General features: G+C 48.4%; 50 protein-coding genes, 1 other RNA gene and 1 pseudogene (2 of these 52 cut by a window edge). 38 read left to right on the top strand and 14 right to left on the bottom strand.

Annotated elements, in window-relative coordinates:
• Together gpmI and eno are read left to right on the top strand one after the other, a co-directional pair.
• Window positions 1–396, top strand: the 3' end of a protein-coding gene (gpmI, locus tag IM700_RS08980) for a 2,3-bisphosphoglycerate-independent phosphoglycerate mutase (protein WP_193417270.1). 1,152 nt of this gene lie to the left of the window's left edge; the window shows 396 of its 1,548 coding nt (coding positions 1,153–1,548); the start codon falls outside the window, past its left edge; its stop codon occupies window positions 394–396.
• 36 nt (window positions 397–432) lie between these two features.
• Window positions 433–1,725 carry a phosphopyruvate hydratase gene (gene eno, locus IM700_RS08975; protein ID WP_155606954.1) on the top strand — a complete coding sequence of 431 codons (1,293 nt, stop codon included), beginning with the start codon at window positions 433–435 and terminating at the stop codon, window positions 1,723–1,725.
• Window positions 1,726–2,048: 323 nt separating this feature from the next.
• Here eno and IM700_RS08970 read toward each other — a convergent pair whose 3' ends face one another.
• Window positions 2,049–3,335 (bottom strand): methyl-accepting chemotaxis protein, encoded by a 1,287-nt coding sequence (locus IM700_RS08970; protein WP_193417269.1) that lies wholly within the window; start codon window positions 3,333–3,335, stop codon window positions 2,049–2,051.
• Window positions 3,336–4,002: 667 nt separating this feature from the next.
• Between IM700_RS08970 and IM700_RS08965 the strand changes: the two genes are divergently transcribed.
• Window positions 4,003–5,685 (top strand): alpha,alpha-phosphotrehalase, encoded by a 1,683-nt coding sequence (locus IM700_RS08965; protein WP_193417268.1) that lies wholly within the window; start codon window positions 4,003–4,005, stop codon window positions 5,683–5,685.
• Window positions 5,686–5,807: 122 nt separating this feature from the next.
• Here the strand turns inward: IM700_RS08965 and IM700_RS08960 are convergent, their stop codons facing one another.
• Window positions 5,808–7,826, bottom strand: coding sequence for a methyl-accepting chemotaxis protein (locus tag IM700_RS08960; RefSeq protein WP_193417267.1), 2,019 nt, complete (start codon window positions 7,824–7,826; stop codon window positions 5,808–5,810).
• Between the two features lie 302 nt (window positions 7,827–8,128).
• Here IM700_RS08960 and secG point away from each other — a divergent pair, with 302 nt between their 5' ends.
• Both secG and IM700_RS08950 read left to right on the top strand, forming a co-directional pair.
• Window positions 8,129–8,362, top strand: a complete 234-nt coding sequence (gene secG, locus IM700_RS08955; protein ID WP_155606956.1) for a preprotein translocase subunit SecG — start codon at window positions 8,129–8,131, stop codon at window positions 8,360–8,362.
• Between the two features lie 198 nt (window positions 8,363–8,560).
• Window positions 8,561–9,133, top strand: a complete 573-nt coding sequence (locus IM700_RS08950; protein ID WP_193417266.1) for a GNAT family N-acetyltransferase — start codon at window positions 8,561–8,563, stop codon at window positions 9,131–9,133.
• Window positions 9,134–9,219: 86 nt separating this feature from the next.
• On the opposite strand, the gene IM700_RS08945 is transcribed toward IM700_RS08950, so the two are convergent.
• Complete coding sequence (locus tag IM700_RS08945) at window positions 9,220–10,773, bottom strand: methyl-accepting chemotaxis protein (protein WP_193417265.1); 1,554 nt, start codon at window positions 10,771–10,773, stop codon at window positions 9,220–9,222.
• 278 nt (window positions 10,774–11,051) lie between these two features.
• On the opposite strand from IM700_RS08945, the gene rnr reads away from it, so the two are divergent.
• From rnr to IM700_RS08910, 7 genes are all read left to right on the top strand, one after another.
• Entirely contained in the window at window positions 11,052–13,715 is a 2,664-nt protein-coding gene (gene rnr, locus IM700_RS08940; RefSeq protein ID WP_239483738.1) for a ribonuclease R, read from the top strand.
• Window positions 13,716–14,290: 575 nt separating this feature from the next.
• Complete coding sequence (locus IM700_RS08935) at window positions 14,291–15,358, top strand: GntR family transcriptional regulator (protein WP_193417263.1); 1,068 nt, start codon at window positions 14,291–14,293, stop codon at window positions 15,356–15,358.
• A gap of 137 nt (window positions 15,359–15,495) precedes the next feature.
• Complete coding sequence (locus IM700_RS08930; protein WP_336244888.1) at window positions 15,496–16,881, top strand: ABC transporter substrate-binding protein; 1,386 nt, start codon at window positions 15,496–15,498, stop codon at window positions 16,879–16,881.
• A gap of 90 nt (window positions 16,882–16,971) precedes the next feature.
• Window positions 16,972–17,865, top strand: coding sequence for a carbohydrate ABC transporter permease (locus IM700_RS08925; RefSeq protein WP_155606961.1), 894 nt, complete (start codon window positions 16,972–16,974; stop codon window positions 17,863–17,865).
• A gap of 39 nt (window positions 17,866–17,904) precedes the next feature.
• Window positions 17,905–18,744: a carbohydrate ABC transporter permease gene (locus tag IM700_RS08920; protein ID WP_193417261.1), complete on the top strand. Its 840-nt coding sequence runs from the start codon at window positions 17,905–17,907 to the stop codon at window positions 18,742–18,744.
• Between the two features lie 9 nt (window positions 18,745–18,753).
• Window positions 18,754–21,222: a family 43 glycosylhydrolase gene (locus IM700_RS08915; RefSeq protein ID WP_239483720.1), complete on the top strand. Its 2,469-nt coding sequence runs from the start codon at window positions 18,754–18,756 to the stop codon at window positions 21,220–21,222.
• 23 nt (window positions 21,223–21,245) lie between these two features.
• Window positions 21,246–23,006, top strand: a complete 1,761-nt coding sequence (locus IM700_RS08910) for a glycoside hydrolase family 2 protein (RefSeq protein ID WP_193417260.1) — start codon at window positions 21,246–21,248, stop codon at window positions 23,004–23,006.
• Between the two features lie 54 nt (window positions 23,007–23,060).
• On the opposite strand, the gene IM700_RS08905 is transcribed toward IM700_RS08910, so the two are convergent.
• The 4 genes from IM700_RS08905 to IM700_RS08890 are packed head-to-tail and all read right to left on the bottom strand — an operon-like array spanning window position 23,061 to window position 27,392.
• Window positions 23,061–23,846 (bottom strand): PHP domain-containing protein, encoded by a 786-nt coding sequence (locus IM700_RS08905; RefSeq protein ID WP_193417318.1) that lies wholly within the window; start codon window positions 23,844–23,846, stop codon window positions 23,061–23,063.
• A 19-nt stretch (window positions 23,847–23,865) separates the two neighbouring features.
• Window positions 23,866–24,687: an energy-coupling factor transporter transmembrane component T family protein gene (locus IM700_RS08900; protein WP_193417259.1), complete on the bottom strand. Its 822-nt coding sequence runs from the start codon at window positions 24,685–24,687 to the stop codon at window positions 23,866–23,868.
• The gene (locus tag IM700_RS08895; RefSeq protein ID WP_193417258.1) at window positions 24,662–26,512 is read right to left on the bottom strand and encodes an ABC transporter ATP-binding protein; all 1,851 of its coding nucleotides are present in this window, start codon (window positions 26,510–26,512) and stop codon (window positions 24,662–24,664) included. Before IM700_RS08895 ends, IM700_RS08900 begins: the two co-directional genes overlap by 26 nt.
• Window positions 26,505–27,392 carry a DUF8171 family membrane protein gene (locus IM700_RS08890; protein ID WP_193417257.1) on the bottom strand — a complete coding sequence of 296 codons (888 nt, stop codon included), beginning with the start codon at window positions 27,390–27,392 and terminating at the stop codon, window positions 26,505–26,507. The genes IM700_RS08895 and IM700_RS08890 overlap by 8 nt, the downstream gene beginning before the upstream one ends.
• Before the next feature lie 186 nt (window positions 27,393–27,578).
• Between IM700_RS08890 and IM700_RS08885 the strand changes: the two genes are divergently transcribed.
• From IM700_RS08885 to IM700_RS08845, 9 genes are all read left to right on the top strand, one after another.
• Window positions 27,579–28,433 (top strand): MurR/RpiR family transcriptional regulator, encoded by an 855-nt coding sequence (locus tag IM700_RS08885; protein ID WP_193417256.1) that lies wholly within the window; start codon window positions 27,579–27,581, stop codon window positions 28,431–28,433.
• Window positions 28,434–28,536: 103 nt separating this feature from the next.
• Window positions 28,537–29,016 carry an SsrA-binding protein SmpB gene (gene smpB, locus IM700_RS08880; protein WP_178024351.1) on the top strand — a complete coding sequence of 160 codons (480 nt, stop codon included), beginning with the start codon at window positions 28,537–28,539 and terminating at the stop codon, window positions 29,014–29,016.
• Window positions 29,017–29,203: 187 nt separating this feature from the next.
• Window positions 29,204–29,567: a transfer-messenger RNA gene (gene ssrA / locus IM700_RS08875) on the top strand.
• 673 nt (window positions 29,568–30,240) lie between these two features.
• Complete coding sequence (locus IM700_RS08870; RefSeq protein ID WP_193417255.1) at window positions 30,241–31,806, top strand: DUF6119 family protein; 1,566 nt, start codon at window positions 30,241–30,243, stop codon at window positions 31,804–31,806.
• Between the two features lie 64 nt (window positions 31,807–31,870).
• The gene (locus tag IM700_RS08865; protein ID WP_193417254.1) at window positions 31,871–32,185 is read left to right on the top strand and encodes a hypothetical protein; all 315 of its coding nucleotides are present in this window, start codon (window positions 31,871–31,873) and stop codon (window positions 32,183–32,185) included.
• Window positions 32,186–32,250: 65 nt separating this feature from the next.
• The gene (locus tag IM700_RS08860; RefSeq protein WP_204801134.1) at window positions 32,251–33,021 is read left to right on the top strand and encodes a PD-(D/E)XK nuclease domain-containing protein; all 771 of its coding nucleotides are present in this window, start codon (window positions 32,251–32,253) and stop codon (window positions 33,019–33,021) included.
• Window positions 33,022–33,187: 166 nt separating this feature from the next.
• The gene (locus tag IM700_RS08855; protein WP_193417253.1) at window positions 33,188–34,282 is read left to right on the top strand and encodes a DUF3800 domain-containing protein; all 1,095 of its coding nucleotides are present in this window, start codon (window positions 33,188–33,190) and stop codon (window positions 34,280–34,282) included.
• Window positions 34,283–34,635: 353 nt separating this feature from the next.
• Window positions 34,636–35,025, top strand: coding sequence for a hypothetical protein (locus IM700_RS08850; RefSeq protein ID WP_193417252.1), 390 nt, complete (start codon window positions 34,636–34,638; stop codon window positions 35,023–35,025).
• Between the two features lie 92 nt (window positions 35,026–35,117).
• Complete coding sequence (locus tag IM700_RS08845; RefSeq protein ID WP_193417251.1) at window positions 35,118–35,501, top strand: hypothetical protein; 384 nt, start codon at window positions 35,118–35,120, stop codon at window positions 35,499–35,501.
• 573 nt (window positions 35,502–36,074) lie between these two features.
• Here IM700_RS08845 and IM700_RS08840 read toward each other — a convergent pair.
• Window positions 36,075–36,302, bottom strand: coding sequence for an HTH-like domain-containing protein (locus IM700_RS08840; RefSeq protein ID WP_193417250.1), 228 nt, complete (start codon window positions 36,300–36,302; stop codon window positions 36,075–36,077).
• 850 nt (window positions 36,303–37,152) lie between these two features.
• Between IM700_RS08840 and dcm the strand changes: the two genes are divergently transcribed.
• The 7 genes from dcm to IM700_RS23125 all read left to right on the top strand — a co-directional run bounded on the left by dcm (window position 37,153) and on the right by IM700_RS23125 (window position 45,140).
• Window positions 37,153–38,433: a DNA (cytosine-5-)-methyltransferase gene (dcm, locus tag IM700_RS08835; protein ID WP_193417249.1), complete on the top strand. Its 1,281-nt coding sequence runs from the start codon at window positions 37,153–37,155 to the stop codon at window positions 38,431–38,433.
• Window positions 38,426–38,884: a very short patch repair endonuclease gene (locus tag IM700_RS08830; protein WP_193417248.1), complete on the top strand. Its 459-nt coding sequence runs from the start codon at window positions 38,426–38,428 to the stop codon at window positions 38,882–38,884. The genes dcm and IM700_RS08830 overlap by 8 nt, the downstream gene beginning before the upstream one ends.
• Window positions 38,885–38,913: 29 nt before the next feature.
• Window positions 38,914–40,128 (top strand): type II restriction endonuclease, encoded by a 1,215-nt coding sequence (locus IM700_RS08825; RefSeq protein WP_193417247.1) that lies wholly within the window; start codon window positions 38,914–38,916, stop codon window positions 40,126–40,128.
• A 245-nt stretch (window positions 40,129–40,373) separates the two neighbouring features.
• The gene (locus tag IM700_RS08820; RefSeq protein ID WP_193417246.1) at window positions 40,374–42,272 is read left to right on the top strand and encodes a DEAD/DEAH box helicase; all 1,899 of its coding nucleotides are present in this window, start codon (window positions 40,374–40,376) and stop codon (window positions 42,270–42,272) included.
• A gap of 6 nt (window positions 42,273–42,278) precedes the next feature.
• Complete coding sequence (locus IM700_RS08815) at window positions 42,279–42,707, top strand: EcoRII N-terminal effector-binding domain-containing protein (RefSeq protein WP_193417245.1); 429 nt, start codon at window positions 42,279–42,281, stop codon at window positions 42,705–42,707.
• Window positions 42,704–44,317: an ATP-binding protein gene (locus IM700_RS08810; protein WP_204801133.1), complete on the top strand. Its 1,614-nt coding sequence runs from the start codon at window positions 42,704–42,706 to the stop codon at window positions 44,315–44,317. The genes IM700_RS08815 and IM700_RS08810 overlap by 4 nt, the downstream gene beginning before the upstream one ends.
• On the top strand, window positions 44,307–45,140 hold the full coding sequence (locus tag IM700_RS23125) for an HNH endonuclease (RefSeq protein WP_239483719.1): 834 nt from the start codon (window positions 44,307–44,309) through the stop codon (window positions 45,138–45,140). Before IM700_RS08810 ends, IM700_RS23125 begins: the two co-directional genes overlap by 11 nt.
• A gap of 353 nt (window positions 45,141–45,493) precedes the next feature.
• Here the strand turns inward: IM700_RS23125 and IM700_RS08800 are convergent, their stop codons facing one another.
• On the bottom strand, window positions 45,494–45,688 hold the full coding sequence (locus tag IM700_RS08800) for a ribbon-helix-helix protein, CopG family (protein ID WP_016313935.1): 195 nt from the start codon (window positions 45,686–45,688) through the stop codon (window positions 45,494–45,496).
• A 209-nt stretch (window positions 45,689–45,897) separates the two neighbouring features.
• Here IM700_RS08800 and IM700_RS08795 point away from each other — a divergent pair, with 209 nt between their 5' ends.
• The 4 genes and pseudogenes from IM700_RS08795 (at window position 45,898) to IM700_RS23110 (ending at window position 48,261) form a co-directional block, all read left to right on the top strand.
• On the top strand, window positions 45,898–46,392 hold the full coding sequence (locus IM700_RS08795; protein WP_193417244.1) for a hypothetical protein: 495 nt from the start codon (window positions 45,898–45,900) through the stop codon (window positions 46,390–46,392).
• 50 nt (window positions 46,393–46,442) lie between these two features.
• A pseudogene (locus IM700_RS23120) lies at window positions 46,443–46,969 on the top strand (DUF2357 domain-containing protein); the annotation flags it as partial.
• Entirely contained in the window at window positions 46,961–48,007 is a 1,047-nt protein-coding gene (locus IM700_RS23115) for a nuclease domain-containing protein (protein WP_336244890.1), read from the top strand. The pseudogene IM700_RS23120 and the gene IM700_RS23115, both read left to right, overlap by 9 nt.
• Window positions 48,004–48,261 (top strand): hypothetical protein, encoded by a 258-nt coding sequence (locus IM700_RS23110; RefSeq protein ID WP_239483718.1) that lies wholly within the window; start codon window positions 48,004–48,006, stop codon window positions 48,259–48,261. The genes IM700_RS23115 and IM700_RS23110 overlap by 4 nt, the downstream gene beginning before the upstream one ends.
• A gap of 81 nt (window positions 48,262–48,342) precedes the next feature.
• Here the strand turns inward: IM700_RS23110 and IM700_RS08785 are convergent, their stop codons facing one another.
• Entirely contained in the window at window positions 48,343–48,537 is a 195-nt protein-coding gene (locus IM700_RS08785; protein WP_016313935.1) for a ribbon-helix-helix protein, CopG family, read from the bottom strand.
• Between the two features lie 167 nt (window positions 48,538–48,704).
• Here IM700_RS08785 and IM700_RS08780 point away from each other — a divergent pair, with 167 nt between their 5' ends.
• On the top strand, window positions 48,705–49,163 hold the full coding sequence (locus tag IM700_RS08780; protein WP_193417243.1) for a hypothetical protein: 459 nt from the start codon (window positions 48,705–48,707) through the stop codon (window positions 49,161–49,163).
• A 145-nt stretch (window positions 49,164–49,308) separates the two neighbouring features.
• Window positions 49,309–49,728, top strand: a complete 420-nt coding sequence (locus IM700_RS08775; protein WP_239483717.1) for a hypothetical protein — start codon at window positions 49,309–49,311, stop codon at window positions 49,726–49,728.
• 358 nt (window positions 49,729–50,086) lie between these two features.
• On the opposite strand, the gene IM700_RS08770 is transcribed toward IM700_RS08775, so the two are convergent.
• From IM700_RS08770 to IM700_RS08755, 4 genes are all read right to left on the bottom strand, one after another.
• Entirely contained in the window at window positions 50,087–50,470 is a 384-nt protein-coding gene (locus IM700_RS08770; RefSeq protein ID WP_193417242.1) for a retropepsin-like aspartic protease, read from the bottom strand.
• Window positions 50,467–50,727 carry a hypothetical protein gene (locus IM700_RS08765; RefSeq protein WP_178024368.1) on the bottom strand — a complete coding sequence of 87 codons (261 nt, stop codon included), beginning with the start codon at window positions 50,725–50,727 and terminating at the stop codon, window positions 50,467–50,469. Before IM700_RS08765 ends, IM700_RS08770 begins: the two co-directional genes overlap by 4 nt.
• A gap of 171 nt (window positions 50,728–50,898) precedes the next feature.
• Window positions 50,899–52,923, bottom strand: coding sequence for a right-handed parallel beta-helix repeat-containing protein (locus IM700_RS08760; protein ID WP_193417241.1), 2,025 nt, complete (start codon window positions 52,921–52,923; stop codon window positions 50,899–50,901).
• A gap of 154 nt (window positions 52,924–53,077) precedes the next feature.
• On the bottom strand, window positions 53,078–53,986 hold the full coding sequence (locus IM700_RS08755; protein ID WP_193417240.1) for an oxidoreductase: 909 nt from the start codon (window positions 53,984–53,986) through the stop codon (window positions 53,078–53,080).
• A gap of 178 nt (window positions 53,987–54,164) precedes the next feature.
• On the opposite strand from IM700_RS08755, the gene IM700_RS08750 reads away from it, so the two are divergent.
• The 4 genes from IM700_RS08750 to IM700_RS08735 all read left to right on the top strand — a co-directional run.
• Window positions 54,165–54,746, top strand: a complete 582-nt coding sequence (locus tag IM700_RS08750) for a TetR/AcrR family transcriptional regulator (RefSeq protein WP_193417239.1) — start codon at window positions 54,165–54,167, stop codon at window positions 54,744–54,746.
• A gap of 91 nt (window positions 54,747–54,837) precedes the next feature.
• Window positions 54,838–56,079: a sensor histidine kinase gene (locus IM700_RS08745; protein ID WP_193417238.1), complete on the top strand. Its 1,242-nt coding sequence runs from the start codon at window positions 54,838–54,840 to the stop codon at window positions 56,077–56,079.
• Complete coding sequence (locus tag IM700_RS08740) at window positions 56,051–56,641, top strand: response regulator transcription factor (RefSeq protein WP_193417237.1); 591 nt, start codon at window positions 56,051–56,053, stop codon at window positions 56,639–56,641. The genes IM700_RS08745 and IM700_RS08740 overlap by 29 nt, the downstream gene beginning before the upstream one ends.
• 103 nt (window positions 56,642–56,744) lie before the next feature.
• A protein-coding gene (locus IM700_RS08735) for a leucine-rich repeat protein (protein WP_193417236.1) crosses the window boundary here: on the top strand, window positions 56,745–57,671 show its start. Its footprint extends 3,837 nt past the window's final position; 927 of the gene's 4,764 nt are visible here — the first part of the coding sequence; it begins with the start codon at window positions 56,745–56,747; the stop codon falls past the right edge of the window.

Here is a 57,671-nt window from a genome sequence, read left to right as displayed (position 1 = left end):
GTCAAGGAAATCGAGTCGGATCAACACGACGCGATCATCTTGAACTTCGCGAATCCGGACATGGTCGGGCACTCCGGGATGATGGAGCCAACGATCAAAGCGGTTGAAGTAACGGACGAGTGCGTAGGCAAGGTTGTTGACGCCGTCAAAGCCAAAGGCGGAGTTGTCATCATTATTGCCGACCACGGGAATGCCGATATGGAAACCGACGACCAAGGCCGTCCATTTACCGCACATACGACGAACCCGGTTCCATTCATCGTTACCGATGAGAACGTCGTGCTTCGCGACAAAGGCATTCTCGCCGATGTAGCTCCAACGCTGCTCGACTTGATGGGCTTGCCGCAGCCGCCGGAAATGACCGGTCAATCGATGATTGCCAGCCGCAAGGCATAAAATAACTATAAAACACTCAAAGGAGATTGTATTCTAATGACGATTATTTCTGACGTATACGCTCGCGAAGTCCTTGACTCCCGCGGCAACCCTACCGTTGAAGTTGAAGTTTATCTCGAATCCGGCGCAATGGGCCGTGCCATCGTTCCTTCCGGTGCTTCCACCGGCGCGCATGAAGCTGTAGAGCTTCGCGACGACGACAAATCCCGTTACCTGGGCAAAGGCGTATTGAACGCCGTGAAGAACGTGAACGAAACCATCGCTCCTGAAGTGATTGGCATGGACGCGTTGGACCAAGTTGGCATCGACAAAATGATGATCGAATTGGACGGCACGCCTAACAAAGGCAAACTGGGCGCTAACGCGATCCTGGCCGTTTCGATGGCGGTTGCTCGCGCAGCTGCAGACGCTTTGGACCTGCCGTTGTATGCTTACCTGGGCGGATTTAACGCGAAACAGCTTCCTGTTCCGATGATGAACATCGTGAACGGCGGCGCGCATGCCGACAACAACGTAGACGTACAAGAATTCATGATCCTGCCTGTAGGCGCTCCTTCCTTCAAAGAAGCTCTTCGCACAGGCGCAGAGATTTTCCACAACCTGAAATCCGTACTTAAAGCCAAAGGCCTGAACACGGCTGTTGGCGACGAAGGCGGTTTTGCACCAAACTTCACTTCCAACGAAGACGCTTTGTCCTCGATCATGGAAGCTATCACGAAAGCCGGCTACACGCCAGGTAAAGACGTATTCTTGGGTATGGACGTCGCTTCTACCGAGTTCTACAAAGACGGCAAATACCATCTGGAAGGCGAAGGCAAATCCTTCACTTCCGCTGAGTTCGTTGACCTGCTTGCTTCTTGGGCAGACAAATATCCGATCATCACGATCGAAGACGGCTGCGCCGAAGACGATTGGGAAGGTTGGAAGCTGCTGACCGAGAAACTGGGTAACAAAATCCAACTCGTGGGTGACGACCTGTTCGTAACCAACACCGAACGTCTGTACAAAGGGATTCAAGAAGGTATCGGTAACTCGATCCTGATCAAAGTAAACCAAATCGGTACATTGACGGAAACATTCGACGCGATCGAAATGGCAAAACGCGCAGGTTATACGGCAGTGATCTCCCACCGTTCCGGCGAATCCGAAGACAGCACGATTGCCGATATCGCCGTGGCAACGAACGCCGGCCAAATCAAAACCGGTGCTCCTTCCCGTACGGACCGTATCGCGAAATACAACCAATTGCTTCGCATCGAAGACCAATTGGCTGATCTGGCTCAATACAACGGCTTGAAATCCTTCTACAACCTGAAAGCACACCGTTAAGAAGGACGACCGGATAACTCCGGTCTTCTAGTAACAAGGGGCTTTTTGCAAAAAAAATAATCGGCCAGGGCGTTCATGCCTTGGCCGATTATTTTTTCTTTTCAGAAGATGGTGGGCAAGAAATCGGCAAGAATGTTGCAGTTTGTGCAACAATTTCAGCCCGATTTCTTCGCATACGCCCCCAAAATGCTGCACAAAGTGCAACATTTCACCTCCACGGGCCGTTCCACCGCCCAAATCCTGCACTAAATGCAACATTTCTGCGATAAGATCTACTTACTTATAGGACGAACCTTGTTGTATTGTATTCAGGTTGAAGCGACCTAGCTTCGCGACTCATCCAAACGGAAGCTTTCAATCGTGCCTTGCAGTTCTCTTCCGAGGGTCTCCAGTTGATCCCCGTCCGTGGACATGGTCTGAATGGATTCGTGAATCTGCGCGGTCAGCATGACGATGTTATCGATATGACGAGTGGTTTCCGAGGAGGAACGTGCCATCTCGTCGACGGTTGCGGCCACCTCCTGGCTTCCAGCGGCCATTTGCTGTCCGGTTGCGGAGAACCCGCTCATTTCAGTATTGATCGTTTCCACCTGGGTAAGAATATCGTCCATCACCGTCTCGGTTTTACCCAGCACCGTGATGCCTGCTTGAATCTCCTGGTGGGACTTGTCCATGGCCGACTTCGATTGGCTGGATTCCTCTTCGGCTTTCTGCAGCAATTCTCCGATCTCTTCGGCGAAGCGGTTCGCTTCGGAAGCCAGCTTGCGGATTTCGGTGGCGACGACGGCAAATCCTCGGCCTTGTTCGCCGGCCCGGGCCGCTTCAATGTTCGCGTTCAGAGCGAGGATGTGCGTCTGCTGCAAAATCCCCGTAATGGCATCCGTAGAAGTAGCGATATCCTCGCTGCGTCCCAGAAACTGCGAAATCGTTTCGGTGAGAACACGAAAGGATTGATTCATCTTGCCCATCTGTTCGTTCATTGCCAGCATCTCCTGCCGTGTCGTCTCTGCCATGGAGGCAACCCCACTGGAGGACTCAGTGACCGAGAGAGAGATTTCGGAGATATGACCGATACCCGTCGCCAGCTCTTCAACGGCTTTGGCGCTTTCTTTGGCAGCGGAGTATTGCTGTTTACTGGCGGCCGCGATGACCCCCATCGCCGCAACGATCTGATCAAACTGTTCCCGATTCGATTGGAGGCGTTCATGCAAATCGCGAATCTTGTGATTGACCTCGGTTGAGGTCTGCTTCACTTGGAGCACGAGTTGTCCCAAATGCTCCCGCATCTCTTCCATCGGCACGCCGAAACGCTTTAAGCTACCCAATTGATCCATCCGGATCCGGTGCGTCAGGTTGCCTGCGGCAATTTGCGAAATGAATCGCTCGATTTCCTTAAAAGGCTTGGCGTAGGCCAGGAAATTTTTGATGCCAAAACCGATGGTGGCAACGATGATCAGCAGCATCAAAACGAGATGCCGACTCGTCAAGATCGGCTCGCCGGCGATCAGCGAACTGATGGTAATGGCAAAGGCCCCCATCAGCGCTCCTTGGATGATCATGTTGGCGAAGTAGCGGATAAAGTTGCGAAGTACTTCATTGCTGTTTCGCATAGGGCACGCTCCTCAAATTATGTATTCTGATGATACATTAACGTGATGCAGGATTCTGTCTTAAGAATATCACTTCCCTAAATATAGGGTAAGAGAGAAATGAAGAATAATGTCGGATGATGTCAAATTGTGGCGAATCAAAGACATAGAAACTTGTTTCATAGGCGACTCTCATTGACAACTGAAGCGGTGGTTCGGTATATTGAAGAAGAATAGAGTAAACGTTTACGTTCCTTAGAAGAAAAGCGAGGATGCAAGCATGGGTGCAATAATTAAGGACGTTGCCAGATTGGCGGGCGCGGTCGAAGCTCGCGTTCCAAACGGCACACGCGGTCAGGCTTCGGCCATCGGCGCAGGAATAGCGGTATAAAATACCCTTATTTACGTCTTCCCAGCGGTTGGATTGAAAATAAGGGTAATAAATACCCTTATTCCTTCCGAAATGGGGCAATTTACGCCCGAGCGGCTAAATAAGGACAAAAGATACCGCTATTGTCGCGGTAAACATGAATCTAAGGGAAATAAGGCCGTTTCATGTTCTTATTTTTCCTGGTCCTGTTGTTAATCCTAACGTAAGCGTTTACTCCACTAGCTGTATAGCAAGGCTAAGTGCAAAATACAACGGACGGACATAACTAATTAGAGCCATCCGGAGGAGGACCTATTCGTGGACAAAAAGTGGTGGAAGGAAAGCGTCGTATATCAAATTTATCCGCGTAGTTTTATGGACAGCAACGGGGACGGGATCGGCGACTTGCGGGGGATCATCTCCAAGCTGGACTATTTAAAGACACTAGGCGTGGACGTGGTTTGGTTATGCCCTGTGTATCAGTCGCCAAACGACGATAATGGGTACGATATTAGCGATTATCAGTCGATCATGAATTCTTTTGGAACGATGCAGGACTGGGAGGAGTTGCTGAACGGACTTCATGCACGGGGCATGAAGTTGATCATGGACCTGGTCGTCAATCACAGCTCGGATGAGCATCACTGGTTCGTGGAATCGCGCAAATCGAAGGATAATCCATACCGGGATTATTATATTTGGCATCCCGGCAAAGACGGCGAGGCCCCGAACGACTGGGGTTCGTTCTTTAGCGGACCCGCCTGGGAATTCGATGAATCCACGGGCGAATATTATCTTCATATGTTCTCCAAGAAGCAGCCGGACCTGAACTGGGAGAATCCGAAGGTCCGCCGCGAAGTGTACGATATGATGACCTGGTGGCTCGATAAAGGGATCGACGGATTCCGGATGGACGTCATCAACATGATCTCTAAACCTCCAGGGTTGCCGAACAGCGAAGACGGCGGGACTTGCATCAACGGTCCACGGGTTCACGAGTTCCTGCAGGAAATGAACCGCGAGGTCTTGTCCAAATACGATATCATGACGGTGGGCGAAACTCTGGATGTGACGCCGGAGGATGCGACTCTATTCGCCGGAACGGATCGGGGCGAGCTGAGCATGGTGTTCCAGTTCGAGCTGATGGGGATCGATTCAGGATCCGACGGCAAATGGTGGGGCAAACCGTGGAAGTTAGTCGACTTCAAACAGATCTTCTCCAAATGGCAGACCGAGTTGGAAGGAAAGGCTTGGAACAGTATCTACTTGAACAACCACGATCAGCCGCGCCTGCTATCGCGATTCGGCAATGATCGTGAGTACCGTAACGTATCGGCCAAAATGCTGGCCACGCTGTTGCATACGCTGCAGGGGACGCCTTATATCTACCAGGGCGAGGAAATCGGTATGACCAATGTTCGGTTCGAGACGATCGACGAGTATCGGGATATCGAGACGATAAACATGTACAAGGAGTATCTGGAGAAAGGCCGTACGCCGGAGGAAATCATGGAGGCGATTTACGCCAAAGGGCGGGATAACGCGCGTACTCCGATGCAATGGGACGGCCGCAGCCCGCATGCCGGATTCACGACGGGTACACCTTGGCTAGCGGTCAACCCGAATTACCGGGACATCAATGTGGAGCAAGCGCTGACGGATGAAAACTCGATCTTCCACTATTACCGCCGCCTGATCGAACTGCGTAAGCAGCATGAGGTGATCGTTTACGGGAGATATGAGCTGCTAAATGCCGACGATAATCAAGTGTACGCTTACACCCGCACGTTGGGGCAAGAGCAATTATTGGTGGTGTTGAATTTCTACGACCAACCGGCCCGATTCAACTGGACGACACCGGAAGCAGAGGCCCTCAGTCCTGAAAAGGCCCAAGCCGCAGAACTGCTTATTGCAAACTACGACGGGGTGCCAGCCGGTGCAGACGTGCGGAGCATGGATTTGCGGCCTTACGAGGCGCGGGTATATAAGCTGACGAACTAAAATAAACCCCAAAGAAGAGGACGCCTGAAACACGAGGCGTCCTTAATTTGTTATGTTCATATTTTCACAAGTTGGTGTAGTTAATGGTACAGCCTGAATATTTTGCGCTTCGGGTCCTATTCCTAAGCTTTAAAGACTCGAATTTGCTCCTTCAGCTCGTTCATCAGCTGGTTCAACGATTGCGCCGATGCCTCAATGCCTTTGATGATTGCGGCTTGTTCCTCCGAGGAACCCGCTACCGATTGCGCGCTTAGTGCCGAATCCTTGGCCGTGCTTAGCATATCCCCAACCGAGGCGGCAATCTCTTCGGTGCCTGCGGAGATTTCCTGCGTTGTCGCCGACACGTCTTGGATCTGGGAGGAGACGTGATGGATCGACTCGCGAATCTGGCCGAACGATACGCCAACATTCTCCATCCGGTGGATGCCCTTGTTGATCTCCTCAATGCTGTTCTTGACCGAATCCGCCGCTTGAGACGTGGATCCTTGGATGAACTGAATCAATTCGACGATATGGGCGATCGATTGGCTGGTCTGCTCCGCGAGCTTCTTGACCTCCCCGGCGACAACGGCAAAACCTCGCCCCTGCTCGCCGGCTCTTGCTGCTTCAATAGAGGCGTTCAGCGACAACAGCGCCGTTTGGTTCGAGATATCGGAGATGACGTTGACGATCTCCCCGATTTCAGTGGAATGGGCGGTTAATCGCTCGATATCGGTTGCAGTTTGGTTCGCGGTTGATTGAATGTGCGCCATTTGCTCAATGGCCGACTGAATTTGCACATAACCGTTCTCCACCTCGCTGGCGGCCGTTTCGGCCCGCTCGGAGACGCTGCCGGAAGCTTCGGCGATCCGCTGTACCCCAACGGCCATCTCTTCAGTCGCCCGTGCGGACTGCTCTGCGCCCATAAGCTGAGTTTCCGTACCGCCGGCGACGCCTTGAATCGCGGTGGTGATTTCCGCGGTAGCTTCGGTCGATTGGCGGGCGGCATTTAACAATTCATCGGAAGCGGCGGCGACCTCACCAATCGTACGATTGATTTGTTTGACCATCGTCGCCAGAGAATCGATCATCAGGTTGATGTTGCCGCTCATTTGCCCGATTTCGTCCTTCGAGGTGACCTTTACCCGCTCGCTCAGCTGCCCGTCGGCAACTTTCTTCATGACGGTGGAGACCAAGCGAATCGGCTTCACGATTTGGCGTGCCAGGAAGAAGGCGATCACGAAGACGAGGATAGCCGTGGCAATTGCGATGGCGATAGACAGGTTTCGCGCGTTGTTCACTTCAGCGAAAATTTCTTGGGTTGGCACGGTAATGACCATCTTCCAGCCGGTACTTGGTACAGTGCCGAAGTATGTAATCACTTCTTTCCCCGACTCGTCGCGGTAGGTGACGTGCCCGCTCGGATTGCCGAGGATGGTTTTGACGGTATTTTTCAACTCCGCCGTCTGGGCATAATCCTGGATATTCTTGTTGAAGCGTTCGGTGTCCGGATAGCTGTAATAGACGCCGGTATTGGAGATGACGTAGGCGTAACCCGATTCGGCGATCTTGATTTTGCCGCTCAACTGGGACAGCACATCTGGGGTGACGGAGAATGCCACTCCGCCTAAGAATTGTCCGCTCTTATCGTTAACCGGAACCATAGCGGCAATAAAATACTTGTCCAACGCTTCCAGATAACTCATCTCGGAGTAGGCTGTGGTTTTGTTCTTCTTGGCTTCGATGAAATAGGGGCTCTTGGAGGAGTCGGCGCTCATGCCGAGCATGTTCGTCAGCATCCCGTTCTTGTCGATGATACTGAAGCCTTCCGACTGGTCATCGCTTTGCTCAAGCACATTAAGAATCGGGAAGATCCGGTCGGGTTGGAACGTCTGGAACTCCGGATCCTGCTGGACGAGATTTTCGACGGCTTTGGATTTGCCCGAGATCCATTCATCGATTTTGGCGATGTTCATATCCAGCGTAGATTGGACCAACTCTTCGTTGTTTTGCGTAATGACGTCCCCGAAATAGCTGACGAAGAAGACGCTGGCGCCGAGGAGTGGAAGGAGAGAAGTCGCAAGAATAATCATCAACAGCTTCCGTTGAAAAGATCCGGACTTCCCTTGGGACTCACGTTTCTCTTTCTTGAACTTGAACATAAATTACCCTCCTGATGCTTGTGAAAATATGACTTAAGATCATGGTATCACGAAAAAAAGGGGCATTTTGGTACAATATAGAGAAATGTGGGACTCAAATTTCGTCGATTTTTGGGTGATAATGACAAATTTCGTTGACTGCTGTAGGTCATTCGTTTTAGATAGATCAAGGGAACCGGGTCAAAAGGAAAACGGTTGTTATTCGAGGGACGCTATGGTACAATAATAATGCTGTTTTTGTATCGTAATTATCAGAGTTATGGAATAGATGAAGGATGTTTCTCACTTAGGAGGTGGATTGAATGGATATTTTGCTGAAGGTATTGCTCGTTATTTTCTCGATCGGTTTGATCGCAGTCGTGTTGCTGCAGAAAGGGAAGAGCGCGGGTCTAGCCGGTGCCATCTCCGGGGGTGCTGAACATCTTTTCGGAAAAACGAAAGCGCGCGGCATGGAGCTCGTTCTCGAACGGATCACGGTCGGATTGGCAGCGGGTTTCTTCATCTTGTCAATCGTCGTTGCTGTCGTGTTGGACTAACCTACAATTCTAGCCAGAGTAAGCCCTCGTTTCCTTTATGGAGACGGGGGCTTTTTTTGCGTTGTTTTATGAAAACGAATCGTAACAATATTGAAAGGAATTTATTAGTAATAAATGTTAGATTATGTAGGATTTTCGTGGCTTAGGAAAGGTAAAAATATTACAATTTTGGTACAGACAATGAGAGGAGGAAGGAAATTGTACAAGCTGGTGAGTACGCTGGAGGAAGGAACCTTGTTTCACTCGATTTGGATGGAAGCCTGGATGGAAAAAGGCTTTGAACCGGAATTTGCCGACGACGTCTTAGGTCGTTGCCTCGTTTATGACGCCTCGGGGGTGCCGGTGGGTACCGTGGAATTCAAACCTTATGCGCCGCAAACGGACGAGCCCTTAAACGATTTGGCACCGTTTGATGATCACCCGGCTATCTTGGTCTCAAGCCCGGGGGAAATCGCCGAGGTCGATAAGGTGGCGCTGCTGAAGCGGTATCGCGGTCGAAATCTCAACCGGTTACTCGCAACCATCGTATTATTTGCCCAGCAGAACGGGATTCGTCATTATGTCACCCTGCTTGAGCCCACGTTGTTTCGGGCGCTTCGCATCTCCTTCCATGTCCCGATGACCCAGGTCGGGGAACGCCGATTCTACAAAGGGGACGATGTCGTACCGGCCATTATCCATGTGGCGGAGTTTTACGAGAATCCGGAGCGCTATGTCTGGTATGTGGACACGCTTGAGAGCTTGAATCAGGAAACGGTCTTATTTACATAAAATAAATAAAAAGAAGGCTTGCCCGCGGGCAAGCCTTTTTCATTAGATTTAGAAGGAATCCCTTCTAAACCGACGCGCAGGCGACCTTAACCGACCGGGATCGGTTGCTTGGCGTGACCTGACGGAGCGGACGCCGTTTGGACCGCTTGAGGCGTTGGCGCGGTTTCTCCCGCTGCGGTGGCCGACAACGATAGAATCAAGGTGTCGAGATCCTGATAGTGTTGAACGATTTCGTGGATTTTGCCATCCTGGGCCTCGATACCCGCCAAAATCTGCTGGGCCGCGCTCATATTGTGTTCGGTGCTTTCGGCCAGCTCCATGATTTCCGCCATAATGCTGCCGTACCGGTCTTGCATCTGCCGTACCGAACGATCCACCTCACCGGATTGCTGGTTAACCGTACGGGCATTGTCGGACACCTTTTCTACATAGCTCTGAACTTCCTGTGCCTCTTCCTGCCCGGAATGGATCGCGGTGGAGCCGAGCGTAATCTGTTCGGCAACATTGTTGATTTGCCCGATGACGTCCGCCAGAATGTCGTTAATGCTCTGGGTCGCCTTTTGCGAATTTTCCGCGAGTTTGCGAATTTCCGTGGAGACGACGGCAAACCCTTTGCCATGTTCCCCGGCATGGGCCGCTTCAATGGCGGCATTCATGGCCAACAGGTTCGTCTGCGTGGAGATCCCATGGATCGTTTCGACGATTTGGCTGATTTGCTCGTTCTGGTCGCGAAGCTTCTGCATTTGGGTGACCGTACCCGCAATCACCTGCTGCAGATGCTGGATATGTAAGGATAAGGAATTCATTTTTGCCCCGGCTGCCTCCGTATTGTGAAGCATGTCGGTCGATAGCTCCTGAAGCTGGGCCGAAATTTCGGCGGTGACTTCCACGGCCCCGCCAACCTCTTGCACGGATTGGGTCGTTTCCGTAAGCCCCAGCGTTTGTCGCTCCAGGGTGGCGGAGACGCTGCCGAAGGTGGTTGTGATCTCTTTAGAGATCGAGCCGGTGACGTTTACGTTATCCCGCAGCTGCGTGCTCAGACGGCCCAGTACATCCAGCGAGGTTTGCAGATTCGTGAGCAGCTCGTCGCTGCGGCGCTTCGCCTCTAAGGCATCCTGCTGCTTAGCCAAGACGTCCTTCTGCAATCGTTCGCTGAACCGGGCGGCAAAAGCTAAGGCTACGATCAGAAATCCCAGGAACAGCAGCAAATAACTGAGCGATTCCCGGGCGAATAATTTATCGTGGTAGAAGGGAACGTTGAAGAAATAAACCGTGATCCCCATGCCCAATACGCCCGAGAACAGAATCGGCTTATAGTTCGAATACAACGTCATGATGCCGACGGATACGTAGACGAGCAGATACGTGCTGATGATCGGGTCCGGATCTTGGTAGATCAGCAGAAACGTCAACAGCTGGGTGATCACGGGGATGACGAACATCACGTAGCGTGTCCCTTTGTTCGCGTAAGTCATGTAGGTCGCGATGGAACAGCAAATTCCGCCGACGATGATCAACGTAAACAGGACTTTGCTGTCAACCTGGATCATGATGTCGGTCAGGACGCCGAGGGCGACCATTCCCCAGATGATTTTGACGAATAACTTATTGCGTCGTTGCAGAATGCTATTGTTCTCCATACCTTCTTTCTCCCTCTCCTAATTCGTGGAATTCTTCCATTATATTGTCGGCTGGATTTTCATAAAAATTAAGCCTTTTTCATGAAATCCATGCAATTTCACGGGAATCCCGGGCGAAAACGGATGCCAACCGCGAATTTCGTGTATACTAGGGGATATACGGCTAGAGGAATATCATGGAAATGTCATGCAAAATTACACCCCGGCACCAAAGGGACAAGCCGGGTTTGAGGTGAAATCATTTGAAATTAATCACAGAAGCAGAGCTGCTCGCTTTTATGCGGGAAACCGCATATAAACCGTTGACGTATCAAGAGCTGGAGGAGCATTTTGGCATCACCGATGCCGGCGAATTCAAAGAGTTCCTGAAAATGCTCAACCGGTTGGAGCAGGAAGGACAAATTATCTTAACCCGCACTCATCGTTACGGCGTTCCGGAACGGATGGATTTGGTTCGCGGCCGTTTGCAGGCCCATGCCAAAGGGTTTGCGTTTCTGATCCCGGAGGATCGCGACCATCCCGACGTATACATCCATGCGAATGATTTGAAAAGCGCGATGAATGGAGACACCGTGTTGGTGCGTGTCAGCTCGAAAAGCGCGGGCGGCGGCAAGCTGGAAGGCGAGGTCGTGCGCATCGTACACCGTGCCGTAACCCAAGTGGTGGGGGTATTCCAGAATAACGAATCGTTTGGTTTCGTGATCCCGGATGACAAACGGATCAACAAGGATCTGTTTATCCCTCGCGAAGGCTTCGGCGGGGCGGTCGACGGCGAGAAGGTCGTAGCTGAAATCGTGGAATACCCGGAAGGAAGGTCTGCAGCGGTAGGCCAAGTCATCGAGATACTCGGACACAAGGACGACCCGGGGGTCGATATCCTATCGATCATTCGCAAGCATCAGCTGCCGGAGGCGTTCCCGGAGGACGTCATGGCCGAGGCGCAGGATGCCCCCGACGAGATCGAGGAGGCGGAAATCGTCCGCCAGGGGCGGCGGGATTTACGCGACAAGGTGATCGTCACGATCGACGGCGAGGACGCGAAGGACCTGGACGACGCCGTGAACGTGGAGCGCTTGCCGAACGGGAATATCAGACTGGGCGTGCATATCGCCGATGTCGGGTATTACGTGCGGGAGAATTCCAAGCTCGATCAAGAAGCATATAACCGCGGCTGCAGCGTGTATCTGGTGGATCGCGTCATTCCGATGCTGCCGCACCGGCTGTCGAACGGGATATGCTCCTTGAATCCGAAGGTAGACCGCTTCACGCTGTCCTGCGAGATGGAATTCAACGAGCAGATGAAGGTCGTGAAGCACGATATCTTCACTAGCGTGATTCGCACCAAGGAACGGATGACCTACACCAGTGTGCGGAAAATTCTGCAGGAAGAAGATCCGGAGGTAACCGAACGTTACGCCGATCTGGTCGAGACGTTCCAGCTGATGAAGGAGCTGGCCCTGAAGCTGCGGGGGAACCGCATGCGGCGCGGCGCGGTCGACTTCGATTTCGAGGAATCGAAGGTGATCGTCGACGAGAACGGCAAGCCGGTCGACATCGTGAAGCGCGAACGTTCGATCGCGGAACAAATTATTGAGGAATTCATGCTGGCGGCGAATGAAACGGTGGCGGAGCATTTTCATTGGCTGAAAGTGCCGTTCATTTATCGGATTCACGAGGATCCGGACCAGGAGAAGCTGATGAACTTCATGGCATTTGTCGCCAACTTCGGGTATGCGGTCAAAGGCGGGAAAGGCAACAAGATACATCCACGCGCGCTGCAGACGCTGCTGGAGGACATTCAGGGCACGAAGGAGCAGACAGTCATCAGCACGATGATGCTGCGCTCGATGAAGCAGGCGAAATACGATGCGGAAAGCACCGGGCATTTCGGGCTGGCGGCGGAGTTCTACACGCACTTCACCTCGCCGATCCGGCGGTATCCCGACCTGGTGATCCACCGAGTGATCCGCGAGGTGATCGAGAGCAACGGGACGCTAAGCGAGGCGCGGATGGAGTACCTGGCCAGCCGGATGCAGGATATCGCGCAGCAATCGTCTGAGCGGGAGCGTATCGCCGTGGAGGCGGAGCGCGACACGGAACAGCTGAAGAAAGCGGAGTACATGCTGGATAAGGTCGGGGAGGAATTCCCCGGTATTATCAGCAGCGTCACGAGCTTCGGCATGTTCATCGAGCTGGAGAACACGGTGGAAGGGCTGATCCGGCTTAGCGCGATGACGGATGACTATTACCATTTCCACGAGCAGCATATGGCGCTGATCGGGGAACGCACGTCGAAGATCTACCGGATCGGCGACGAGGTCAAGATCCGCGTGGCCCGCGTGAATATGGACGACCATACCATCGACTTCGAGATGGTCGACATGAAGCCGCGGCAGCGCGGCGAGTTCGGCGGCGGGCGCGGAGCCTTTGAAGGCGGCCGGGGCGGCGGAGGCCGCAGCGGCAAGCCGGGCAAAGGCGGTGGCAAGGCCGCCGGCAAAGGCAAGGGCGGCCGCGGCGCAGGCGGCGCCAAGGGCAAGCCCGGCCGGGCGGCGGCGGGGACCAACGCCGCCGAGGCCGTAGGCGCCGGGGTGGGCGCACCCGGCGGGAAGCGCGGCAAGCGCGGCGGAGCTGCCAAAGGCAGCGGCGGCGTCGCGCTTGGCAGCGCCGTAGCACGCGCGGATAGCGGCGCGGGCGAGAGCTCGGGCGTCGCGTCGGACGGCGCGCCCGCATTTGGCTTCGGCTCCGGCAAGGGAGGCTACGCCTCCGGGACGGTCGCCGTGGCCCGCGATGCCGGTCGCGGATACCGCAGCACCGGCGAGGACAAAGGCTCGCGGCGGAAGAAGACGTCCGCGAGCGGGGTCTTCGTCGGCGCCCGGGACGGGGGCGCCAAGGAGGCCGCTCCGGGCCGCAAGCGGGGCGGCGGCAAGGGCAAGAAGAAGTGAGCAAGCAACACGTAGGAGAAAAGTCGATCCGGAGCGTTCCGGATCGGCTTTTTTGTTCGATACAGAGCCACATGCAGACGCTTGGGCCCGAGGGAAAATAACTGCAGGAGTGCAGCTATTTTCACCGATTGTCGGGTTTTTCTTAAAATAGCTGCAAGAATACAGTTATTCCCCAGGTAAAGGCCGATTTTCTCAAAATCGTAGAAAATAACTGTATTTACGCAGCTATTTAGCCGTTGAGCTCAGGCTGCGAGGAAATAACTGCATCTACGCAGTTATTTCGATGATTTCGTGCAACAGCGCAGATGGGGAGCGAGGCCATTTTTTCTTCCGCTATAGGTCCGCCTGGGTAAGCTTGCTTAATGACCGATCGATACATCGTCCAAGGCGCAGCGCATTTTGATCCGGTTCTTCGTGATCGTTAATGTCGTGTACCCTGCGCGATCAGCAGGGCATTCAGTTCCTTCGAACGGCTGTTACCTACCGAGAGGTCACATCTTCCTCATAGACAAAAGAAAAATAAATAATATACTAAGTATATATATTATGTTGAGCGAAGATGGGAGTGACCTATTGTGAAGAATCTACCCTTATATAAACAGATCCAGGATGAGATCAAGGAGCGCATCCAATCCGGGGAACTCAGGCCGGGAGACCGGATCCCGTCGGAGAAGGAGCTGGCCGAGGAGTATCATGTCAGCCAGATCACGAGCAAAAACGCCCTGATCGGCCTGGCGGATGAAGGCATCTTAACTCGGCATCAAGGCAAAGGGACCTTCGTTAATGACGAGGTGTGGAGCTATTTGAATGCAGCCGGTGCCACGCAGCGCACGGATTCTACCCGCAAGGGAACGATCGGCTTGATCATCCCTACGCTGCAGACCAAGGTGGAACAGCGGATCGTGGACAATATCGAACGGTTTGCCTGGGCGTCCGGCTATCAACTAACGCTCAGTATATCGAGGGAATCGCAGCGAAATGAAAGCGAAGCGATCGAAGCCTTTAATCGCAACGGCGTGAAGGGCATGATCATCTTTCCTACCGAGGAGGAGAACTACAACGAGGACATTCTGCGCCTGTCGATCGATAAATTCCCGCTCGTTCTGATTGACCGTTATTTGAAAGATATCCGGACTTACAGCGTCAGCGCGGATAACGAGAAGGGAACCTTCGACGCTGTCAGCTACTTGCTGAACCAGGGGCACCGGGAAATCGCCCTCATTTCTCCCGTGATCACGAATACCGTAACCGAAGACCGCGCGGCTGGCTTTGAACGGGCGTTCTATCAGAATCAATTGCCGATTAACAAAAACCAATGGTGTATCTTAAATATCGACGATATCCATAAGGGCCCCGGGGAAGAAATGATCTATGAATTTTTCCGTTCGCATCCCGAGATCACGGCGGCGTTCGCCATGAACGCGCAGCTCACGGGCTATGCCTATAAAGCGCTGCAACGATTGAATAAGCGAGTGCCGGAGGAATTTGCGCTGGTCGGATTCGACGGGCCGGAAAGACCGGGCATCCATTTCGTGCAGCAGGATATCGAAACGATGTGCAAGCATACCGTGGAATGTTTGCTGGAGCAGCTGGAAGGCCACTCGAATCCGCGCAGAGTCACGGTTCCCGTAGAATTAATCTAATAAAGTATATTATATACTAAATAAAGTATACTAATATCTAAGTGGATATACTAAAATGCAAATGTAAAGCGGTTACAGACCTAAACAGACACACATCATTCCGTAATCGCGACGAATTTTATAGGGAGGTTATGCACGTGAAAACCAATCGCTTGGCAGTCATTGCGGTGCTTTTGGTCATGTCCATGTTGGTAGCGCTTACAGGTTGCGGCTCTAGTAATAATGCCAACTCGGCCAATGCCTCGAAGGAACCGGGAAACCAGAATCAAGGCGCTTCAAACGGGCAGCAAGTCACCTCGGACGAGAAAGTCGAAATTTCTTTCATGGGTCACGGAGATCCAAACGAGAAGAAGATTTTTGCTTCATTGATCCAATCCTTTGAAGACAAATATCCGAACGTGAAAGTGAATTACACCAGCGTGCCGCCGGCGGAATACAACCAGAAGCTCACGACGCTGGTAGCCTCCGGCAAAGCTCCGGATGTCTTCTACCTGTCTGGACCGGCATTCTTCAAGTATGCGGAGGCCGGCACGATTCTCGACATTCAAAGCTACTTGGATAACACGGAACTCTTCAAACAAGACAATGTATGGAAGCAAGCCATCGACCGATATCGGTTCGACGGAAAGAATCTGGGGACGGGAGACTTGTACGGACTTCCGAAGGACGTCGGCCCTTGGGCGATGGCCTATAACAAGGATCTCTTTGATGAAGCGGGGGCCGCTTATCCCTCTGCCGAACCGGGCGGATGGACTTGGGACGATTACCTGAAGGCGGCCCAAACGGTCACGAAGGATACGAACGGTGACGGCAAATCCGATATTTTCGGCGGAGCCGGATTTCCTTTAGAAGCAGCAGTATGGGGGAACGGCGGACAATACATCGATTATGTGACAGGGAAAATCGCCGTGGATACGCCGGAGTTTGCCGAGGCGATGCAGTTTATCGCGGATTTAAATCTGAAATATCATGTGAGCCCTTCCGCGGACGACGAGAAGGCGATGAACAGCTATTCGCGGTTCGTCGCCGGGAAGATCGGCATGTTCCCGCTTGGACCTTGGGACCAACCGGCCTTCTGGGATCTGCCTTTCGGCTGGGATATCGCGCCGTGGCCGGCAAGCCCGAACACGGGAACTACGTCAACTTGGCTTGGATCGATGGGCTTTGCCCTTTCCAGCAAGTCCAAACACCCGCAAGAAGCGTTTAACTTGGCTGCCTTCCTGTCCTTGGACCCTGAAGGTCAGAAGCAAAACATGGAGATGGGCCAGGCGGTGCCTAACTTAATCGATATGGCGAAGAACGATTACTTGAACAACGGCAAGGCTCCGGAGCATAAGCAGGTCTTCCTCGACATCATTGAGTATGGACACCCTCCGGTTGAATATGGCTCGAAAGATACGCAATGGCTGGATACCTTCAACCAAGAGGCCAGCAAGGTGTGGACCGGCAAGCAAACGGCGGCGGAATGGGCGAAAGAGATTGCGCCTAAGCTGCAAGACTTGTACGACAAAGGGAACAAGTAATTCGGTAGATAGATGAACAATGGAAGGTGGAAGCCAGGCGCGTACTGCTTTCACCTTCTCTAATTTCTTTCGCGGGAAGGAAGAAGGGTCATGACTAATAAAATCCCCGGTTTTCGGCGCAAGGAGATCCTGTGGGCTTACGGCTTCGTTGCGGTTCCGCTGCTCGGGTTCCTCATCTTCGGCCTTGCTCCGTTAATTGCCTCAGCCGTATTAAGCGTAACGGAGTGGGACATGGTTTCGTCCCCGAAGTTTGTCGGCTTAGCCAACTACGTGGATCTGTTTAAGGACGAGAAGGTGTTTAAGTCGCTGTTCAACACGGTGTTCATGCTAATCGGGATCCCTCTTGGCATGGTGCTCTCCCTGCTGCTGGCGATCCTCATGAACCAGAAGATCAAGGGCATCTCGGTATTTCGGACGATCTATTACATCCCGGTGATCTCGCCGATCATCGCGGTTTCCCTCTTGTGGCAATGGATCTTAAACCAGGACTACGGTCTGCTGAATCAGCTGTTATGGAATAGCTTTCATATCACCGGACCGAACTGGCTTGGCGATCCCCTATGGATCAAGCCGTCCTTGATTTTGATGGGACTCTGGGGCGGTATCGGGGGCAATATGGTGCTCTATTTGGCCGGGTTGCAATCGATCCCCCGAAGCTATTACGAAGCGGCCGAGGTGGACGGGGCCAATGGATTTCAGAAATTCGTTCATATCACGTTTCCGCTTCTGTCGAACATTCATTTCTATATCGTGGTCATGGGCGTCATCGGTACGTTCCAAGCGTTCAGCCAGATCTATGTCATGGCCGCGGACGGGGGTCCTGAATTCAGCGCGGCAACGGTGGTGTTCTACATTTACCAGCATGCGTTCGAATACTTCAACATGGGTTACGCGAGCTCGTTGGCTTGGGTGCTTGGCATCATTATTTTCATCTTAACGCTGCTCCAATTCCGTTTATCCAAACGTTGGATCTACAACGATTAGGAAAGCGTTACTTGAGACTTTAGCATTGGAGGCGTGTTTATGCTGCTGAGACGTCGAATCACCCTTAGCATCAATGTCCTTATCTTATTGTTTGGTTCCATTATTATGTTGGCTCCGCTGGCCTGGTCGTTATCGACCTCCCTTAAGGAGAAAAAGAACGTATTCGACCTTCCGCCGAAGTGGATTCCGAATCCCGCCACGTTCGCCAACTACAAGGGAGTTTGGGCCGAAGCGCCGATCCTCCATGGTTTTCTGAATAGCGCGACGATCGTGGTTTTCGTCTTGACGATCGGTTTATTCGTTTCCACGATGGCGGCCTATGCGTTTGCCAAGGTGGATTTTCCGTTCAAAGAAACGATCTTTATGTGTTTGCTCGGCACCATGATGATTCCGTATTCGGTCATGATGATTCCGCAATTTATCGGGTTCTCTAAGTTGGATTGGGTAGACACGTTGCTTCCGTTAATCGTTCCTGGGTTGTTCGGCAACATCGTGGTGGTGTTCTTCCTGCGTCAGTTCATGCAGGGCTCCATCCCGACGGAATTGATCGAAGCCGCGAAGCTGGATGGGAGCGGATTCATTCGCACGTTTATGCAAATTGCCCTGCCGATCGCGAAGCCGGCGATTGCGGCTCAAGCTGCGCTGGGATTCATGGGGATCTGGAATGATTTTCTCGGACCCTTAATTTACCTGCATACGCCGGAGAAGCAGACCATCCAGGTGATGATCGCTTCCCTGCAATCGATGTATATCAGCAATTCCGATTATCCGTTGATTATGTCGGCTTCGGTGATTGCCATGGTTCCCGTCATCCTGGTGTTCTTCTTTTGTCAGAAGTATTTCGTCGAATCGCTGGCCATCAGTGGTTTGAAGGGATAGGAAGCGAAGATGGATAACCAAAAGCCCGGGAGAAGGAAGAAGTTCACGCTGGCCGCCTTGTGCGCGGCCGTCTGTTTCGCACTAGTTCTTGGTTCATGTAGCTCGAACGAAGGGGTGAAGGTGAAATTGTATAGCGATCAGGATCCAACTTATCAGAACCCTTTTACGCTGCCCGAAGAATGGGAGGATTACGGCATCGGCGACCCCTATATTCTTCGCCACGACGGAAAGTATTATCTCTACTGCAGTACGAAGGACTTCCGCGCCGGGATCAAAGGCTGGAGCTCGGAGGACCTGATTCATTGGACACCCGAAGGCTTGGTGACCGAGGATCCGATTACGACCGGGGCTTATGCACCTGAGGTGGTGTATTGGAACGGATACTTCTATATGTACACCTCGCCCGCCGGGAACGGACACTACGTCTTACGAAGCGAGAGCCCAACGGGGCCGTTTGAGGTGCAAACGGAGAACTTGGGACTTAGCATCGACGGCTCGGTATTTATTGATGATGACGGGAAGTGGTACTTCACGCATGCGGGAGACCAGGGCATCGTCATCCATCCGATGACGGATCCTTATACGATCGATGTCGGGTCTACGACCAACGCTTATCTGGGCGGGTGGACGGAAGGCTCCACGATCATCAAACGCAACGGCACGTACTATATGACATATACCGGCAATCATGTATTCAGCAAAGGATATCGGATTAACTATGCCGTCGCTCACGACGACCCGACGGGGACTTATCAGGTGCCGGACAACAATCCGGTGGTGATTCACACATCCGGTTCGTTCGTTGGCTTGGGTCATAGCTCGAGCTTTGTTGGGCCGGATCTGGATTCCTATTACATGGTCTATCACAATTTGGTGGGCCACTCTGCGGAAGGCCCGCCGGTGCGGCAAATGGATATCGATCGGATCGTGTTCAACGGCGACCGGATGGAAGTGCTGGGGCCGACGAATACCGCGCAGCCGGTTCCGAAGCAACCGGATTTCCAAAGTCGCTTGGATCAGCCGGAGGCGAAGACGGATTGGGATGTAGAGTCGATGCCGGACGGCACGAGCAGATGGCTAAGCAAGGTGAAAACGAACGCCGGATTTACCGCGGAGTACAACCTGAGCTTCAAGCAACCGGTGGATGAGGAACAGGCTTATGTGGAGGCGATTTTTTCGTATACCGATTCGGAGAACTATGGGGCAGTACGATTGACGCCAGCGACGGGCGAGTTGTCCGTGATGCAGGTCCGCGGAGGTCAGGCGGAGCAACTTGACAGCCTCCGGTTGCCGGAAGAATTCGATTATACGAAACTTCATACGGTGCGCGTGGAAAATGACGGAAGCGCGGTTCGCGTTTATTTTGATCAGATGATGAAGTTTAACCTTCCGGTTCAAACGACCGTTACGGGCCGGATTGGGTACGCGGCGTTCCATGCCGAACCTTCGTATTCGTACACGGCGTTCTCCAACGATGTGAACGGGAGCAGCGATTTCGAAGTGTATAAACCTGTTCCGGGTACCCTTGAAGCCGTTCATTATTTGAAGGACGCCGAGCGCGGTTTCAAGGTGAATCCGTCCGACGCCGCTGCAGGGGAGTTCCGTAAGTCGGATGGGGTTTCCATCGGTCAGGCGGAGGATCGCAGTTACTTCGTGAAGCTGGAGCAGGATGGGGATTGGCTGTCTTATAAGGTCAACGTGGCCGAGGCCGGAACTTACGGCTTAGCGATGCGCTTGTTGACCTCGAAGGAAGCGGCAACGGTCGAAGTGAGCAGCGGGAACGAGAAGCAGACCTTCAAGATTACGCCCGATCCCGACCCGGACTGGAAAACGGTCAAGCTGGGAGCCATGGAGCTTCCGGAAGGCTACCATACGCTAAAGGTCAAGCTGCGCAAGGGCCAAGTCAGCTTCCAAGAATTGAAGCTTTATGCGTCGGCGGAAGTGCCGGGAGCAGAGACAGCGAATCTGTTGGAATTGGTCGAAGCCGAGAATATTTACGGGGCTTTCGAAGCCATTGACGGCGGGTTTCAAGGAAGCGGGATCGCGGATGATCGTTTGTTCGTCGGTAACGCGGCTTGGGATGATTACGAGCTGTCGCTGAAAGTGGGCATTCCGGAGAGCTTGAGCGGGGAAGGACAGGTGTTCCTCCGCACGACGAACGAATCCTACTTCGAGCATCAAGTACAGGATTCGGCGATGGGCTATGCGATCAGCCTTACCGACGGGCAGTTGCAGCTGTTGAAGCTCAATTATGGTTCGCTGGCAGTGAGCAGCGGACGCGCCTCGATGGAACCCGGACAGACGTACTCCCTGCGTGTCGTGATGGCGGGTTCTCGCATTCAAGTCTATTGGGGCGGAGCGGAGGAACCGGTCATCGACTATACGGATCCCGATCCTTATTTCCACGGACGTGTTGGGCTTCGAAGCATCGATTCGACGTTCAGCTTTACCCAGATGAAAGTTAAAGCAAAGAGATAGATAGAGGAAAAGGAGTTTAACCCATGACAACCCATATGTATATCAAAGATTATCCCAGACCGCAATTCGTGAGGGAGCAATGGATCAACTTGAATGGAGAGTGGGACTTCCGCTTTGACGATGGCAATATCGGCGAGCGGGAGAACTGGTACGTAGATCTGCAGGCCGATCGCAAGATCCAGGTGCCGTTTACGTACGAAACCAAGCTGAGCGGAATTGGAGAGGAGACGTTCCACCCGCAGGTCTGGTATGAGAAGAAGTTAACCCTCCCTGCCGATGCGGCGGGGCAGCGGGCGATACTCCACTTTCAAGCCGTCGATTACCGGGCCAAGCTGTGGGTCAATGGCGTTAATGTCGGGGAGCATCAGGGAGGATATGCCGCGTTCTCTTTTGACATCACCCCGTACGTGACCTTCGGCAGCGAAAATGTACTGACGTTGAAAGCGGAGGACAGCGAGAGCTGCACCCAGCCTCGCGGGAAGCAGCGCTGGCAGAGCGATAGCTTCGAATGCTTCTATGTGCAAACCACGGGGATTTGGCAAACGGTATGGCTGGAGTTCGTGGACTCGGCGCATTTGGATGCGGTGAAGATCACCCCTGACTATGATCGCAGATCTGTGGCGTTTGAGTTTCAGGTCGCGGGCGATCTGGAAGGCGGCCAGCTTGAGGTGGAGACCGTCATCTCTTTGAAAGGTAGAACCATGAAGCGGCTGCGCTTGGCCATCGACCGGCCTTGGCTTCGAGTAGACGCCGATTTGCTGCATGAAGCGGGAGGACCGTGGAAATTCAGCGAGTGGTCGCCGCAGCATCCGAATTTGTACGACGTGGAATTTATTTTGTACCGGGACGATCAGGTGGTCGATCAGGTGTACTCCTATTTCGGGTTGCGCAAAATTTCAATCGAGAACGGGAAGGTACTGCTGAACAATACGCCGATTTACCAAAGATTGATTTTGGATCAAGGCTATTGGCCGGATTCGCATTTAACGCCGCCTTCTGAGGAAGCGATTCTCGAAGACATCGATAAGATCATGGCGATGGGATATAACGGCGTTCGTAAGCATATGAAGATTGAAGACGCCCGATTCTTGTACTGGTGCGACGTCAAAGGGTTGCTCGTCTGGTCGGAGATGGCGGCAACGTTCGAATTTAATGATCAGGCTGTCGAGGCATTCTCCAAGGAATGGGTCGAGATCGTTCGCCAACAATATAATCACCCGAGTATCATCACCTGGGTTCCTTTTAACGAGTCTTGGGGCGTGGCCAATATTCTGAACGACCGCAAGCAGCAGGAGTTTACGGAAGGGATTTATCACCTGACCAAAGCGATTGACCCTTATCGTCCGGTGATTACGAATGACGGATGGGAGCATACGGTTTCGGACATTTTGACCCTGCATGATTATGAGGAATCGGGAAGCCGTTTCCTGGAGCGTTACAAGGACATGGAAGTTATCACCGGCAACCAAATTTCGTTCAACAATTGGAAATATGCCCTGGCGAACGGGCACGCTTACCGCGGCCAGCCGATCCTCGTTACGGAATTCGGCGGGATCGCCTTCCAATCGGAGTCGGGCTGGGGATACGGTAACCAGGTTAGCGGGGAAGAGGCGTTTATTGAACGGTTTGAGAGCATCACGAAGGCGATCAAGTCGATCGACTATATCTGCGGTTACTGTTATACGCAAATTACCGACGTGCAGCAGGAGGTTAACGGCTTGTTGACGGAAACTCGCGAGCCCAAGGTACCGCTGGAGACGATCCGGCGGATTAATCTGGAGTAGCGAAACGCAAAAAAATCAGCCCCCCGGAGTTTTGACTCCGGGGGTTGGTTGTTTTTAGGCATCGGCTAACGTGGGGGTGGGCTCTTCCAACTGCGCGAGGCGTTTCAGCAGTTTTTTCAGCATAACGGAGGCTTTGACCTGGAGGGGCAGGCTGTCGGCGACGCGCAGCTCGTAGGCCCCGCTCAAGATGGCCTGCTTCAGCTCGGCGACGGAATCGCAGGGGCGATGCAGCTCGTTATACAAGCTGCCGTATTGCAGGCATTGATGGGTGTCGCTCCCGGCGGTCACCGGCTTACCCAGCTCGGCGGCGAAACGTTCGACGTTGGCGCGATTCACTTCGTTGCCGTATTCGTACATATCCTTGGCGTTCAGGTCAAAAGCGTCCAACCGCCGCAGTTGCTCCGCCTCCAGATGATGGAGCGGGGTGGAGACGCGGAACGGATGCGCACCGATTTTGAGCAGGGGGTAGCGTTCGGCCAGCGTCATCAGCTCGTCGAAGGGGATGAAGGCGCCTTTTTCCGTATAGTTGTCCAGCGCCTGGCGCACCTCCAGAATATACTCCTTGCGTCCGATCAGCAGAATATGGCCGGTTTCACGGATATCCACCTCCATGCCGGGGAAGATCCGGAGGCCGTCCGCCTCGTAGTATTCCCCATTGAAGGGGTACTGGCGGTCGAGGTTGTCGTAGACCTCATGGAAGTTGCGCGTATTAAAATGCTCCGTCAAAGCGAGGGCATTCAGCCCGTTTGCCTTGGCTTCGGCAATCATTTCTTCGTAATAGGCCGGCGAGAAATCGGTGGCCTTGGATAACTTGGCGTGGGTGTGCAGGTCGATGCGCATCGAAACAACTCCTTGTCGGTTAGATAAGTGAAGAGGAAGTCCAGAATAATAACGCCACATAAAGCGCCGATCCGCCCAGAAAAAGCACATCGCGCCGCTGCAGCTTCAAATGCGACAGCTTGAGCTTCTTGGCGGCGGGGTTCTTCATGCCGTACGAGAAGCCGCGCGTCTCCAGCGCTTCTACGGTGGTGCGGGAGCGTTTGGCCGTCGCCAACATGAGCGGGAAAAAAGCGTACACCAGCAGCTTCAAATAATACGCGCCCAGCCGCCAGTAGAGAACGCCGTGCCGCTCGGGCGCTTTGCCGCGCAGCCGGTACGAGAGCAGCACGTTGCGGAACTCCTCGAACAACACCGGCAGAATGCGGTAGCCGTAGGACAAGCTGAACGAGAAGGCGGCGGGGACGCCAAGGGCGAGCAAGCCGTCGCTGATTTTTTCCGGATCCATGCCGGAAAACACGGTGATGCTGGCGAGCGAGACGATGGACAGCTTGAGCGTAAGTTTCAGCAGCGGTAGGGCGGAGGAGATGTCCCCGCCAAAAAACAACGAGATAATAAACAGCCATCCCACCTGTCCGATCAGGCCCAGGCAAAGCACGAGGATGATAAACGGCGTGACCCGGGACAACACGGTCGTAATGATGACGAACAGGCACATGCCAGCCAGGACGACATAGCTGTTAAGGAACCAAGGGACGATGGCAAAAAACAGATACCAAATCAGCAACCCCCGCGGATCCAGCCGGGACAAGGAAGCATGGCCGCTGCCGTAGGCGGTGTTCATTAATTCGAGCTGGATGCGGTCGAGCGAGATTTTGTTAAACCAGTTGCGGACGAGCTGCATGCGGGTGGTTCTCCTTTCCGGTGATGTGGCTGTAGAGGCGGTCGGCCAGCTCGGTCGGCGATCCGCAGGGGGGCTGGAGGCCGAGGGCGGCGGACAGCTCCATGCTTTGCGTCAGCGCCAGGCTGGCGCGGCGGATCAGCTCCGGGTTGGCGAAGACCTGCGCCGTCGTCCCGTCCGCCAGCACCCGGCCGTCGTGCATGACGATGACGCGCGTCGCCCAGCGATGGACGAGCTGCATGTCATGCGTGGCAATCAGCACCGTGCGGACGTGCTGGTTCAGCTCCTCCAGCGTGCCCAGCAGCTCTTCGCGGGTGGCCAAATCGAGGTTGGCCGTCGGCTCGTCGAGCAGCATGATCGCGGGCCGGGTCGCCGCCCCAATGGCGAGTGAGACGCGGCGCTGTTGGCCGCCGCTTAGGAGGCGCGCGTCGCGGTCCTGCAGCGGCTCCAGCCGGAAGCTGTGCAGCATGCGCTGGAGCGTGTCGTCCGCGTCCGGGTAGCCGCGCCGTTTCAGGCAATACGCGATCTCTTTGCGCACGCTGTCCTCGATGAACATGTCTTCCGGGTTCTGGAAGACGAAGGCGACGTTCCGCGACAGTTGCTCCAGAGAGGTGCTGCGGGTATCCTGCTGGAGGACAGCAACGCTGCCTTCGGATGGCTTGGCAATCCCGGCGATCAGCTTCAGCAGCGACGATTTGCCCGCCCCGTTGTTGCCGATGAGCGCGATCCGCTCGCCTTCATAGAGCGTTAGGTCGATGCCATGCAGCACGGTTCGCTCGGCTTTGCGGATCGTGCGGTAGTTTAGGGAAGCCCCGTTGAACTGAATGACGGGGTTCCGTTGGGCGACGTTAGGGTGATGCCCATCCTCGGCGGATAGGGAGCTAGCGTTGGCCCATCGAGCAGACGTTTCCTCCGCTAGTGTTAGAAGCTGCCGCTGAAAATAAGGGATCGCGGCTTCGGTCGTAATCGGATATGCTGCCTGCTGGGGTTGCTTCTCGTTGGAATTCCGCCGCGTAGAACCGTTGGCGTCCTGCAGGACTGCTAGATAAGCCGCAGCCTGGGTGACCTCGGGCGGCTGGATGCCTAGCCGTTCCAGATCGTCCAGGCGGTTCAGAGCTTCAGAGACCGGGCGTTTCCACAACACCCGGCCTTGATCCAGCAGGCAAACCTCCTGACAGTAGTCAGCGATAAACTCAGCATGATGCTCGATGACAAGGATCGTCTTACCGTAGTTCCGGTTTAGCTGTTGCAGCACTTCGTAGACCTGCCGGGCATGGCTCGGATCGAGCTGGGACACCGGCTCGTCGACGATCAGGATCTCTGCGCCCAACGAGAGGGCTCCGGCCAGGGCGAGCAGATGCTTTTGGCCGCCGCTCAGCTCCCAAATGTAACGTTGCTGCAAATGGGTGAGGCCGCAAAGCTCCAAAGCGTGGAGCGCCCGATCCTTGTAGTCGGGCAGCCCGTAGTTCAACGGGGCGAAGCAGGCCTCGTCCAGCACGGTAGGCCGCACAAGCTGGTTGTCGAAGTCTTGATAGACATAACCGACGCGGCGGGAGAGTTGGGCGACGGTTTTTTGCGCGGTGGATTGGCCGTGAATGTGTACCTCGCCCTCAAAGTCGCCGGAATAATAATGCGGAATCAGCCCGTTCAGCAGCTTGCATAACGTCGATTTGCCGGAGCCGTTGCCGCCGATGATGGCGGTAAAGGAGCCGGGTTCAATCGTCAGGTTCACCTCATTCAGCACCGGCAGCTCCGAGCCCGGGTAAGTAAACGACACGTTGCGGATGTCGATCACGGGGCCGCGGGTTTCGTTGTTCGGATTAAGCATACGGCAGGTTCTCGGACTCGTCGCTGGTTTGGATGCTGCGTGTCCGCTTGGCCCGCATGATCAGCAGGACGATGACGGCCACGACGGCTGCGGCGGCAATGCTGAGCCAAATGGCGCCCGAGCCCAATCTGTCAGCCAATCCGCTGTCCCACTCGCCGAAGTTCCAGTCCGTCTCGGACAGCGATTCCGCGCCGAAAGCGATCAGCGCCAGCGCGATCCCACTCAACACAAGCTTCGGCGAAATGATGCCAGCGGCTTCGTATTTGGTGGATTTTTCGCGTGGTTTGATGCCGAGGAGCGGTTCGATTTTTCCATATAATCTAGGGACTAGATAGAGGGTAGGCAGCAAGGCAAACAGGATGCCGGAGAACAGCACGTCGTTCAGGAAGCCCACGCCTTCGACGATCACGACGCTTTGCGCCAGCCCGGGCACGGCTTCTAATTCTTCTACGCCGATCCAGACTTTGCCGATGTCGACCAGGCTGCTGCACAGTTGGTGAATGATGACGCCCGTGATGGCGGCGGTGCCGACTTGCAGGCGGTTTTGCGGGTTACGGACCATCCGCCCGGCGACGTACATGGCGAAGGAGAAGATCAGGAATTTTTCCAGCTCGCCGAGTCCGCCGAATTGTCCGAGCATCAGCTCGCCGAAAATCACCTCGCCCAGCGCCGCCCCGACCGCCGCATACAGCGGGTGGAACAGCATGCAGAGCGTAAGCGGGATGAACGCGAAGTACTCCACCGAGAGTTCGATCGGCCCGAGGCGAAACTCGGGGATGAGCTCGGTGAACATGTTGGACAAGCCGTACAGGGACATGGAGAGGACGAAAATCATCATTTTTTGCGAGGACGTGAGGGTGTACAGGGTTTTGCGGTTCATGAAGGGAAAACCTCCTTTAATGAGTCGTTCTTCCCAAAGTGTAGAGGCCGAGTATTAAATGAGGCGTGGGTGTATGTCAACGGATTGTAATATTTTTTACATAGTGAAAACGATGTAAATAAATTTACATAACAATTGGCTGCTAGGATAGGGGAGAACAGAACGAGACCCTAAGGAGCTGAAGCCATGTCGAAGTATCGGAATCAAATTTTTGCGAAGCAGTCGAAGTTCTCCCCTGGGCATCAAAAAATCGCCGATTTCATCGAGCGGCATCCCGACGAGGCGTTGTTCATGACCGAGCAGGAATTGGCGGATCGGGTGGGTACGAGTATTGCCACGGTGTCGCGGTTTTGGCGGACGGCGGGCTACGAGAACGGCAAGGACTTCCGCTTGCGGCTTCGCCAGGCCATCGATACGACACCAGCGCATAAGCTGGAGGCGACCATCTCCCGGCTCGATCCGTCGAGCTTGCCGCTGAAGCTGCTGGAGCAAACGAGCCTTCACCTGCGGGAGTCGGCAGAGCGGACCGATCCGGAGGAGCTGAAGCACGCCGCTGCCTTGATGGCCGGAGCCCGGCGGATCTACGTCTACGCGCCAGGACCTTCTGTAGCTTTGGGAGAGTTGTTATTTTACCGGCTGTCGCGATTTGGGATGTCGGTGCGGATGATGGCGGCCAGCGGCCATGAGCTGCTGGAGTCGCTGGCGCATGTGCAGCGGGAGGATGTCGTGCTGCTGTTCAACTTCACCCGGCTGCTGCCGGAGACCGAGGTGATCCTTGACTGCGTCAAGCGGATCGGATGCTCGGCCGTCATGGTGACGGACCGCGAAGAGTTCCGGTATGGGGCGCAGGTGGACGCTGCTTTTTACGTGAGTCGGGGGGACTTGGGAGAATTTCATTCCATGGTGACCCCGCTGCTGCTGATCGAGCAGATGATTCTAAGCATCGGGCTACTTAATAAAGAGAAGGTGCTAGCCAAACTCGAATACTTGGGAGAATTGCGGGCGAGGTATGGCGATAAGTTGCCGCGGGGGAAGGCGTGAGATTGGTGGCTGGAGGGCGCTCATCCTTGCTTTTGACCGCCTAAGTTGGTACAATAAATGTCTGGTAAACTGCCCTGTAGGGGATTCAGAGGAGAGTGAGAACATGGGTAAGAAAAGTGACGGTAAAGTGCTGGCGCAGAACAAAAAAGCTTCCCATGACTATTTCATCGAAGATACCTACGAAGCGGGCATGGTGCTCACCGGCACGGAGATTAAGTCGATTCGGAACGCCCGGGTAAATATCGGGGATGCGTTCGCAACGATCCGAAACGGCGAGATCCATATCCACAACATGCATATCAGCCCGTTCGAGCAGGGGAACCGGTATAATCCGCTGGACCCGACGCGGACGCGCAAGCTGCTGATGCATAAGGTGCAAATCAACAAGCTGCTGGGCTTGTCCAAGCAGGAGGGGTATTCGATCGTACCGCTCAAGATTTACATCCGCAACGGATATGCGAAGCTGCTGCTGGGCCTGGGCAAAGGGAAGAAGCAATACGACAAGCGCGACACGGCTGCGAAGCGTGATGCTCAGCGTGATATTCAGCGGGCGCTGCGCGAGAAGCAGAAAGTCGCAAGGTAAGTTTGGTCGGCTAAGGCGAAGTTCCCAGTGTTTCCATCAAGTCCATAAACATCGAGAAGCGCAGACGTGGTATACTAATTGATGTAAGAGAGGATCACGTTCCTTATTATGGAGAAGGAATGGTGATAACGAACAACAGCAGGCCCTTGCTGGCTAGCTACACCTTGATCCAACACCCTTTTATTTCGGGGGCGTTTTTGGATTCGACGGGGGTAGATCGAGCATGGGTAGCGGGTAGTGGGGACGCGTCCGCTTCATCAACGCTAAAGCCAATTAAACGGCAAACAAAACAACAACTTAGCTTTCGCAGCTTAATAACCTGTGAGCTAGCTCTATCTCTGCATCGCCCATGTGCCGGGAATAGGGCCCAACTTTAGTGGGATACGCCGTCTGATCTCCGCCTGGGGTCAACGGAAGAAGATAATCAGGCTGACCCGAAGGGAATCCGGTGACAGGGAGTCTCTAGGGTGACATCAAATCTGTCACTACACCCGTAGAAACCTATGTGGCGTTGCCTTCGGACAGGGGTTCGACTCCCCTCGCCTCCATAGTTAAAATCCACAACCAAAATAGGTTGTGGATTTTTCGTTACAGGGCTATGAAGCTTAAGATAATTGTATACTATTTCTTTTCGTGTACTGATACCGTAGTTCTAGGGGATTTGGGGTTCCGACGGCACAAAGTAATTATTGCATTCATTAATAAGTATTTTTCTTAGTTGCGTAGTGATTAATAATGGAATGCTCAAATTTTGGGTGCTAATCTTCGTATTCATCCAGCACTGCGTAAAGCTGCATTTGAATCAAACTGGCAACTGTGCACATCCACTGTACTTTTCGTTGCCTTACATGGTGTAATCATTGACAGAATGAAATGATTTTGGCATTACCCGCAAGTTAGATAAAAATTCTTCGATTTATACCTTCCATATTCTAGCTATATTGACCTAATTGAAACGTTTCATTTGAGATGGTTCAAGGCATAGCATTTTGAATGAGATCCTCACTAATCATTTCCGATTACTATTCCGCCTGTTAAGCATCTTTGCGGCATATACGGTGTACTTCACGTAAATAAGAATATCGTGTGTATGCGACAGATTTGCGTAGTTTCAGGAAAATAAAAACATTTGTACATATTTAATTTGGATAATTTTTCAAAGACACGGAATTTGAATAGCAGTAAGATATAGGTAATTAATCCTATTTTGACTGAGGTGGTTTGATGAAACTCTCGGTTTACTTACTTAATGAGGATGTAAAGGAATTTAAACAGGCAATACAAAAGAAGTACTTGTCAGGAAATAATCCATTTACCGAGTTGTCTATAACAGGAAAATTAAATTACGAATGTATTGCTTTTTTACAAAGCAATAAAGTTAAGACTCCTAAATGGCTAGATTTTGTGGGTAGGAACTTTGATTTATCAAACCATACTTTGCAAAATTCCTCTAACTCTTTCTTGATTGTTCTGAGAGTAAGTGGGCGTTTATTTGCCGTTCCTTTTGGATTTGCTTATAGTGCCCTAGACAGATCAAAAATCGAGCAGGGCTTTGGCATGCGGGTTACTTTAAATGAGATTGACCCCGAACGTATTGAGACGTTAGATACAAGAAATATTGATTTGGTCACCAAGCAAAGAAGAACTCATGTAACAGTAGGAAGCAAGGTTTCTGAATTTGGTTTGAATCAAAATATAGACTGGATTAGATACGTAAGTGGTAAACCCGCGACAAAAGAATTTGCTTCAAAGCTCTCCGGCTCTGATTCTTTAGCAATTACTACAGAAACCACGATTGAAGAACTAGGTGAACTGTGTGAAAGTTTATTAGAAAGATTTGAAATAGATACGTATAAGAAACATTTTGAATTTATAGACTATCTTCGCCCATTAAAGCGTGCCGATTCAAAAATTCAGATGTTGAATCTAGAATTAGAAGGCTTGCTGGAGAATAGATCGACCCAAAAAGTTACAGTAGCTCTTCCTGAAATTCCAGAATCAAATGTAGATCATTACAAAATTTTTATGGGTGCTCGAAGCAGTAAGTTATCTGACATAACATTAGAGAGCTTTTATGATTTCTTGGATGATAATCCGGATATAGATAATTACCTAGATAAGGTGCACATAATTGGTTTGGACAGCGAAGCTTCTCCTGTAACTGCAAAGTTTAAAATGCGTGAATTTATTGTGGCGGAAATAAACAATGCGTCAGAAACCTACGTACTATCTTTAGGCAACTGGTTTCAGGTAGACAATGAGTATGTGAAAAGGGTTAAAGAAGTGGTTAAGGCTCTTCCGGACATAACCGACACTCTAAAATTGCCTGCTATAAAAGTAGGAGAAAAAGAAGGGGAGTATAACGAGCGTGTAAGCAAAAATAAAAATTGGCTTCTTTTTGACAAGGAACTCTTGTATTTTAGTCTAACAGAGAAATACGAGATATGTGACCTTTTAACAAAAGAAATGCAGTTTCTGTGCGTTAAAAAGATGTACAGTTCAGCAACCCTTAGTCATCTTTTTGCACAGGGAAGTGTCTCTGCAAGGCTTCTACGAGGCGATTCACGGGTAGAAAAAAAGGTGGAGGAAGCATACATCCAAAAGTGGTCTAAACAAGATTTTCTGGGTCATGACATGCCTGAGTTTGTTTATGTGGTGCCAACAACTAAAGAAGGCCCTCTTAGTGAATGCTTATTCTTTTTTAGTCTTATAAATTTGGTTGATCATGTACGTGCGATAAAAGAAGTGGGCTATAAGGTTTCTCTTTGTAAAGTTGAATATGAGGATTGATTTAGCCTGGATACCTACTAAAACAGTGTAGCGGAATAATTTTCACCAATTTCTGGAGGTTAATATGAATAAGAAAGACTCGGATGAAATTATAAGACTGGCAAGGGAAGGAAAGCACATTTCAAAAATATGGTCAGAACATTTTCATGAATATGATTATTGGGAAGTTTACATGGAAGCATACGGAGCTGGTGAAAGGAGCTCAGTAGGTGTTAAAAGAATGATAACTGCTAGGCTAAACAAACTTGCAGAAACTGACTCAAAGGAAATTCGTGAAGAGCTTACTGAAGAAATTAATGAATTAGTCGTTCATTTATACACAAGATACAGGGCTAGCCAGCAAAAGCTTGAGCAGATACGGAAAATTATTAATGATTGAGGAAAATTCAAAAGTTGTGTATCAATCAACAGTTTAAATTTGATCTGGGAGAGTTATGTTGAGGGATGGTATATATGGACTTTATAAATAGATTAAATGAATTGATTAATGAGGGAAATAGTTTGAAAGCAACAGCGGAAGATGACGGGTATATGGGATTTATTGTAGTTGACTCTTCATGGTTCAAAGCATGGCAAGCAAAGTCTCAGCAATGTCTTAAGGAACTACTGGAAGAGGATAGCTACTATTTAAAAAGTTTTAATGATCATGTTTCAGATGTTTACGAAAGCCACGTAGTAAATGGTATAAAGCTTTTAGAAAGTATTAGAGATGAGGCTCAGGTAGGACGGATTCTTGCCAAGAAAGCGTCAAAAGTGCTAGAACCAATAGATAATCTTGGGAATATTTTTAACAAATTTCATAGGGTAGCAAAACAATTACGCAGTAGGCATAGTGAGCGTCCTACATTAGATATTACAGATGAGTATGATGTTCAAGATTTGTTGCATAGTATCATGCATCTGCATTTTGATGATATTCGTGCTGAAGAATGGACTCCTAGCTATGCAGGTGGAGGGTCAAGAGTCGATTTTATACTCAAAAATGAAAAGATTGTTGTTGAAGTGAAACGTTCTCGCAAGAGTATGAAGGCAAAAGACCTGGGAGAGCAATTGATTATTGATATTCAAAGATATAAGGTTCATCCAGATTGCAAAACACTATTATGTTTTGTTTATGATCCAGAAGGATACATAGCTAATCCTCGCGGAATTGAAAATGATCTTAATAACAAAACGGACAACATGCCAGTTCATGTTTTTATTCGTCCAGAATAAGTGACTTTATAAAAAACCTTATTATAAGAAGTGAAAAAGTTCTAAACCAGCTTTAATGCATATCATGGAAGGGCTAAACTTATTTAGATTTAGTGCTTCAAGGCTAGATAGAGGTTTAACCCAAAGAAAACCAATAGGTGAAATATTTTAGGTGGGGGTAGTGTAATTGAGTGAATTAACAGCTTTTGTAGATGAATCAGGAAATTCTGGTATTAAGATATTTAGCGGAACAGATAAGTTCCATTGGGTAGGTGTTATGCTTTCCTCTTATGATGTTGAATTAGCGAAGAATGAGCTTAAAACGCTATTGAAGAATGTAGGTTTCAGTGAACTGCATGCGGGAGAGTTAGGACTTAGGCGGATTAATTCAATAGCTAGGGGCTTAATAAAAATATACAAAGACATAGATGCAAAATTTGTTTTTTCTAGAGTAGAAAGAGAACATGTTGCAACGATGATGTTTGTTGACCTATTATTTGATAGTGTTAATAATGAGGCTGCTCCTCCAGAACTCTACAATGTTAAATTTAATCGGCTTTTAGTTACTTATGCTATGGCAAAAACATTGACAACGGAGCATCGGAAAAGATTTTGGAATGTGTTAGGTCTGATAGATAGAGGAGAAAAAGAATTTCAGGAATTGATGGAGGAAATAAAACAGCACTGTATAGATAACCCCAAGTTTATTTCAGATATTGAAATGTTCAGTGCAATATTTGATTATGCTATTGCTCATCCGATGCAGGTTCTAGAACTTGACATATTGGTGGAAGAACGAGCTCGTATCCGTAGAGAGGGATTAAGAGAAGATTCCGATGATATATTTAGAAACAATGCAAAATACCGCTCTGCTAATTTGGCTACTTTTAATATAGCAATTGGGACGCTGAATCATTATTTAAAAAGAGAAAATTTGAAAATTTGTAAATTTGTCCATGACGAACAAAATGAATTTTACAAGCAATTGAAAAATTCTTTTGATAATAATACTAAAGTCATTGATTCTTCGGAGCTCTTCTCAGACCCAGTAATACAAACGGCTGACTATTTTACTGGAGATATAGAATTTGTAAATTCTGCAGATAATATTGGGATCCAGCTTGTGGATTTAGCTATCTGGTTAGGTAAACGAGTATATGACTTGGATCAAATCTTAGAAGGAGAATGTAAAGAACTATTTCAGTTTATTGCTGAACGTGGCATAATAGATGGCTTCTCATTAAAGGATCTTGAATATACATTAGCTAAAGCAAGTAGATAATATATTTTTTGTATGGAAGTCAAAAGTTGGCCTTAGAAAAACGGCTTACTTAAATTTCGCTCTATAGATGATATGGTGACCTTTAGAACCATGTTCACTCTAGGCAACTTAATAATCTCAACGGGTCTCGACGACTGTTGTAAGTCGCAGTTCGGATAAAATTGAACCCTCGTCCATAAAAACCAATAGTGGTTAAGTTGGACGGGTTCGTCTTTTTCAGGGCGTTTTAAATACTTTTGTCTTGTTACCGGGGGATGTAATAATATGGAGATGTTTAAAACAAAGGCTGAATTACGAATACATAGGTTTGAAATCCCCTTTACAAATCTTATGGATGTGAAAGGTGTGCTACTATGCTTTATGATTTGAATTTTATTCAAAACTTACCGGGGCCAGGAGAAACTTGGAAAACACCTTTGGTTGCATATGTTGCGAAAAGTAGTACCCATAAACATGCATCTTTTAAAGAGTTTTTAGAAAAATGGTTTAACAAAATTCCTGATGAACAAAAGTCGAGCTACTACAGTAGGCTTAGGAGCCTAGATGATAAAATATTTATTTCTCAGGTTAATGAATTTTTAGTTGCAGAAATATGCTCAAGATATGGTGAGGTCAATTTCAATCCTACTCTTTCTAATGGCCAAACTCCAGAGCTATTGTGGACAATTAATGATAGCACTGGTCTCTTAGATGTGGTTACAATATTTGAACCGGAGGAAACAGGTCAAGAAGGAAATCAGTAGATCGGCTTCTTAATTATCTAAGTGATGTTGAACATTTTTTTGATGTTGGTTTATGGTATCAAAATATTGATAAAAACAGTCTGAAGCCTAGTTTGATTAAAAGGAGACTTATACAATATCTGGATATTATTGATCCTAATGATATTGATCCTGAGGAGGAACTTATTATTGAAGAAAATGGGTTTTATGGAGGCTTCCTTATTTCTCCCAAAAGAGATCTCTCTAATAAATCAAAAATTAACTTTGCGCTACTAGGTCCCACACAAAGTTTAGAACCTGCTAAAGCAATTGAGAAAAGGATCAAGTCAAAGCTTAGGAAATATAAATGGAATGGGCCTATATTTGTAGCTATTTGTAAAGCGGCAGACTTTGGAGTTGATTGGGAAGAAGTTGCAGAAGTATTATACGGTCCCTCGGTTGTTATTTATAATCGAAAGACCGGGGAACATGAAGAAGTGCTTGGGAGGGGGGGTTAATAATGCCGAAAGGGTCAAACCCTCCTCTTAATACCTCGTTAACTGGGATTCTTCACTGTGAACAGAATTGGAATGTAAAGCTACCGACCTTAACGGTTAAGTATTTAGTTAATCCATTTGCTAGTTATCCTGTTCATCTACCCTTTCCAACTTATCCGAATGTGGAGAATGAATCAATTAGCTTCGAATGGATAAATGCAATAGAAGATAACTTAGGACATCATTAATTGTGTGTTTGGCTTTCTACCTCTATCCATGTCTGTACTCATTTCAGAAACCCTTCCCGAAAATCCTCATACTTCGGAGAAAATTATTTTAGGGTCTCTTTATTAAAAATACTAGACCGTTGCCAAGGCACCCATAGAGTGCATAAGATAGGGGAATAGTCCATCATACCAAGATTCATCTTGATGGATTTGTCTTATTTATCTTATCTCGATTTCTAATTGACTGGATTTTAGACAATGTAAGTTCGCCTCCATTGAAAAATCCACAACTGAATTCGGTTGTGGATTTTTCGTTTAGACAAGACCTTATATATATATTTTGTACAAGGGTTCTTATAGAAAAGGTTTAATCTCTAGGCACGACATATTCTGAAAGTTTTATCCCTTTACTGACTTCGGTTGTATATGAAATGTTTATTCCAGAGGCTGTTACGATATCCTTTACACTGTAATGGTTTTTATGTATTACTTCCGCATACTTAACACCGAATAGATGGATTTTTGCAACTTGCTTTCCTTGTGGTGCTTTATTATACATATCGCCAAGAATTTTACCTAAATCCTGAACGTTCATTTGAACCCCCCATTAAAATACATAATATAGCTATAATTCTTGAGAGTCGCGAGAATTCCTGCCTCGAAAAATGCTCTAGTGAATCTTGGGCACATGTAGAAAAGTTGTTTCGAGTAATACAGCATAGACTCACTATCTAGGCTATTTAAAAATCAATGACTAGATACAAGGATTAAGATTCGCTTTACTGGTATATTAAGATTGATTCCTTGAGAGAGTCGAGAAAATAATGAAGAGCTGTGCGATTATGCTTACGATTGAGAATATGGTAAATCATTATGGAGAGAATTGGGGGATATGATAATGAAGTTATTGAGGGGTCAGGCTACGGGGTGAATATATCGATAGGATTGTTGTAAGTAATGGAAGATAAGGACCTTCGTATTGGTGTGTTAAACCTAAATCGACCTCCCCCTAAGCGTCAAGTCAGATAATAAAGCAAGGCATGGGTAGGGCACCTAATATTATAAGGATGTAAATATTTGGCGGCTAGCTGAGCAAATAACTCTCGATAAGTTGTTGCATCGTCGATAGATCATAAATTATCGATCAAGGTACTTTCAAGGTTAAATAGGACGCCTTTAATTTAGGTTCCTAGTTCCATTTATTCTAAAAGTTTTACTGTTCTAATACTCAAAGTCAATAATCGTGCTTGTATTATTATGTTTCTGTTTCTTTCAAGATTAGCCGTTTTTTGACCAGCTGATAATTTTATAGCCTATGATTTATTACAAAAGCGGTTTGGTGTACGGTATAACTAAATTAATATTGCGAAAGTATGTTCTGTCTGGTATTCTTATGTCAAAAACGTTCCCCTGGGAATATTTTTGACAGGGAGGCTGACTTTGTAATGAAAGCATTCAAGAACACTGAATTTGCACACATAAGAGAGGCGACAGGATACTCGATTAAGGAAGTTGCTCGTCTACTTGGGAAAAGCGAACGGACTATTTACCGCTGGGAAAATGGAGAGTCTGTGCCCGAAATAGATTTGCTAAGAGAGCTTACAAGCATTTACAATGTGCGATCAGGTCAACATCCGGAGAGTGATTTCAACTTCAGGTTTATTGATTTGTTTGCAGGTATCGGTGGTCTGAGAAAGGCATTTGAATCAATTGGCGGCAAATGTGTATTTACAAGTGAATGGGACTCCGCATGCAGAAAGACTTATCAAGCCAACTATGAATGTGATCACCCGGTAAATGGTGATATACGGGATGTTGATCTGGAAAATATGCCACCATACGATGTGTTGGTTGCAGGATTTCCTTGCCAGCCATTTTCTATTGCGGGCGTATCCAAGAAAAACTCATTAGGTCGTCCACATGGTTTTCATGATGCCACACAGGGCACACTTTTTTTTGATGTAGCTCAGATGATAGAATATCACCGGCCAAAGGCATTTTTACTCGAGAATGTTAAGAATTTGGTTAGTCATGATAAAGGGAACACCTTCAAGGTAATCATGAGAACCTTACAAGAAGAACTGGGTTATCATGTTGATTTTCGTGTTATTGATGCAAAGCATTATGTTCCTCAGCACAGGGAGCGTATATTCATTGTGGGTTTCCGTGAAGATGTCGGGTTTGATTTTAAGGATATGAAGATCCCCGATACGGGACCTAGACTCGGATCAATCCTGCATCAGGAGGATGGGACAGAAGCGCCTGAACCTCCATATACGGAAATACCTGCGGGTAGAGTTGCGGACAAGTACACCTTAAGTGACCGATTGTGGGAGTATCTTCAGAATTATGCAGAGAAGCATAGGGCAAAGGGTAATGGATTTGGTTACGGTTTATTTGGTCCTGAAGATGTAGCGCGTACACTATCTGCAAGGTACTACAAAGATGGCTCGGAAATTCTGATCAGACAGGAAGGGAAAAATCCTAGAAGACTAACCCCACGTGAATGTGCAAGACTGATGGGATTCGATAAACCGGGGCAAAGTATGTTTGAAATTCCTGTTTCTGACACACAGGCGTACAAGCAATTTGGAAACTCAGTCGCTGTACCTGTTGTTGAAGCAGTAGCAGCACACATGCTTCCATTTATTTTCAAGGTGATGAGAACTGTAAAGGATTCCGACCAGGTTGAAGTGCTATTTGAGAGGGTTGAAGTCTATGTCTGACATTGTTTCACCTGAGATAAGAAGTCGTATGATGTCTGGTATCAGGGACAAGGATACGAAGCCTGAAATGATTCTCAGACATGGGCTTCACCAGCTGGGTTTTAGATATAAACTTCATGACCGAGGCTTGCCGGGAAAACCAGACATGGTCTTTCCCCGATTCAAGGCGGTCATTTTTGTTAACGGTTGTTTTTGGCATGGACATTCTTGCCATTTATTTAAATGGCCTTCCTCCAATGAGGAGTTTTGGTATGCAAAGATAAATCGGAATATAGATTTGGATAGAAACTACGTGACTCACCTACAAAATATGGGGTGGAGAATTGGAGTTGTTTGGGAGTGTTCTCTGAAAGGAAAATACCGTATCAATAGCGAAGAGGTAATAGAACTATGTGCCCAGTGGTTGCAAGCGACGGATATGACATCGATAGAGATTGGCGGGCAATGCTGACAATCTATGATTTGTGAGGGTGTTATCTTATGGAGAGAGGATTTCTTTCACAGTATTTTGAAGGGGTGGCAATAAAGCGCCTCACTGCTGTAGAGGCCAATCGCTCCAAATCCAACCAACATGAATTCAACGGTGTCAGGCTGTTGAGAAATTTGTTGGGTGATGGCGAAAGATCGAGTATGGCCCGATTTATGTGGTTATCCGGAGAAAATGAGGGTATCACTTCAGAAGGAAAAGTAACGTGGTATGACTCAAGAAAGAGACAACCGCATCGCTCTGCTGAGTACCGGCTTTATTTTAATAGCAATCCTGTAATGGATCTAGCCAAAGAAGGCGACCTTCTTATAGTTGCCAAAAGACCCGATGACGAAATTTATGTAATTGTAGTACCTGAAGAAAGTACATTTGAGAACCAGTTGTTATGGCTATTCGATGTTCAATTAATAGACAAACAATTCACATATCAATCCTTTGAGGAGGGTAATGACCCCGAAGTTGATTATGTTGTTCGTTATATCCTTGAGGAGTTGGGTATTGAAGTTTCAGACCCGGATGGTAGTTATATTGATAGTATAATCGAACCTTTCATAGATTCAGGTTTCCCGAGCACGTCAGATTTCTCAACGCTAGCTCGGAGGACGCTCAAAGATGTTTCTCCGATTGAGGAGCCTGATCAAACTTTGTTAAAGTGGATTGAACATGAAGAAAAGTTATTTAGGCGTCTAGAACGGCATATGGTCGCGAGGCGGCTCGAAGCGGGGTTTAGGGATGATGGCATCACTGATGTCGAGGGCTTTATTCAATTCTCATTGAGTGTCCACAATCGCAGAAAATCACGTGTCGGATATGCTCTGGAAAATCATCTGGAGGAAATATTCAAGACTCATAACCTGACTTATTCTCGAACGCCAGTAACGGAAAATAAATCTAAGCCGGATTTTTTGTTTCCAGATATTAATAGTTACTTTGATTCATTGTACCCTGAATCCAGATTAACCATGCTGGGTGTCAAATCCTCATGCAAGGACAGATGGAGGCAGGTATTGGCTGAGGCTCACCGAATTAAGCATAAGCACCTCTTTACTCTCGAACCTGGAATAAGTGAAAATCAAACTGATGAAATGCAGGCAAGCAACTTGCAGCTCGTGTTACCCAAACGACTTCATGAAACTTACAAACCCACACAGCAAAGCTGGTTAATGGATTTGAGTTCATTTATTAAGTTAGTTAAAGAAAAACAATAACACACCTAATATATCGAGGCTGAAAAAAATTCAGTCTCGATCTTATGTCTTGTTATTTGTTGGTGGATTTCTCTAGAATCGTTATCAAGCTAGCTTATCGCTTTATATCAGGTGAAGAATAAAAGGTAGCTACAACTATACGGTTCTTCTTTATACAATCAGAGGGCTTTTATGGTGTTTATTAAAAATAATACTTCAAATGTAGTTCTCGTTTTTACTCACTAATGAAGAAAGAGGAAGAACTCATGAAGCAAGCTAGTTGGAAGTTGATTAACAATGATACCCTGGTCATACAAAATCATGATGGGAGTATTTATAAACCTTCGTCCTTAGAAATATTTCTGTCTGAGTTCAAATCAAAATTCCCTCTAAAAAACATAGCGTTGGGGCGCCCTTCTGCTAGTCTGCCACAATTGAAGTTCTCTAAAGTTCCGGTTCCCTTAAAGGTATTGGCTGGAAGCGAAATATCCGGTTCATCAACCATACTCAAACTCGAACTAACAGTAGTCAGGCCCGTAAATGAATACCCCCAAATTATTAATTTAAATGATAGAGACTACATTATCGAAGACAATGTATGGACCCCATTTGAGCAGGGAGCCTTGGAGGATATTTCGGAAAAACTGAAAAAAGCGGGAATTACCTCATTTGGCCGCGTTACACTTAAACAGTATCTTTCCTTCAAAATACTGGCCCCCCACTTAATTGATGATTCGAGTTTGAATTTCCGGGCATCCACTCAGCAGGGTGGGAATGAACCACACGAGATTCCTTTATTCAAAGGAATATTATATCCTTATCAGTTTCAGGGATACAAGTGGCTGAAAATGATCTCAGAGGAGGACGCCGGATGTATTTTGGCTGATGAGATGGGCTTGGGAAAAACAGCCCAAATAATAGCCGTCATTGCAGCTGAGAAAACTCGTATTAATTCTCCCTCAATGGTCATAGCCCCAGTGTCCCTGATGGAGAACTGGAGGAGAGAAGTAAACAAATTTGCTCCAGACCTGAAGGTGTACTTACATCAGGGTAATGGTCGTACAGGATTCTATCAGAATTTAATGAATTTTGACATTGTAGTAACTACTTACGACACTGTAGTTCGGGATTTATCAATGTTACAAATGGTGACCTGGAATCTTGTTATTTTAGACGAGGCGCAAGCTATAAAAAATCCTACAGCAAAAAGATCGATTTCAGTAAAGCAGATACCGAGAAGGACGTCGATAGCTGTCACTGGCACTCCGGTTGAAAACAAGCTTATTGATTTATGGTCCCTTATGGATTTCTCTCTTCCAGGTTTTCTAGGTGAGTTAAGAGAGTTTGAATCCAGATTCACAAACGACATTGACGGGGCCCAGTCTTTGGAAGAGTTTGTGTCACCGGTTATGTTGAGAAGAAGGGTGCGGGAGGTAGCTCAGGATTTACCCGCCCGTATCGATATACCCCAAGTTCTTGAGATGAGTGATTCTGAAGTTGACGAGTATGAAGCCCTTCGTCAAGATATTATTAAGGAATATGGCAAGAGTGCGTCCTTAATCTCCTTGATAAAACTGCGGATGTACTGCACACATCCCATACTCCAGTCAAAAGTGATGGAGGATCCCTCGCGGTTTATTAAGTATCAGAGAATGCTTGAGATAACCGAAGAAATCATCGAAAATAATGAAAAGCTAATAGTTTTCACGTCGTTTACTCAGATGGCTGACATCATGGTTACTGATTTAACCAATCGATTCGGTGTTTTCTGCGACTTCATTGACGGGCGTGTTTCAGTGTCAGAGAGACAAGCAAAGATTGACGCCTTTTCAAAGGAATCTAAATCGGCAATCCTTATTTTGAATCCGAGAGCTGCCGGAGCCGGACTTAATATTACAGCTGCGAATCACGTAATTCATTACAATCTTGAATGGAATCCAGCAATTGAGGATCAGGCTTCGGCAAGGGCCTACAGACGGGGACAAACTAGGCCAGTTAACATATATCGGCTATTTTACGCTAATACGGTGGAGGAAGCGATTAATTTACGTTTGGATAGAAAAAGGGAGATTTCCGAGACTGCAGTAGTCGGAAACGATGGAACAGCAGATAACTATGCTGATATTTTGCAGGCATTGACAATGACGCCGAAACACAGGAGCTGAGTGTAAATGGAAAAACCCAAAACACAGGCCGTTTCAAAAGTATTAAGCGCAAATGACACAGGGGAAACCAGAGCACACCAAGCTGGTATTCTGGTCCCAAAAAATGAAGAAATACTTTCATTTTTCCCCGCATTAGGTAAAGAGGTGAAAAACCCGAGGACAGTGCTGGTCTTTGAAGATATGTCGGGAGAGCATTGGAAGTTCAATTTTATTTATTACAATGGAAAACTGTTCGGTGGCACGAGAAACGAATATAGATTAACAGGCATGACAACATTTATTAAAAGAAACAATTTGAAAGCTGGAGACAAGATATTCTTTCACCGTCTCAGTGATGATAAATTGCTGGTCAAATATCAACGTATGAGTGAATTGACTGAAAACCCGTCAACTATTCTGAAATTAGGAAGTAATTGGAAGGTGGTAGCTATATGAATATGTCAATACAGAAATCGATTGCAGTCCCTCCAGATGCAACCCGGATAATTGAAGGCTTAAGGGATACCGGTTATGAATTTAATACGGCAATAGCGGATATTATTGACAATTCAATTGCTGCTGGAGCGACTTTGGTTGATATCAGATTTACAATGGATTACATAGGGGAAATAAGCATATACATTGCAGATAACGGATCAGGGATGGATGAGGCTGGTCTTATTAATGCTATGCGGTACGGTTCAAATCAAAGGTCAGATCCCGGAAGTCTGGGGAAGTTCGGGTTGGGGCTCAAGACTGCATCTACTGCGTTTTGTAGATGTCTTTCTGTCACGAGTAGATCCAAAGCAAGCGTCACAACTTTAAAAGCAAGATGGGATTTGGACAATGTAAGCATCCAAGAGTGGCAGTTGTTGTTTTTGGATCCAGATGATGATGAGTTAAGTTTGCTTGATGAGGTATCTGATGGGAAGTCAGGAACAATTGTAACTTGGGAAAAGGTAGACAGAATCCTAAAATCATACTCGGACCAGGGTGGATCATATGCAAGGAAAGCTCTGGAAAGAATTAAGGATAACCTGAGAGAGCACATATCAATGGTATACCAAAGATTCCTTGATCCAGCATTTGAAGATGCACCAAACGTAACAATACGTCTGGACGGACAGGTTATAGAAGCGTGGGATCCTTTCTGCTCCGCCGAACCATTTACTGAAGTTGTTGCAGAAAGAAAACAGGAGGTTGAACTTCCTGATGAGCAGATGACGTCATTCACAATTAAAGCCTACGTAATCCCGCGAAAAGAGCAATTCAGCAGTGAGGATGAAGCTAGAAAGGCAAAATTAACCAATGATCGTCAGGGCTTCTATATATATAGAGAGAATAGACTAATTCATTATGGTGATTGGCTTGGAATGTTCAGAAATGAACCTCACGGTACATTGCTGCGTATAGAATTCTCATTTGATCATACCTTGGACGATGCCTTTAATGTTGATATTAAGAAATCAAAAATTTTGCTAAATGATGATTTGTATAACTGGCTAAAAGACCAATTTCTACCTGCTCCCCGGAGAGCTGCCGACGATCGCTACCGGAAAGGTGTGAATAATGGAGTCGTCAAAGTATCAAAGGGTGCTCACGACGGTTCAAACGCCAATATCGGATCTAAAGAGAAAGCAGTACAACTAGCGAAAGTAGAAGTTACCGATGCAGACAGAAATGAAGTGGAGGTTACCAATAGAAAGGGTAAATTCAAGATAAAATTGCCTGTAATCGATTCAGTAAAGGAAGGAGAGGTACATGTAGCTGCTGTTGACTCTGTTGATGATGGGTTGCTTTGGGAACCATGTATTATAGATCAACATCGTGCAGTAAGAATTAATACCTCCCATCCTTATTATCATAAGGTTTATGTCCCCAACCTGGCATCAGGAGTAACAGTACAAGGTATGGATTCCTTGCTTTGGGCCATGTGTGAAGCTGAATTGGGGACTATCAATGATGAAACAAAACATTATATAAAAGAGTTACGGTATGAGGTATCGAGACTTCTGAGGAAACTTGTTGAGGATCTCCCCGAACCGGTGTTGAATGATGGTAATTAATATTGACAAATCACATATTCAACTTTTACTAGCTGAGTTATATGGTATTGATTTTTCGGTAAGTGAGGGTGATGGTTATATCAATCTTCGTCCAGCTGATCTTGCTCTCGGAGAAGGTTTTGTAATTCGTATTAACTTTTCTTGGAGGAGCTTAGTTTGCGAGTTTTTACCTGACAACTATGCCGCTGCATTGATTAGGGCAATGGGGAATGCATCTGAAGCTCAAAAAGAACTGTTTCGTTCCCTGTATGATTCCATAAGAAAACGTTCCTCTGTTCACTGTGAAATAGCAATTAATAAGTCATTTGTAGATCCCGAAAAAGCATGGGAGTGGCCATCTACGTGGAGAAACTTTCAACTTTCATTAAAAGTAATGCCTTTTATATTTGAGAATATGGAACCGTCAGAATATGATCAAGTTATTGTTCAATGGGGAGGAATTATGATTTCATTGATACTCCCCCTTATCCCTATGGAAGCTGAAGAGGAAGAACTTTTTGAAGGAGTTATGGAAGGTTCATTAAGCAGAATCGAAGTAAATAAATATGAGAGGAATTTAATTAACAGACAGGCTTGTCTTTTGATTCACGGTACTGACTGTATGGTGTGTGGGTTTTCATTTGAGTCCAAGTATGGGCCAATTGGAAAAGAATTTATACACGTGCACCATTTAACGCCTGTTTCGGTACTGGGAGAAAACTATAGAATTAACCCTGCAAAAGACTTGGTTCCTGTATGTCCTAATTGTCATGCCATGCTTCATAAAAGAAATCCGCCGTTTACAGTAGAAGAGCTTGCAAAAATTATTGAGGAGCACAATTAATACACTTATATGAAGAGTTATTTGTGCATCTTAACTTAGGGCGTTACAATTGATGTTTTTTTGCGAAAAAGGAATTGGAAAAAGGGTATGGAGCGAGGCTTACAGAAAAGGCAAAGTGAAAGTTGTAATGAAATCATAACGAAGTGGACTTGGTAGAGAAAGTGAGGGGGACTCGGGTAAAGGATGATTAATTAATGTGCTGTTTAACGAATCTGGGACCACTTGAATCCCTACAGGATAAAAAGTTGAGACACAAAGAAAACCCGCTCACTGAGCGGGTTTTTGCTTTCATAATTTAATGCTTACAAGTCAAGGCGATGCCCCTGCAACAGAATCTCAATTATTATATAAACTTAATCGTTTGTAGAATCAATAAACTTCACATTCTTAAGAGCATATTCCAACGCCATGTTAATAATTTCGTTTCGGGAACGGTTGCTCTTTCGGGCAAGCTCATCTAATTGTTCTTGAAGGATTTTTTCAATGCGAATCGACATCGTTACTGTCTTGTCTTCCCTTGGAGTTATGATGAACTCGTCATTACTCATATGAATCACCTCACGTATCAGTATAGAAAGAAAGTGAGGGATTATAACATAACACAATTTATGTTATAACATGAATACAAATTGTATTTTAATTATGATACAATTATAAATACAAACGATTGGTGCGAAGATTGAGAAAAAATGCCTCGTTGCACCCCAACTTATCTTTGGTCCCGAGTCGGTATATTTCGTATAGGAGGGCAGCATTGATGGAGATTGTTGTAGACTTCATTCCAGGTGGAGCCTTATTCTATGAAGAATACGCAGACGATTTGTTTAAAGTGAAGATTTATCTGGAAGATCAAAAGATCGTTGCCCCCATTTATGGCTATGGTCCAAATTCAGAAGATCAAGAATTCGAAGTTGAACGAAATATCAATCATTTGCTGCCCTATGTTCATGATGTTAGGGTTAAACGAATTCTATTAGAAAATTTGATCGTGGATGCCAGGCTTGAATTGGATGCCTATGATGAGGAGCTTAACTCGGCTAGTCCCGAAGAGCTCACGCTAATATGGGAACCTCGCGACAGGAGTAAATGGTGGACATTGTTATACCTATCAAAGAGGGAAGTACTACAATACAGTAAGTACGAAGCACAAAGGAATCTTAACAAGTACGAAAAGATGCTAAATGATTTGCCAAGTGACGATGAGACACCATCGTATATTGAACTCATGGATACAGAACACCTGAAAGGGTGATTCTATGTTAAAACGTACTACTATATATACCTTTCGGAGCTAATTACGAAGTGATTTTGCGAGAGGTGAATGAGCAGATTTATAATCTGTCCTTTGACTTTCTGCGCAAGACGTTTCATCTGACCGGGTTAAGGGAGACCCGGCATCAGAGTGCGACGGAGTTTTTTACGATATTACAGCAGGTTTTTGGGCAACTGACCCAAGGCATCGATCGGATCAAAAATGCCCCCCACTACAAAATGCGCCGTGAATCTCATCTGGTGGAGGCGTCGAGGGCGAAGCGGGTGGGGAAGGAGAATATCGCTTTTCTACGAAAAAGGCCGGAGTTTTTTTTCCGGGGCAGGAGCTGCCTACGCATGTGCTTGAAACCCGGCGGTATATGGACTTCGATACGGCGGAGAATCGGTTCATCCGCTGGGTGTTGCTGCGCATTACTTCGAAGCTGAAGGAGCTACGGTCCCATGCAGCGAGGAAAGGAACGACGGATCCCGTCTTGCTGAAGAACATCGACGTGATGAGTTCGCAGTTGCAGCGGCTGTTACAGCAGGATTTTTTACAAGTCGGGGATATGAAGCAGGTTTCGATCACGCTGGTCCTGCAGATGGCTCCGGGGTATCGGGAGGTTTATCGGATTTATCTCTTGCTGATGAAGGGGCTCTCGATTCAAGGGGATCTGTTCCGGTTATCGATGAAGGATCTGGCGCAGTTGTATGAGTACTGGTGTTTCCTGAAAATCCACGATTTGATGCGGCGGAAATATGAGCTGGTGAGCCAGGATTTGATTAAGGTGAATCGGACGGGGCTTTTTGTGACGCTGGATCGCGGGCAGAAGGCGAAGATGGTCTATCGGAATCCACGAAATGGAGAGGTGTTTACCCTCTACTACAATTCCTTGCCTAAGGGGGATAGTCACTCTACGCTGGCGCAAAGACCGGATAACGTGCTGACCTTGAAAAAGAATGACGCGGCGATTGAGTATAAGTATATTTTTGATGCGAAATACCGCTTGAACCCAGCCTATGAGGGGACGCCTTACTGGACGAAGTATAAGCAGCCAGGGCCTGAGGAGGACGACATTAACACGATGCACCGTTACCGGGATGCGATTGTGTACCAGGATCAACGGAACGGCGAGTACGAGCGGAGTATGTTTGGGGCGTATGTGCTTTTTCCGTATTCGGATGAGGCGAAGTTTAAGGAGCATCCTTTTTACAAAAGCATTCAGCTCGTCAACATCGGGGCGATCCCGTTTCTGCCGAACACGACGGATTTGATGGACCAGCTGTTGGAGGAGATCATCCAGGATAGCCCGGAGAAAGCCTACGAACGTTCCACTCGCCCTCGCGGGACGAAGGAATATTACTACAACTCGGGCAAGAATGTCCTGGTGGGTTCGCTCAGGGAGCCTTCCCAGTTGGATATCGCTTTGAAGCATCATTTCTACCATATGCCGCTGAAAAATATCGTCGACCACAAGCTGCTGACTCAAATCGAATACATCGCGATGTGCCAGTCCCGCAAAAAGTTCCAAGGTCCCGGGAACACGGGCATTCATTGGTTTGGACGCGTCCTAGATTGGAAGGTAGTCCGAAGACGGAAGAGGAGCTTTATGTGAAGTTTACGATCGAACACTGGGAGCGGCGGGACAAGCCGATTGCACTTGGAGGGCAAGGGATCTACACTTGCCTCTACACGAGCAAATACATGTTTGATCGGGCCGGTGAAATTGCCGAGTTGAAGCTGGAGAATGAAGAAGATTTGCGAGAATGGCGCGAAGCTCGCAGACTAGGTAAGGTGAAAGTGCAACTGGATCACACCGATGTGGACTTGGCCGAGAAAGTGGTGGGGATTCGGGTGGAGGAGTCGTAGAGGCACTACAAAAAAAGTATAGTTAAGACGCAATAAAAACCCGCTCACTGAGCGGGTTTTTATTTTTCTCTTTATATAAACTCAATCGTTCGTAGAATCAATAAACTTTACATTCTTGAGGGCGTATTCCAATGCCATGTTTATGATTTCGTTTCGGGAACGGTTGCTTTTTCGGGCAAGCTCATCTAATTGTTCTTGAAGGATTTTTTCAATGCGGATGGACATGGTTACAGTCTTATCTTCCCTTGGAGTTATGATGAACTCGTCATTGCTCATTTGAATCACCTCACGTATCAGTATAGAAAGAAAGTGAGGGATTATAACATAACACAATTTATGTTATTTTATGAATACGAATTGTAATTTAGTTATGATATATTTATGAATACATACATTTGTGCGCGGACCCGAGTCGGTATATTTCGTATTGGAGGGCAGCATTGATGGAGATTGTTGTAGATTCCATTCCAGGTGGAGCCTTATTCTATGAAGAATACGCAGACGATTTGTTTAAAGTTAAAATTTATTTGGAAGACCACAAGATCGTTGGCCCCATTCAAGGCTATGGTCCAAATTCAGAAGAAGAGGAATTCGAAGTTGAACGATATTTCAGTAGTTTGCTACCCTATGTTCATGATGTTTGGGTCAGGAGAATTTTACTAGAAAATTTGATCGTGGATGCCAGGCTTGAATTGGATGCCTATGATGAGGAACTAAACACAGCTAGTCCCGAAGAACTCGCGAAAACATGGGAACCACGCGACAGGAGTAAATGGTGGACATTGCTATACCTTACAAAGAGGGAAGTTCTACAATACAGTAAGTACGAAGCACAAAGGAATCTTACCAAGTACGAGAAGATGTTAGCGCGATTACGAAGTGACTTAGCGAGAGGTGAATGAGCTGATTAATGAAAAAGAGATCTTAGACTGTTACAAAAGGTCAACCTATATCGTTTATACGTTAGAACATGTTTGTCTGGATTATATCCGCAAAGAGGTACGCAACGATCTTTTTCGATAACAGCATTTTTTCTGGAGGGAAATTATGAAGAGGATGAACATCATTGGTTTATATTTTTTATTCACCTTACTGTTATCCGCGTGTAACAATCAACAAACGGTATCAGAAAAATCGCCAATCATGGACGTGAAAGCAGAAATTTTGGAGGTATCCACGGATTTGCCGAAGAATGCCGGGTGGTGGATTGTTCACAAAGATGTGAATACGATGACCATTCAGGTAGAGGCTAAAAATGTCGAAACCGTTCTATTTTGGATTACTCCGACGGGGACGGGAACTTGGGGGGAAAGAGAACTCATTGGTTATGATAAGGATGGGAGTGACGGCTGGTCTTTGACATGGGACTTTGGCAACCGGACTTTTCATGACCGCATTTATGTTCAAGCCTTAGGAAGTGATGGGGCTACTCAGAACACAGAGATCATTAGTATTACTTCAGAATGAAAATGGTAGAACTGCATGCTCCGTCATTTTATTGTATTTGCTACTTCAATTAATGTTTGGTAATCGTATAACGGTTCAAGATTGTTATTTTTCCCTGAAATAAGAGAGTAAGTTAAACCCTCGTTCCTCCAATAGATGGCACTTACACGTCTGTTTCCTTGATCCCATGTTCGGGAACCGTTGGATAATTTCAAACCTTTCTTCCCATTTGGAGGAGTATCAGCCTTTGAGTTTGTAATAGGATTTCGGGTGGAGGGATTCGTAGGGGTTGTAAGTGAAAGAAGGCCGTCCTTTCGTCATCCATGATGACTTGGGGACAGCCTTTAAGTTTCGTAACCTTTGCAGGTTGGATCATGTGCTAGTTACTACTATGTATTTTTAATTGTTTTGAATCAATAATAATTCCTGCCGCTTGCATAATGTCAAATCCCAAGATACCTTCGATCGGAAAACCATACTCCATTTCTCCAACTTCGATTTCAAATTCATCTAGCGTGATATCTTCAATTTCAATGGAATCTACTGTTTTGAAAAAAACAACCTCTGACCCGCCAATCCCTCTAATTGCACATGTGAAATCATTTGCTTCAGGATAGATCCCAATGTTCCTTAGTAATTCGGCTTTAAATATTGTTCCTGCAGAGCCGGTGTCGACAAGGACATTATTGAGGATGATTTCTTGATGTTTGTATTTTACCTTTACTGAGATAAAGGGTAAACCGTCAATGAGCTTGAGGTTCATCGGCCACCTCTGATGCCAATCCACCTGCGTTCACGAATTTCAACTCTGGGACGGGAGGTATGGAAGAAGTAAAACTCACTTGAAGGACGACTTCTTTGTAATTCATTACACCGTTTCATTGCCTCGGAAGAATCATCGAACTGTTGAACGATTGCCATATCCTCAACGAGACGAAGATCACCATCCGAATGTGCTTGAATGGCTTCGATCACAACCCATTCGTTTGGATAAAGATGTTGTACCTCGTTCCACTTCATGACAATCACCTCCGCACAAAACTTTAAGTAAATTATATACTACCCCAAGTGGCGGGGACAATGCTATCATGGGGTGACTCTTGGGTGACATAATCGGATAGGGGTTCGACTCCCCTCGTCTCTATATGTATAGTAAAGGCCCTGACCGAATGGTCGGGGCCCTTATTCTATCTAAAATTCAAAATCAAAACTACCCTCTTCACTCAATTCAAACGGACCGGGTGTGACATCTGCATCAGGTCTCTTGATTCCGAAAAAGTCGGAGTCAAAACGATAAGGAGTGCCGTCCGGCTCCTCATACTTCATCTCGGCGTGATAAGTCTTGCTAAGCAGGTCGGTGGTCACCAATAGGGCAGAGGCTCCTCGAAGCAATTCGGGAGCATTAACCTGAATTTGCACGCGGCCTTGCGCAGGATGAACCTGAACGGTGATGCCTTTCTGCGCATAGATTTTCGCATGGGGCTCATGACTGCCTGGAACCGCATGGTTAAGATATACATTTCCGCCCATCGCCACCGGTAGAACGGCATTTCCGATAAAGAAATCCTTTGCGGCATCGCCAAGCTCAGTAAGCTCCTCTTTGGTGTATTCCCACCATTTCTTATCTTTCGCATCAGGATGGTTGTCGTAGCCTCCCAGTCCCACAGCATGCAGGTAGCAGATGGAATCGTCCGGAACCCCATCCATGACCGTCTTCCCGTTTTCTCCAACTTCATCCCTTGGTTTAAGCGGAAGATGCTCGAAAAAGGTGATGGGAACCGGCTCCTGATTCGCACCTTCATCCCCCAAAAAGATGTTGTTATAGTACCTGTCATCGCCCCCGGTGATATTGGAGTACCCTGCCATTGCCGTCTCGTGAGGGAAGTGATACGGCGTAGTACGGGTAACCTCGGAACGAACGACAAATCGGCCTGCAAACAAATTATGGACAAAGGCTCCGCCCTGCGCCATATTTCGGAAATTCATAGGAGAGAGGAACAGATTGTGATCCGCCAAATACGGACCATGGCAAACCTCAACGAACAAGTCTTCAGATAGGTTATCAAAAAATACATTGCGGCTGATTCGGGTGCCTTGTGCTTGCCAGTCAAGCCAAAGTGCCCGGTAACAGCTATAGATGATATTTTCACAAATTTGAGTATCCAGGGAAGCATGCAGTTTAATTCCTGCGACTTCGGCACCGTGTCTGAGCCGTTTGTGGTGAATATTGTAAATCCGGTTCTGATAAATGCGGCTGAAGGCTGCCCCCATATGACCCACTATACCTGCCTGTTCGCAATCATGAATCACATTGCCTCGAACGATGTGACTGCCGACTCGATCTTTATGCCAACCGGAGCGTAATGCGCGCAAAATAACTTCCTGCTCACGTTGCGTCCCCCCCTTAATATGCTTGCCCGAAGACGGGGTGTGACCGGTACCGATTTCGGTACCCAGGCTGATCCCCACGCATTTAGATTCATTGATGATATTGTTTTCAATAATCCAACCCTTGCTCCAGTGAGGCCCGATCAAACCTTCCTGGTAGTCCGTAGGCGGCGCCCATTGTGGAGAAGCTTGACGAAGCGTGAATCCGCTTACAGTTATGTAGTTAAGTCCGGGTTTCTCAGGCCAGAAGCAATAAGGACGGACATTGATTTCTACATTTTCCTTACGAGGATCTTTTCCGCCAAAATTGGCCCAGATCTTGGTTGTTGCAGATCCAACCTCGGCATACCACGTTAACAGGGAGTCTTTGGGATATTTGGCTTCGGGCCAAATTTCGGGCTGGTGAACCTTCTCAACACGATCGCATTCATACAGAGATTTTCCATCCAAATAGACATCCCCGAGATGGACCGGGAAGGGCCCGTCAAACACCCAGTCTCCACGGAGCTCCTCTTCAAAGGGATTACGAACGGAAAACAGGGAGTTAGGTACTTCTGTACTCCAAACATGGCCTCCCTCCGACTTCCAGTCGGTAATTCGTTCAGCTCCTGTTATGACGACTTCCCCGTCGCCTGCGGATCGATAGAGGATTCGATGCTCCTCCGTTCCTCCATGAGCCGGGTTGACCCATTCCCTGTATACTCCGGCATGAACGATAACCGTATCCCCGGCCATGGCTAGAGCCGCAGCGCGTGATATCGTACGAAAGGGTTGATCCATTGTTCCACTTGCCTGATCATTCCCATGAATGGATACATGATATTCCATAAGAGCTCTCCTTCTTCCAACCTTATTGTAGTTGTGAGAATTCCTTTGTCGACCGATCTAACGGCTATAAATATTGTACAAATGATAGCCGGAATGGTCAAAAAGTTGTAACCCGCTCACTGAGCGGGTTACAACTTCCAAAGCCTTTATTCGTTTATTTTCCCGCCCCGAACTCATACCTGACCTGCGTCAGCTCCTCCGAAACCGCCCATAATCTCCGCGCGACGGCTTCGTCATGCGAGCGCGGGCTCGATTCGACCTTCTTGGGGAAGCCGCGCATTTCGAGAAGGCTTGGCCCAAAGTAATCTCCGCCTCGGACGTCTGGCGCAGTGGCCGCGTAAAGGGTCGGCAAGACGCCCATTTTCGGGGGCTGCGCGAACATCGGGTTCAGGCGTCGCATGAAGTTGGAGTGCCTTAGCGCATTGGTCGCGGACCAGCCCGGGTGTGCAGCTACTGCAAGAGTGGATTGGCCGGCGGTAACCAGCCGACGCTGCAGCTCATAGGTGAACAGGAGATTCGCCAGCTTGCTCTGAGCATAGCCGAGCGATGGCTTGTAATTCCGTTCCAGGTTCAGGTCATCAAAGTGGATGATTCCCGACCGATGCGAAATACTGCTTACGGTCACGATCCGTGCACCCGGCGTCGCGCCGAGCAGATCCAGCAGCAAGCCGGTCAGCGCAAAATGCCCTAGGTGGTTCGTCCCGAATTGCTGCTCGAAGCCCTGTACGGTCTTCCCGTAAGGGGGATGCGCCACGCCAGCGTTGTTGATCAGGAGATCCAGCCGTTGGTAGTTCTGGCGAAAGGCTGTCGCAAAAGCGCGGACGGAGGCCAGATCGCCCAAATCGAGCGCCATCACTACGACTTTGCCCGACGGTTTTAGTGCTTGAATCCGGTCAGCGGCCAGGTTGGCATTGGCGATACTGCGGCAGGCCATAATGACCGTCGCCCCTTTGCTGGCTAGCGCCCGCGCCGCTTCCCAGCCGATCCCGCTGTTGGCTCCGGTTACGATCGCCACTCGTCCGGTCTGATCCGGCATGTGGTTTTCTGTCCAGGTTGTTGTCATATCGTTTCGTCCTTCCTTGGTAATCCTACCTACTTTATAGCTTTCACTGATTACACTGTCTGTGCTAATCTTATCTAAGCAATTTAGGTCTTACAACCAATAAATGAGCGCATTCGTGGCTTATCCAACATACGCCCCGATTTGTTGTTTTTATCCTGATAGAGAGGAGAGGCTTAACATGCTCACGAACCCCAACGATCCCCGTGTAAAAAGAACGCGTCAGCTCCTGATGCAAGCTTTTATGGAATTGCTGGAGCAGAAGAAGAATGTCTCTTCGATTACCATACAAGAGATTACGGCCTACGCGACCGTAAATCGCTCTACGTTCTATGCGCATTTTGAAGACAAATTTACGTTTCTGGAGAGCTGGATGAGGGAGAAATTCCTGGAGAAGCTGGAGGATGAGCTGCCGAATTCGGCTTTATCCGATATCGGGAGCCTGCGAACGCTGATTTTGATCGTGTTCGATTTTCTCTTCTGTACGCGTCCGTATATGTCTTTGGCGGATCGTCAGTATGAGACCTTGTTTGAGCTCGTGATGCAAAAGGAACTCTATGACCTCTTATATGCCTGGTTAAGCGAGCAAGCGGAACCTTCCGTTTCGGTCAAGACGGTGGAGACGACCGCCCGGATCGCAAGCTGGGGCATCTTTGGATCAGCGATGGAGTGGAGCAGGCAACCGCAGCAGAGTTCGGCGGAAGACACGGTGAAAGACGTTCTGGTGGTCGTTGCCGCAGGTTTAGCCCCCGTCACCGGATAATAGAAGAGCAGCATCCCTGTTAGACAAAACAGCCAGAGATTACTTACAATAGGCTTAATAGAATCGATGGGAAGGATACAGGGCGGCTGTGATGAATATCCTTGAAGACTTATTGCTGCAGGTAGCGTTCGTCGTTACGTTAATTTTCGCTTTCCAATTATTTTATTCGATCGGCTTCGGAAGATTTAAGTATTTCAGGCTGACGCAGGCGCTTCTATTCGGAGTCGCGCTTGTGTTATGCATGACCTTTCCCGTCCATGTTACCGAGCAATTATCCATCGATATCCGTATCGTTCCGTTGCTTCTGGGGGCGTTCTACGGCGGGGTCGAGACGACGCTGTTTCTATCCTTGCTTATTCTGCTCTACCGCTCCTACCTTGGGGTGGATGCCGGATTCTATGCGACGACGATGGCCGTATTCATGTGCATCCCGATCTTCATGTACTTCCAGTCCCGATTTCTGCAAGCGAATAAGAACCAAAAGCTGCGGATCGCGACAGGTCTGACGGTTAGCTATTGCATTTGCAGTTTTATTTCAATGGCCCTCTTTATTGGCTTATTCGATACGTTCTTGAGCTCTATACTTCTGTACACCCTGGTTATGGTGGTCGTCGTGCTGGTCTTCGTTGCGATGAATGAGACAGTTAAGGAGACGATCGTGAAAAATCAACAGCGGCTGGCGGAAGCCAAAGATGCGGAGATCGCTTTTTTACGTTCGCAGATCCAGCCGCATTTTCTAAACAATGCTCTGAATTCGATAGCCGTTCTCTGCGTAGAAGACCCCCCACAGGCGAAACAGCTTACGCTGGACCTCTCTCAATATTTCAGATCCGGGCTTAACTTCAAGCAAATGGACACGTTCACGACATTGGAGAACGAGTTGGAATTGACCCAGGCTTACGTCAACATTGAAAAAGCACGATTCGGCGACCGGTTAGCCATCGAGTACGAAATTGAGGCCGATTCGAATCACCTCATTCCTCCGCTCATCTTACAGCCATTGGTCGAGAATGCGATCAAGCATGGTCTGATGTCTAGCGTAAGAGGCGGCATCGTCAAAATCTCGGTTCGGGAAGTGAACGGGAATCTTCGGTTCAGCGTCGAGGATAACGGATGCGGAATGAGCGAGGCGAAGCGGCAAGAAGTGCTTGGTTCGGATTCGGGGCGCAGAGGAATCGGGCTGAGAAACATAGCACGGCGAATCAAGCTGCTATACGACGCAAGCTTGCAAGTCAAAAGTGCGGTCGGAGTCGGAACGAAAGTGTTCTTCGAGCTCCCCTATCCGTCAGACAGGAGGAAGTTGGATGATAAGAGCGATGATCGTGGACGATGAAGCTTTGTCGGTGCGAGGGCTACAGCATCTGCTTGCCGAATATGAGGACCTCGAAGTATGCGGCACGTTTCTGACTCCGCGCGAAGCTTATGAGTATGTGCGAGCCAACCCCATTCAAGTGGCTTTCCTCGATATCTCCATGCCGGAAGTGGACGGGATGTCGTTGTCCCGATTATTGCTGGAGCAGGATCCTTCCCTTTCCGTCATCTTCGTCACGGGCTTCGACGATTATGCGGTACAAGCGTTCGAAGTGAACGCTTTAGACTACTTAATGAAGCCAGTGACGAAACAACGGTTTGCCCGAACGTGGGAGAAGATCAGGGAGAAATATCGAGAGGAGGCTTCCGAGGAGGAGCCGGCCTCAACCGGCTTGCTGACCGGACAGGAGACGCGAATCGTCCAGTATATGGCGGAAGGGTTATCCAACAGGCAAATCGCGGAGTCGCTGCACATCACTTCGGAAACGGTGAAGTCTCACTTGAAGAACGTCTTTCGGAAGCTGGACGTCAATAACCGCGTGAAGGCGCTGCAGCGCGCCAAGGAATTGAAGATTATTTCATAGCCGGCAGGCGCTCCTTCCAATCCCCCCCGTTCGGGGGATTTTTTAATAGGATTGATTATTCTACATTAATAGACAATGGATCAATCTTAATTGGAGGAGAATTATGCGCCGAATTTTTACCTTGTTCATGTTGTGCGTGATGCTTGGAGGTAACTTGTCCCTGCCGACGGCTCATGCGGAAGAAATTCAAGACAGCGATTTTACTTATGTGGTGCAATCGGATGACACGGTCACGATTACGGGTTATACAGGAACAAGCACAGAGGTCGTCATTCCGAGCGAGATCGAAGGCAAGCCGGTCACCGTCATCGGAAGTAGCGCATTGTCCAACGCTGGACTTGCCAGCGTTACGATCCCGATCGGCATTACAAGAATCGAGAGCTTCGCCTTTTACCGCAATCAGCTTACAGACCTCACGATTCCGGATGGCGTTACGTACATTGGCAACAATGCCTTCGAGTCCAACCAATTATCCCACGCCGCGATCCCGCTGAGCGTTGCGGAGATTTACGATTATGCCTTCGCCGACAATCGATTGGGCGCGATCGAGCTTCCCGGGGTAACGTACCTCGGTAAAGGGGCTTTTCAAAAAAACCTTCTACAAAGCGTTACGCTTGGAAACTTAACCTTCCTGGGTGCGTATGCCTTCGAGAACAATCAGTTGGAAAGCCTAACGCTTCCCGGCAGTCTGGCAACCATCGGAATGGGCGCATTCCAGCATAATCGTCTGGCAAGCGTTGCCCTTCCGGAAGGACTAACTCGAATTGAGGATTATGCCTTCGCCAACAATCAATTAACGACGCTTCAAATCCCCAAATCGGTAATCGCCATCCACGTCAAAGCCTTCGAGAGCAATCAATTGGGCAATGTTGCGATCCCACCGAATGTCGATTTGGGCAGCGGGGATATGTATCCCGTATTCGGTCTGAATCCGAATGTTGCGATCTATGTTCCGCTCGCCGGCGACGTATCGGTTCAAAACCATGCCAGCAAATACGGTCTCCAGGTAGTCCCTTGCAAATATGGGATT

Source organism: Paenibacillus rhizolycopersici (assembly GCF_014947195.2).
GTDB lineage: Bacteria > Bacillota > Bacilli > Paenibacillales > Paenibacillaceae > Fontibacillus > Fontibacillus rhizolycopersici.
This window is presented reverse-complemented; position numbering and strand designations above follow the sequence as displayed.

Excerpts from the sequence above, each read along its gene's own strand:
- eno (WP_155606954.1), top strand. The coding sequence starts at position 433 with ATGACGATTATTTCTGACGTATACGCTCGCGAAGTCCTTGACTCCCGC.
- IM700_RS08970 (WP_193417269.1), bottom strand. The coding sequence starts at position 3,335 with ATGCGAAACAGCAATGAAGTACTTCGCAACTTTATCCGCTACTTCGCC.
- IM700_RS08960 (WP_193417267.1), bottom strand. The coding sequence starts at position 7,826 with ATGTTCAAGTTCAAGAAAGAGAAACGTGAGTCCCAAGGGAAGTCCGGA.
- secG (WP_155606956.1), top strand. The coding sequence starts at position 8,129 with ATGGATATTTTGCTGAAGGTATTGCTCGTTATTTTCTCGATCGGTTTG.
- IM700_RS08945 (WP_193417265.1), bottom strand. The coding sequence starts at position 10,773 with ATGGAGAACAATAGCATTCTGCAACGACGCAATAAGTTATTCGTCAAA.
- rnr (WP_239483738.1), top strand. The coding sequence starts at position 11,052 with ATGCGGGAAACCGCATATAAACCGTTGACGTATCAAGAGCTGGAGGAG.
- IM700_RS08925 (WP_155606961.1), top strand. The coding sequence starts at position 16,972 with ATGACTAATAAAATCCCCGGTTTTCGGCGCAAGGAGATCCTGTGGGCT.
- IM700_RS08920 (WP_193417261.1), top strand. The coding sequence starts at position 17,905 with ATGCTGCTGAGACGTCGAATCACCCTTAGCATCAATGTCCTTATCTTA.
- IM700_RS08915 (WP_239483720.1), top strand. The coding sequence starts at position 18,754 with ATGGATAACCAAAAGCCCGGGAGAAGGAAGAAGTTCACGCTGGCCGCC.
- IM700_RS08910 (WP_193417260.1), top strand. The coding sequence starts at position 21,246 with ATGACAACCCATATGTATATCAAAGATTATCCCAGACCGCAATTCGTG.
- IM700_RS08905 (WP_193417318.1), bottom strand. The coding sequence starts at position 23,846 with ATGCGCATCGACCTGCACACCCACGCCAAGTTATCCAAGGCCACCGAT.
- IM700_RS08900 (WP_193417259.1), bottom strand. The coding sequence starts at position 24,687 with ATGCAGCTCGTCCGCAACTGGTTTAACAAAATCTCGCTCGACCGCATC.
- IM700_RS08895 (WP_193417258.1), bottom strand. The coding sequence starts at position 26,512 with ATGCTTAATCCGAACAACGAAACCCGCGGCCCCGTGATCGACATCCGC.
- IM700_RS08890 (WP_193417257.1), bottom strand. The coding sequence starts at position 27,392 with ATGAACCGCAAAACCCTGTACACCCTCACGTCCTCGCAAAAAATGATG.
- IM700_RS08885 (WP_193417256.1), top strand. The coding sequence starts at position 27,579 with ATGTCGAAGTATCGGAATCAAATTTTTGCGAAGCAGTCGAAGTTCTCC.
- smpB (WP_178024351.1), top strand. The coding sequence starts at position 28,537 with ATGGGTAAGAAAAGTGACGGTAAAGTGCTGGCGCAGAACAAAAAAGCT.
- IM700_RS08870 (WP_193417255.1), top strand. The coding sequence starts at position 30,241 with ATGAAACTCTCGGTTTACTTACTTAATGAGGATGTAAAGGAATTTAAA.
- IM700_RS08865 (WP_193417254.1), top strand. The coding sequence starts at position 31,871 with ATGAATAAGAAAGACTCGGATGAAATTATAAGACTGGCAAGGGAAGGA.
- IM700_RS08860 (WP_204801134.1), top strand. The coding sequence starts at position 32,251 with ATGGTATATATGGACTTTATAAATAGATTAAATGAATTGATTAATGAG.
- IM700_RS08850 (WP_193417252.1), top strand. The coding sequence starts at position 34,636 with ATGCTTTATGATTTGAATTTTATTCAAAACTTACCGGGGCCAGGAGAA.
- IM700_RS08840 (WP_193417250.1), bottom strand. The coding sequence starts at position 36,302 with ATGAACGTTCAGGATTTAGGTAAAATTCTTGGCGATATGTATAATAAA.
- dcm (WP_193417249.1), top strand. The coding sequence starts at position 37,153 with ATGAAAGCATTCAAGAACACTGAATTTGCACACATAAGAGAGGCGACA.
- IM700_RS08830 (WP_193417248.1), top strand. The coding sequence starts at position 38,426 with ATGTCTGACATTGTTTCACCTGAGATAAGAAGTCGTATGATGTCTGGT.
- IM700_RS08825 (WP_193417247.1), top strand. The coding sequence starts at position 38,914 with ATGGAGAGAGGATTTCTTTCACAGTATTTTGAAGGGGTGGCAATAAAG.
- IM700_RS08820 (WP_193417246.1), top strand. The coding sequence starts at position 40,374 with ATGAAGCAAGCTAGTTGGAAGTTGATTAACAATGATACCCTGGTCATA.
- IM700_RS08815 (WP_193417245.1), top strand. The coding sequence starts at position 42,279 with ATGGAAAAACCCAAAACACAGGCCGTTTCAAAAGTATTAAGCGCAAAT.
- IM700_RS08810 (WP_204801133.1), top strand. The coding sequence starts at position 42,704 with ATGAATATGTCAATACAGAAATCGATTGCAGTCCCTCCAGATGCAACC.
- IM700_RS23125 (WP_239483719.1), top strand. The coding sequence starts at position 44,307 with ATGGTAATTAATATTGACAAATCACATATTCAACTTTTACTAGCTGAG.
- IM700_RS08800 (WP_016313935.1), bottom strand. The coding sequence starts at position 45,688 with ATGAGTAATGACGAGTTCATCATAACTCCAAGGGAAGACAAGACAGTA.
- IM700_RS08795 (WP_193417244.1), top strand. The coding sequence starts at position 45,898 with ATGGAGATTGTTGTAGACTTCATTCCAGGTGGAGCCTTATTCTATGAA.
- IM700_RS23115 (WP_336244890.1), top strand. The coding sequence starts at position 46,961 with ATGAAGCAGGTTTCGATCACGCTGGTCCTGCAGATGGCTCCGGGGTAT.
- IM700_RS08785 (WP_016313935.1), bottom strand. The coding sequence starts at position 48,537 with ATGAGCAATGACGAGTTCATCATAACTCCAAGGGAAGATAAGACTGTA.
- IM700_RS08780 (WP_193417243.1), top strand. The coding sequence starts at position 48,705 with ATGGAGATTGTTGTAGATTCCATTCCAGGTGGAGCCTTATTCTATGAA.
- IM700_RS08775 (WP_239483717.1), top strand. The coding sequence starts at position 49,309 with ATGAAGAGGATGAACATCATTGGTTTATATTTTTTATTCACCTTACTG.
- IM700_RS08770 (WP_193417242.1), bottom strand. The coding sequence starts at position 50,470 with ATGAACCTCAAGCTCATTGACGGTTTACCCTTTATCTCAGTAAAGGTA.
- IM700_RS08765 (WP_178024368.1), bottom strand. The coding sequence starts at position 50,727 with ATGAAGTGGAACGAGGTACAACATCTTTATCCAAACGAATGGGTTGTG.
- IM700_RS08760 (WP_193417241.1), bottom strand. The coding sequence starts at position 52,923 with ATGGAATATCATGTATCCATTCATGGGAATGATCAGGCAAGTGGAACA.
- IM700_RS08755 (WP_193417240.1), bottom strand. The coding sequence starts at position 53,986 with ATGACAACAACCTGGACAGAAAACCACATGCCGGATCAGACCGGACGA.
- IM700_RS08750 (WP_193417239.1), top strand. The coding sequence starts at position 54,165 with ATGCTCACGAACCCCAACGATCCCCGTGTAAAAAGAACGCGTCAGCTC.
- IM700_RS08745 (WP_193417238.1), top strand. The coding sequence starts at position 54,838 with ATGAATATCCTTGAAGACTTATTGCTGCAGGTAGCGTTCGTCGTTACG.
- IM700_RS08740 (WP_193417237.1), top strand. The coding sequence starts at position 56,051 with ATGATAAGAGCGATGATCGTGGACGATGAAGCTTTGTCGGTGCGAGGG.